The following is a 54,667-nucleotide window of genomic DNA, read 5'->3' as shown; positions in this document are numbered from 1 at the left end:
GAGCTGCCGCGCTTTTCCGCGAGCAACCGCGCACTTTCGGCCCGCAGTTCCGCTGCGGTGGTCACAAGTTTGATGGCCATTCTCAGTTTCCTTCCTGCGTCCCGGCAGCGTCGTTGCCTGGACGGTCCTCACCGTTGTCCGGCGTACCTGAGCCGTCCAAGGCGTTGTTGATGTCGCCAAGCTGGCCCTCCTTGAGCAGTCCGCGATTGACCGCCCGGCGGGCCGTGGCGCGGGCCATGGCCCGGTAGGCGGCAATGACATCGCCGCCGGCACCGCCGTCGTACTCCGTGAGGGCCTCCACATGAGCGGCGACGGTCCCCACATCTCCGCGGGCCACGGGCCCGGTCAGCGCTGCCTCGCCGGAAGCCAGGGCGTTTTCCAGGGTGGCGCGGAGCAAGGGGCCGAGCATGCGTTCCGGCGCGTCGACGCCGATGTCCCGGAGCAGCTGGGAGGACTGGGCCACGAGGGTCACCATGTGGTTCGAGCTGTGCGCGAGGGCTGCGTGGTAGAGCGTGCGATCGGCCTCGGCAATGGCCACCGGTTCGGCACCCATCTCCACCACGAGGGCTTGGGCGATGGGCAACATCGCGGCGTCGGCGGTGACCCCGAAGGTGCAGTCCATGAGCCGGGTCAGGTCCAGGCTCATGCCCGTGAACGTCATGGCCGGGTGGAGGGCGAGCGGAATGGCACCTGCCGCGCGGACCGGCTTCAGTATTCCGACGCCGAAACGGCCGGAAGTGTGCGCCACAAGCTGTCCGGGCTGCCAGGCTCCGAGCTTTGCCAGTCCGGCCACGAGCTCGCCGAGGGCATCGTCCGGAACAGCAAGGAGCACCAACTCGGACCGCTCCACGATCTCCTGGATTTCGAGGACCGGGACCCCCGGCAGCAGCGTCTCCGCCCGCTCCCGGCTCGCCTCCGACACTGCGGAAACCCCGACGACGGCGTGCTCGGCTCCGCGCAGGGCCGCACCCAATACGGCACCCACCTTGCCGGCGCCAATGATTCCTACGCCGAGTCGTCCTGGCCTAGCCATGGTCTGGTTCCTCCTGGGTTGATGCACGCTGCATGGTATGCGTGGTCGGCGGGGCCGGCATCGCAGCGGGCGGAAGTTGCGCCAGCCATTGCTCGGAATTGTCCTGTGCCAGGTTCTGCAGTTTGCGGGCTTTCCGGGCCCGGGCCGCCTGCTGGTCGAACAAACCTACTGCTTCCTCTGTGGCTGCCTGGATGAGCCGGGGCGCCACCGGCCCTGGCGTCGTATGCAACACGAGGTCGGCCACGCCGAACAGCCGGGCCAACGGACCTTGGTGGAGGGCGATCGACTGGGTTCGTTGATGCGGGACCATCACCAACTTCCGCCACAAACGGCCGGAGCGCAGCAGCAGGGCCGTGTCCGTTGAAAGGAAGCCGTTGCGTCGCCAACCCAGCGGGGAAAGAATCCAGGCACGCTTGGGGGTCGTGACAAAGCCGGCGCTGGAATCCAGGCCGGTCAACCCGGCTGTGAACACGCGCTCAGGGTCGGCGGTACCAGGATCGGGCAAGACGAGGGAGAGCATCATCATCACCTCGGGCTTCCGGCCGACTGGAAGCAGCAAGGTCCGGTGTTCGCCTTCGCTGCGGTGGTGTTCACCGTAGCCGGCTACGTTCACGTGGATCCGATACCAGCCGAGAACGCGCCACAGCGGCGGCTGCGTGACCTTGAGCGCCTGGATGCGGCCGGGAGGCACGGTCTGGGCCCGGGTATCCAGGAGTCCGTAGCGCAGACGGATCCCGTCCGGGGAAATTGCCGCCGTAAAGTTGTAGCCGGTGTTGAACGAGCGCCAGTAGGCGGTCCCCAAGCCGAGGATTGCTGGTATCAGGTAGAGGATGAAGGCCCGGGACTCGGTCAGCACTGAAACCAGCACGGACGCGATGGCGCTGAGCACAATGAAGAGACTCTGCTCGCTCAGGATCAGCGAACCGACAAGCCTTCCAGGCGGCACGTAGAGCACCACCTGTTCGGGTGCCTCGGGCACCTCGACCGTTTCGCTCCCGTCGGCAATACCGGCGGCCCGGCCCAGGATGGTGGCACGGAGCTGTTTGGCCTGCGCGAGCCTGAGGTACGAGAGCCGCACGGCCGAGTGGCCGGCGTCGGCCACCTCGAACTTCAGCTCCGCGAGCCCGAAAATACGGGCAAGCAGGGGCTGCACGATGTCGATGGCCTGGACCCGGTCAAGCCGCGCCTGGCGCTGCTGTTTGAACAGGAAGCCGGTGTTGACCCTGACATAGCCTTCGGCGAGCTGGTACCGGGTGAAATACCAGCTGAGGACGAAAGACCCCAAAGCCAGTAACAGCACGACGCCGCCGCCGGCCAGAAGCCAGAGCGTGCGTTCGTTGAAGTTGTCGCCAATGGTCCCGCGGCCTTGGAGGGCTCGTTCAAAGGTATCGCGGCCGAAGAAATAGATGATCGCCGCAAGTGCCACCCATCCCCGCACGAAGGGCGACGCCGGGTGGACGCGGTGCCAGTCGCCGTCGACGACGGTCTGTTCCTGGGTCACAGCCCGGCCAGCCTCGCTTCGCCGCGGGCCGAAAGCTGCTCGCGCAGCCGTGCACCTTCAGTGGCGGGAAGTCCGGGCAGATGGGCGTTGGTTCCAGCCGAGGCGGTGTGGAGTTTGAGGGTGCACAGCCCCAAGACCCGCTCAACGGGTCCAACCGCGACATCGACGTACTGCATCCGGCCGTAGGGAACCACCATGGTCCGCTGGAAGAAGATGCCGCGGCGGATCAGCAGATCGTCGTCGCGTTCCGCATAGCCGATGGCCCTGACCTGCCTCGGGATCAACACGAGCCGCCACAGGGCAAGCAGCAGAAAGGCCGCGGGAACGGCGACGGCTAGCCACAGCGGTGGCCACTTCCACCATCCCAATTCCACGAAGAGCAAGGGCAGGCTGAACAGGCCGATCGTGATCACGTTGCGGATGGCCCACTCGACGAGCCGCTCCGTCAAGTATTTCGGCGATACGCGCAGCCACTGGATGCCCGGAGGATCAATCGCCGCGGTATGCATATTCGCCTTCGCCCTTGGCTTCGCCACGACGTGAATCCCTGACGCCCGGGCCGCCTTCCAGGTCTTCCGGAGGGATTCGGCAGAACCGCTCCACCACGAGCCCCACGACGGTCATGATGAGCCCGCCGCCGCCCATGATGAGCGCGAGCCACAAGATGCCTTGGTCGCTGCGGAGGCTCCAGAGCCGGAGTTGCTCAATCACGATTCCCGCGTGCCAGCCCAGCAGCACGGTGCCCGCGTAGGCGCAGGCCTGGGCCAGGATCAGGGTTCGCGCGGCCAGGATGGGGTTGAGCATGGTCTTCTTCTTGCCGTTGCGCCATCGCAGGACCCGGATGCCCATGATCAAGGTGAGCACGGCGATGAAGCCCATGGTCACCAACGCGGAAGGAGGAAGCACAGGCGTAGCCATGCTGTAGCGCGTGGTGAGCACGGTGGTCACCCAACCAATTGCGGCAAGAACGATGGCGATGATCGCCAACAAAAGCGGACGCATGGCCTTCATGGACTATTCCACCGCTCCCGCGGCAGCGACGCGGCCGGATCCGTCGAACCCGTCAAAAGGCCGAAGCCCGGGAAAGTCCTCTGCCTTGGCGGCCAGCTCGGCGACGCTTTCACCGTTGAGCCGCGCTGCAGGGTCCAGGAGGGCCCATGGATAGAGCACGAACGCACGCTCCGCAGCACGCGGATGAGGCAGGGTCAGCGTTTCGTCGTCGCTCGTGAGTTCGCCGTAGACGATGATGTCCACGTCCAATGTGCGGGGGCCCCAGCGAACCTCGCGGACCCGGTGGTGCATTTGTTCGACGTCGTGGCAGTGCTTCAAGAGTTCCAGCGGCGCAAGGGTGGTCTCAATGGCGATCACCATGTTGAGGAAATCCGGTTGCCCCACGGGCCCGCCCACGGCTTTGGTCTGCACCACGGGAGATACACCGAGCAGGCGGATTTCCGGGCGATCAACGAGGTCGGCAACGGCGGTGGACAGGGTGTCGTTCCGCTCGCCCAGGTTACTGCCGAGGGCCAGGATGGCTTTCGTGAAACCGGAACTCATGCACGCTCCCTGTGGACACTGACAGTGACGTCACCGAAGGGCACTTCGATGGGAGCTTTGGGTTTGTGGACCGTGACATCGACGGCGGCGACGTTGAAGCCCGCCAGGATCCCCTCGGCGATCCGCACCGCGAGGGCCTCGATAAGGTTCAGCGGCTCGCCCGAAATGATTGACGTAATGTACTCGGCCACTTCACCGTAGTGAGCCGTGAACTGCAGGTCATCCGTTTCCGCGGCCTTGCTGAAATCGGTGTACAGCACAGCGTCGACGACGAACGGCTGTCCGTCCCGGCGCTCGAAGTCGAAGACGCCGTGATGCCCGACGGCGGTCACTCCGGTCAGTGTGATCTTGTCCAAACCGGTTCCTCCCCCTTTGTTCACGAAACTTAGTGTCTGATGCGCGCGGCAACCTTGACGGCGTCAAGGCTGGGGCCGACGTCGTGGACGCGCACGGCCCAGGCGCCGTTCGCGGCGCTGATAGCCGTGATGGCAGCGGTTGCATGGTCCCGCTCCTCGGGAGCTGCCGCCTTGCCGGCCACTGTCAGGAGCGTCCCGAGGAATCGCTTGCGGGAAGCGCCGATCAGGACCTTGTGGCCAAGCTCATCCAGCTTGCCGATGTACTTGAGGAGTTGCCAGTTCTGGTCCTCGTCCTTGGAGAAGCCCAGCCCGGGATCCACAATGATTTGCTCCGCCGTGACGCCTGCCGCGTAGAGCTTGTCTCGGACGCCCTTGAGCTCCTCGATGACTTCCTCCACGACATTGCCGTAGTCGGCAAGGCTGTTCATCGTCTCGGCGTCGCCCCGGCGATGCGTCAGGACATAGGGCACCTTGGTACTAGCGACGAGTTCGGCCATCTCAGGTTCGAGGCTCAGCCCTGAAACGTCGTTGATGATCGCGGCTCCGGCCTCCACGGCCGCAGCCGCCGTCGACGCGTGCGTCGTGTCGATGCTGACGAGCGCCCCGGCCTTAACGAGTGCCTGGACCACCGGCAAGACCCGCCGTTGTTCTTCTTCCGGGGAGACAGGCTCGGCGCCCGGGCGGGTCGATTCGCCGCCGACGTCGATGATGTCCGCTCCCGCGTACAACATGCGCAATGCGTGGGCGATGGCGGTGTCCGCCGTGGGGTGCTTGCCGCCGTCGCTGAAAGAATCCGGCGTGACGTTCAGAATTCCCATGACGAGCGTGCGGTCGGCCGGCAGGTCCGCGAAGCGGGCCGCTGGACGGGGTTTGCGGAGAATGGGCAGGGGGCTGGTGGCCGGGCCCGTTCCTGGTGCTGCTGCGAGGGAATCCATGGTCTTTGTTACCTTCCGAGTATGAGGCTCATGGCTTCGGCGCGGGTGGCCGGGTCATGAAGTTGCCCGCGCACTGCGCTGGTGACGGTCTTGGCGCCGGGCTTGCGGATGCCACGCATGGACATGCACATGTGTTCGCATTCGACGACGACGATCGCGCCCCTCGGCTTGAGGTGGGTCACGAGCGCTTCGACGATCTGGGTGGTCAGGCGTTCCTGCACCTGGGGGCGGCGGGCATAAATGTCGACGAGGCGGGCCAACTTGCTCAGCCCCGTCACTTTGCCGTCGTGGGAAGGGATGTATCCAACGTGCGCGACGCCATGGAACGGCACCAAATGGTGCTCGCACGTGGAATAGAACGGGATGTCCTTGACCAGCACGAGTTCCTCGTGGTCGAGGTCGAACGTGGTGGACAGGACGTCCTCGGGATCCTGGTGCAGGCCCGCGAAGACCTCGGCGTAAGCCTTGGCAACGCGCTTCGGCGTATCCACCAGGCCGCCACGGTCCGGGTCCTCGCCCACGGCAATGAGGATCTCGCGGACGGCCGCCTCGATGCGGGGGCGGTCGACCTTATATGAGTGATGGCCGTGGCCGTGGCCGTGGCCACCGGATTTCCCCCCGGAGGTGCCGCCAAGGTCATCACTGGCGGCACCGCTGAAGTCGTCGTCGTCGATGTGAGTCACAGCAGAAAGCTTAGCCTTGATGCGAAACGTCGGTGCCCGCGTCCGGTCCCTGGCCCGTAAATGACTCCTGGCTGCCGACTCCCTGCGGGTGCGGGGACTGAGCGTCCAAAGGCTCTTCGAGACGAGCGGCCTTGGCCTCTTCCTGGGCCTCACGTTCAGCCTTCTCTGCGCGGGATTCCACCGGCGGGATGGTCTGGACCGGACGAGACTCCTTGGAGAGCCACACCTCGCGGAAGTCACGCTTGCGGATGTCGCGGAAGATGTAGGCGATCTCTGCCTGGTTAAGCGTTTCGCGCTCAAGCAGTTCGAGGGCCAACTGGTCCAGGACGTCGCGGTTCTCGGTCAGGATCGCATAGGCCTCGTCATGGGCCTGATCGATCAGGCGCCGCACTTCCTCGTCAACGATGTACGCCACTGAGTCGGAGTAGTTGCGTTCCTGTGCCATGTCCCGGCCCAGGAACGGCTCGCCGCCTCCGGCGCCAAGCTTCACTGCGCCGATGCGCTCGCTCATGCCGAACTGGGTCACCATCTTGCGCGCGGTTCCGGTGGCCTTTTCGATATCGTTCGAGGCGCCCGTCGAGGGGTCGTGGAAGACGATTTCCTCCGCAACGCGGCCACCCATGGCATAGGCCATCTGGTCCAGGAGTTCGTTGCGCGTGATCGAGTACTTGTCGTCCTCCGGGACAACCATGGTGTAGCCGAGGGCGCGGCCTCGGGGCAGGATGGTGATCTTCGTGACGGGGGCTGAATTGCGCAGTGCTGCCGCCACCAGGGCGTGCCCGCCCTCGTGGTAGGCGGTGATCTTCCGCTCCATTTCCTTCATGACGCGGCTACGCTTCTGCGGGCCGGCCATGACGCGGTCGATTGCCTCGTCCAGGGCGCGGTCGTCAATCAGGTTGGCATTGGACCTGGCGGTCAGGAGGGCGGCTTCGTTGAGCACGTTGGCAAGGTCCGCACCGGTGTAGCCCGGTGTCTTCTTCGCGACGCCCTTGAGGTCGACGCCGTGGGCCATCGGCTTGCCCTTGGCGTGGACATTCAGGATTTGTTCGCGACCAATCAGGTCCGGTGCTTCAACAGTAATCTGGCGGTCGAAGCGGCCGGGACGGAGCAAGGCAGGGTCCAGGACGTCCGGACGGTTGGTTGCCGCGATCAGGATGACGTTGGTCTTGACGTCGAAGCCGTCCATTTCGACCAGAAGCTGGTTGAGGGTCTGCTCGCGCTCGTCGTTGCCACCGCCAATACCCGCGCCACGGTGACGTCCGACGGCGTCGATCTCGTCAACGAAAATGATGGCGGGCGCATTTGCCTTGGCTTGCTCGAAGAGGTCGCGGACGCGGGAAGCGCCGACGCCAACGAACATTTCGACGAAGTCCGAGCCGGAAATGGAGAAGAACGGGACTCCGGCCTCGCCTGCGACGGCGCGGGCCAGGAGTGTCTTGCCTGTGCCTGGAGGTCCGTACAAGAGCACGCCCTTGGGGATTTTCGCGCCGACGGCCTGGAACTTTGCCGGTTCTGCGAGGAATTCCTTGATTTCCTGGAGCTCCTCGACGGCTTCGTCCGCACCGGCGACATCCGAGAAGGTGACCTGCGGCATGTCCTTGTTGACCAGCTTGGCCTTCGACTTCCCGAACTGCATCACCTTGGAACCGCCGCCTTGCATGCGCGAGAGGAGGAACCAGAAGAGCACACCCAGCAGGAGGACGGGGATGAGGAGCGAGAACAGTCCGGAGAACCAGTTGTTCTCGACGGGCTGGTCCGTGAAGCCACCGGATGGTTGGGCGTTGGTGACGGCCTTGACGACATCCCCGGCTCGCGCGGTGACGTAGAAGAACTGGACGTTTTTACCCTTGTCCTGGCCATCGATGACGAGGTTGTCTTTCAGCGTCAGGTCAACGCGGTTCTCGGCATCGTAGATTTTGGCCTGGTCCACCTTGCCGCTCTGCGCGAGGATCGCGAGGCCCTTGTCGGTGTCGATGCGGGTGGATCCGCCGGGGGCAAGGGTTGCAAATGCCACCAGGAGCAAGCCGACTACGACAACAATCCAGATGCCCGGGCCCTTGAAGAAACTCTTAGCTTTCATCTGTTCGGGGGCTCCGCCCCGTCCCTCCTGGTAGTGCTGCACGGCGCAGCTTCTGCGCGCGTGTGGTGCTGCGTCAGTTTCTAGCTTTACACCGTTCGGAGTGATTCACGCACAGTGAGAGGCAAAAGTTCCCTCTAGGCGTACATGATCGCGGAATTCCGGAAACTCTCGGGGGAAATCCATGGTTCTTTCAGGAGCCCCGCATCACTGCACAACGAGAAGCGGCCTCCCGAACAGGAGGCCGCTTTCACTCCGCGAACCATGCCGCGGTGGTTCGCTGCGAGAGGAGTTACTCGTAAACGTGCGGGGCGAGGGTTCCCACAAAGTCCAAGTTGCGGTATTTCTCGGCGTAATCGAGGCCGTAGCCGACGACGAATTCGTTGGGAATGTCATAGCCGACATACTTCACGTCGATCTCGACCTTCGCAGCCGTTGGCTTGCGGAAAGCCGTGCAGATTTCCACGGAAGCAGTGCCTCGCGATTCGAGGTTGGTCTTGAGCCAGGAGAGGGTCAGGCCGGAATCGATAATGTCTTCGACAATCAGGACATCCTTGCCCATGAGGTCGGTATCAAGGTCCTTGAGGATGCGCACGACGCCGGAGGACTGGGTACCGGAGCCGTAAGAGGACACTGCCATCCAGTCCATGCTGACGTGGCTGTGCAGCGCACGCGCGAGGTCTGCCATGACCATGACGGCACCCTTGAGCACGCCGACGATCAGCAGCTCACGGCCCTCGTAGTCCTTGTCAATCTGTGCAGCAAGTTCGGCGATCCGTTGCTGGATCTGCTCCTTGGTGTAGAGAACGTGTTTGAGGTCTGCCTGGACGTCGTTTGAATCCACCAATGGCTCCTGTGTTGATGCGTGGGTGCGGCTACTGTTGGGGCGATCTTTGATGCCGGAATACTAGCTTCCCACAGCCGCCGCCTTCGCGGGGAACGGCAGTTCCCCCGGCTAAGGCCGCCCGCTCCAATTCGCTCAGGGATATGCGGTAGGCGCTGACGCTTCCGGGAAGCTGCACGGGACCCGCAGATCCCTGCCGGCGCAGCAAGGCTTCGGCCGCCTGAAGCCGCCCGTAGCCGGGCTGTTGGCCCCCGACGTCGGCCGCCGCTTTGGCAATCACCCGGAACCTCAGCGCGGGGGACAATTCCCTCAAGGCGTCTTCGGGAAGCCAGACCCCGTCGTCGGTCCGGTTGACGAGGCGCGCATAGCTCTCTGCGGCAAGCTGCTCCAGGAAGTCGGCATCCTGCTGGAGGATCGCGGCGGTGCGGGCGAGTGATTCGGCAACACCGGGCCCCAGCTTGTCCTCAAGCAAAGGCATCACCTCAACCCTGGTCCGCGAGCGGGCGAAGGCAGGGTCAGCGTTACTGGGATCGTGCCAGGTTTCGAGTTCCTCGACCTCGCAGATTTCGAGCGTTTCTGCGCGGCGAAGCCCGAGGAAGGGACGAAGGAGTTTGCCGCGCGCTGGCCGCATCCCGGCGAGGGAACGGGTTCCCGAGCCCCGGGCCAGGCCCAGCAGGACCTGCTCGGCCTGGTCGTCCAGGGTGTGCCCCAGCAGGATTGCTCCACAATCGAGTTCGGTGGCCGCCGCTTCGAGCGCCGCGTGCCGGGCGTCCCGGGCTGCCGCCTCCGGCCCGAACCCGGTAGCTGCCACCTCCACAGTCCGCAGCTGGACGGGCGAGAGTCCCAGGCCCTCCAGGATCGACACGGTTCGTGCCGCAACCTCAGCCGAGCCTTCCTGCAACTGGTGGTCGACCACCACGGCGGCTACGCTCACGGGGCGGCCGTGCACATGGCCTCGACGGGCAAAATAGGCCGCCACTGAGGCAAGCGCCAAGGAGTCCGGCCCGCCGCTGCATGCCACCAGGATTCGTTCGGGATAGCCTGCGGAGGCCAGCGCGTCCTGCAACATGTTCCGTGCTTTGCCGACGACCGGCGCCAAACGCCCGGGACGCCGTCGTCCGCTGCTTGGTGAGTTGCTACTGCTTGGTGAGTTTCTACTGCTTGCGCCGGGGCCCGATGTGGTACCTGCGGTCACAGCCCCATCCGCTCAAGCCACAGCTTGGAGTCGTGGATTTCGGCTTCGGTGGGCAGTTTTTCGGCCGATTCCCAGACCCGGTTCAGGCCCTCCATGCCGACCACCGCAACCACTTCGCGGACGAACTTGGCACCGTCGCTGTACTGGCGCATCTTGGCGTCCAGGCCGAGGATGTTGCGGATGAATTTCTCGATCATTCCGCGGTCCTTGCCCCGCGCGTTGAAGCGCTGCCGGATGGTCTTCACCGAAGGGATCAGGGTGGAATCGACGGCGTCCATCACCACGTTGGCGTGGCCTTCCAGCAAGCTCATGACGGCTGTGAGGTGCGAAAGCGAAGCCTTTTCCTCGGGGTTTTGGAGCAGGTCCAGGATGGCTCCGCGGCCGGGCACGGCACCGGTGGAGCGGTCGCGCAGGGACCGGGCGGCGGCCGTGGCGCGGTCCATGATGGAGTCCACATTGCCGATGAGATTGGCGCTGAGGCGTTCGATCTCCTCGAGCATGTGGGTCCGGAGCCAGGGTGCGGCGGCGAACTGCACCCGGTGGGTCTGCTCGTGAAGGCAGACCCAGAGCCGGAAATCGTCAGGATCAACGTTGAGCTCACGCTCCACGGAGATGATGTTCGGAGCCACCAGCAGGAGTCGGCCGGCAGGCGGCGCTTTCGAGTCCGGGGCGAGCGCGGCGAAAGGATCGTATTGGCCCAGGACTTTGCTCGACAAGAATGCAAGCACGGCCCCGAGCTGGCTACCGGTGATGGCGCCGCTCGCGGCCGCCGCGGCCGGCGTCATCGCCGGGCCGCGCCGGGAATCCAACATTTGCTTAAGGGCCGGCTGGAGCATCACGGCAAAACTTTGGGTATTGGCCTTCGCCCACGACGCCCGGTCAACTACCAGCACGTGGGAATCGCGGAGATCCCGTGCGGCTTCCAAACCGGTGATGTCGTGCACGTGGGGTACCGAGATGTCCGCACTGGAACGCAGGCTGTCCACGGCTTTGCCGATCTGGGCCGGACTCAGTACTGGACCGGGGGGAGCGAGCCGGGCGGCCGTGGAGGCGGCCAGCTCCCAGTTGATGAGGGACTGGGCTTGCTGCTGAGACTCCATACGAACCATCAGAACACAACAGTCTGAATCTGCACCCTTAAGTTCGCTCAGCGGCGAACGTCAGGCAGCGGCGAACGTCAGCCGGCCCGGCAACCACATGACGCGAGTGCCGTGGCGGACCTGTCCAGCGCCACTTTGTTCCCCGCTGCGCCCGGCGTCAACCCGTTGCCGATAAAGGAAAAGACCAGAAGACGGCCGTTCGCATCCACCACATAGCCGCTCAAAGCGATCACCGAATTCAAGGTGCCGGTCTTGGCCCGCACCAGACCCGCCCCTTGGGAGGTGGTGGCGTCAGCGTAGCGGTCGCCGAGCGTGCCGGTCAGCCCCGCCACCGGGAACCCGGCAAGGGCGGCACGGAGACGGGTGTCCGGTCCCGAGGTGATCGCCCGCACCACATCCGCGAATTGCCGCGCCGACACCTGATTTCCCAAAGCAAGGCCCGATACGTCCGCCAAGTGCATGGAATCGGTGGCGATCCCCAGTTCCGCCACCTGGGCGCTCACGGCCGCCGTCGCGCCGTCGTTCGATCCCGGCTTTCCCGCGGACAGAGCGGCCATCCGGCCGAATACCTCGGCAAGGTAGTTGTCCGACGTTTCCAGCATCAAGTCCACTTGCTCACGGACGGTGGCAGACACCACGCTGGCGAGGACATCCTGCTTTCCGGCCGGAGCGTTGGCGCGTTCCACACCGGGGACCACCGTGAATCCGGAAGCGGCGGCCGCGGCTTGGAGCTTCCCCGCGAAAGCCTCGGCGGCAGTGAGCGCTGCGTCTTGCGGACGCGGACCGGTGGTCGCCCCCGGGCTGGTCCGGGCCGAGTTCAGGGCGAGAGGAAAGATTGGCGCGGTTTCGCCCGCAGCGACGTCGTCGAGGCTCCAAGCCGGATTCAAAGCCGGACCGGTGAAGAGCCCATCGTCCAATTGCACCGTGACCGGGCCTTTCACACCGCGGTCCTGGAGCGCTTTTGCCGCATCCGCCGCGAGGGTCTCCAGGCCGGCATGGCCAAGCACCTCGCTTGGCTGGGACGGGCCGTCGCCGAGCAGGACGTCACCTCCCGCGCTCAGGATGATGGTCGACGCCGAAGGTCCAGCCAGGACCCGAGTGCTGAAGCGGGTCTCCGGCCCGATCGCCCGCAGCGCCGCGACTGCCGTGAGCAGCTTCATATTCGACGCCGGCACCCGGTTCTTGGTGCCGTCGCGATCGTAGAGCGGAAGCCCGGTCAACGCATCCTCAACGACGCCGGTGAAGTCTCCCCCGCCGTCGGGGGTCAGGAGCCCGTTGAGCTGGCTTGTGACATCGGCCGGCAGCGGAACCGGGGCGGAAGCGTCCAAGGGCGCAACGATCTGGGTGCGGCTCAGCTGCTTGGGGATCTGTTGCCAAACCGGCATCTTTGGTGAGGGCGCAGCGGCGGCCCCGAAAGAGCCCGGACCCAAGAATCCGGGTGCGACTCCGAGGCCCATCGGCACGGCCAAGGCCGCGATGACCAGGGTCAACAAAACCAGCGGCAGAAAGCGGACAACGCCATTGGACGCAGGGTTCGCTGGTCTGGGCTTCCTGGGTCTGAGAACGGGAGTCTCCTGCTGTTCCGGAGCCTGCTTTTCAGCCCCCGCCTCGTCAACGCCCTTCATGCAGCTTTAGTCCTCAAAGTCTTGAATGTCCCCACCGTTTCAAGAAACTTGGGCCTCTCGCTATATCCTCAATAGTAGTCGGCGGCGTCGGCTGCTCTGTTGCCGCGCCCATGCCAATACCGTCAAGGAGCATTCCATGAAGCACGACGTCACGATCGAGATCCCCAAGGGGTCGCGCGTCAAGTACGAAGTTGACCACGAGACCGGCCGCGTCCGCCTGGACCGCGTCCTGTTCACCTCCATGCAGTACCCCACGCACTACGGGTTCTTCGAGAACACCCTTGGCGAGGACGGCGACCCGCTGGACGCCCTGGTCCTCCTGCAGGACTTCGACCTCTACCCCGGCGTCATCGTTGAATCCCGGCCCATCGGCGTTTTTAACATGACCGACGACGGCGGCGGAGACGCCAAGGTTCTCTGCGTTCCGGCCGACCCGCGTTTCGACCACATCCAGGAAATCACCGATGTCAGCGAATTCCTGATCAAGGAAATCGAGCACTTCTTCACCCGTTACAAGGACCTTGAGCCCGGCAAGTGGGTCAAGGCTGAAGGCTGGGCCGACCGCGCCGCAGCCGAAGCTGAGCTGGAAGCTTCCATCAAGCGTTACGTTCCGGTCTCCCACTAGTCCCCACCGCCTCCCTAACCTCGCTCCGCTCGGCCAGGGAACCCTGGCGGCGTGGGCCCATGCTTCGGGCGGCGGGGGGGGGGGGGGGGGCCCCCCCCCCCCCCCGCGGGGGGGGGGGGGGGGGGGGCCCCCCCCACCCCCCCCCGCCGCCGTCGTCGTTAACGGGTAGGTCCCCGACGCGCAACGGTCCGGCTCACAATCGCCGGACACCCACCGTCGTAACGAGAAGTTTGCTCTGGATTAACCGCTTGAAAGTCAGCTACCTGCCGGTAATGTTTGATCCACCATGTTCACGCTGACCATCAACCAACGCGACAGCCGCGGCAACGGAGACCTCGTACCGCAGCTGCTCAAAGACCTGCGCCACATCCCGGCGTGCTTGGACTTTGACCGCTCGGTAGAGGACGAAGTCCAGGGCATCGTGGAATTCCCGCGTCAAGCCGTGGATTCGGCGCTCATCGCCTTGCGGAGCGGACAATGGTACGTGGGAATCGGCGTCGGACCGGTCAACGAACCCCTGCCCCGGCAAATCAAAGACGCCTCCGGTCACGGCCTGGTCTACGCACGCCGCGCAGTGGACCGCTTGCGGAATGGCAAAGAGCGCGTCCCTGTGGCCGTCGAGGGGCCGATCGCTGCCCTCGCTGCCGAATCGGAGGCTGTACTGCGGCTCCTTGGGCACATTGTGCAGCATCGGAGCATAGCCGAGTGGCGCGTCCTGGACCTGCTGACGCCGGGCGTGCGTGGACAACAGAAGGCCGTGGCCCAGGAACTGGGGATCAGCACCCAGGCCGTGAGCAAGGCCCTGGCCCGCGCCCAGTGGGTGGAGGAGCACGCAGCCCGGCCGGCCGCAGCGCGCTTGCTGCAGTTGATCCTCGAGGTTTACTGATTGCGTCGACGCGCCTTTAGCCATATTGTCCTCGACACACCCATTCCTCCCCGCCTACCTTGAGTCCATGATCTCCAAGCCAAAGCTTGGGCGGCTTCTTCCCGCTCTCAGGCAGGCCGTCACAGGCCACCGCCTTTTGTTTGCCGCAAAGACGGCCGCCGCGGCCGGGCTGGCTTGGTACCTTGCACCGCTGATGCCCGGGACAGCCGCCTCCTATCCTTACTACGCGCCCTTGGGTGTCTTGGTCAGCATGCACCCCACCGTCGCGGCTTCCGCCAAGCACGGGCTGCAAAGCCTGCTGGGACTCGGATTGGGCATTGCCATGGCCTTCGCCGTGACCACAGTCACCGCCCCGAACGCACTAGCGGTGGCCGTCGTCGTCGGCCTGGGCGTGGTTATCGGTGGCCTACCAAGGCTTGGAAGCGCCTCCGAATGGGTTCCCATGGCGGCGCTGTTCGTCTTGGTCCTGGGTTATTCGAATGCGCAGGGATTCTCTTTCGCGTACGTCCTGCAAATGGCCATGGGGGTGGCGGTCGGTTTCGCGGTGAACTGGCTGGTCTTTCCTCCCCTGCATCTTGAAGGCATCGATCCCGCCATCGACGGACACCAGCGGGCACTGTCAAAACAACTCAGGGACATGGCCAGCGCCATGACGGAATCCTGGCCACCGGACCACGAAGAATGGGCGAGCCGCAGCGGCGAGCTCGCACGTACTGCGACCGACGTGCGGACAGCTGTCCAGGCGGCGAAATTGAGCGCCAAGGCGAACCCACGGTCCCGCCGTCGGGCTGGGCGCCTGCCCGCCGACCTGGCCGGTTTGCGCGCGCTGGAACGGCTGACCTTTCACGTCCAGGACATCACGGACGTCCTGGCAAGCGTCATCTGGGAAGAGGACGCGGGAACAGTCATTCCGGCGGGAGTCCCGCCAAATATGGCTGAGGCCCTGGAGGAGGTTGCAACCGCGATTCGGCAATGGAGGCATGGAAACTCCGAAGACTTCAGGAATGCCCTGGACGAAGCCCGGAACAGTGTGGCAGCACTAACAGATACCGTCACGGAAGCAGCCGCCGACCAGGAGTCCGTGAACGCCACCGCATCGGTCGCTATGAGCCTTCGGCGCATCATCACGGTGGTCTCCGACGCCGCCTGAGCACCGGCGACTGCCCGCCGGCCAGCCTGGGGCGCGGGGCGGTTACAGCAAGCGACGCAGGATGAGGGCCGCACCGTCGTCGTACACCGAAGCGGTAACCTCATCCGCGACGGCGATGACTTCTTCAGGCGCTTGGCCCATGGCTACACCGCGCCCGGCCCAGCTGAGCATTTCGATGTCATTGCGGCCGTCCCCTACTGCCACCGTGTGGCGGGGGTGCGTGCCGAGCCGCTGGCGCAACTGCTCCAAGGCGCTGGCCTTGGTGACCCCGGCGGCGGCGATATCCAGCCAGGCCGTCCAGCCTACCGAGTAGGTGACCCCGGACAGCCCGATCTTGCGAATGGCTGTGGAAAATTCTTCGGCCGTGTTCTCGCTGCTGAACACCACGACGCGCACCGCAGTGGCATCGAGCATCGTCTGGAAATCGACGCCGATTGCCTCAACGCCGAAGCTGGCGTCCTGGAACCGCTCGGTGGAGAGGAAGTTCCCGTCCTCGTCCTCGAGCGCGTACTTGGCGGACGGAAGCTGCTCGCGAAGTGCCATCAATGCCGGAGCGGGATCGAAAGTGGCTTTGTGAATGATCTCGTAGCCTGTGTCCAGCTGGGGGTCGAGCCGCAACGTGACGCCGCCGTTGCAGCACACGGCATAACCGCTTTCCAGTCCGATCTGCTCAATGATGGGCAAGGTGGCGTTCAACGAGCGGCCGGTGGCGATCAGGACGTCGTGTCCGTGGGTGACGACTGCCCGTGCGGCGTCGCGGACGCTTGGCGACATGTGGCCATCATGATCGACGAGGGTTCCGTCGACGTCCAACGCGATCATGAGCTTGTGATTCAAATTCCGCTGGTCATCGGTGCCAGCGACTGAGGTACCAGTCAAAATAGTCATGCCTCCAGTGAAGCAGACCCCACACGACACCAGCTAGGACGCAGACCACAGCAACGGATTAACACGCGGTGAATACTCCCACGTTTGTCCACAGTGTGAGTGTTAACCTGAAGCCCTGGCGCGAGGCCGCAGTCCGGCGCGCACGAGCTTCTGCCGAAGACGGCCTGGCTGCGCCAAATCCGCCCAATTCCACCTGACGACGGTGAACCCCAGTGCACGGATGCTGTCCTCACGCAGCTTCTCCCGATGCACGACCTCTTCCGCGCTCCAATCCCCCCGCACGTCCTCGTCCGAGTACTTTTGCATGCCATCGAATTCGCCCGCGATCAATTCCTCTGGCCACCAGAAATCGGCCCGGGCAACGAACTGGCCGGAGTCAACAATCATGTGCTGTTGGAGCGGTTGCTCAAAGCCCAGCAACTCGATGACAGCCCTGCTGAACGACTCCCCTGCCGATTCGGCCTTCGTGTTAGCCAAGCTCGCGATCCGGACTGCCCGGTGCTTGGTGGCATCAGCCACGATCCCTTCCAGCGCCAAGGCGATCCCAGGGTGTTCGATCAAGCAGGCATCCTGCCCCAGTAAACCCTGTTCCCAGAGCATTCGTGCGATTCCGTCGGCTACAACGAGCGCGCGGCTGAAGGACGAGGAACACATGACATCCATGGCCGTCTGCACCGGACTTGTGCAGGAAAACCGGCCGGAAACTACGGGCTGCGCGTCGCGTCGAAGGACGTAGCGCATGGGATGGTTGCCCGCATTCCGGGCCTTTTCGGCAAGCGCGCTGTTTCCGTGGACCGTAAACGTTGCTGGCCGCCGTCCCGTGATTCGCTCCGAGGAAGTGGCTAGATCGACGAACTCCGGGGGGCGAAGTGTAGGGACGCCGAGCACGACAGCTGCGGACTCACCGCAAAAGACGGGCCGGTCGAATGCCAGCCCGACCGCTGCTGCGGACCACTCGAACCTCTGGGCAGGCGTCGCTTCCACCCACGTGGAGGTTTTCACGTAGAACCCGCGCCTCAGCCGGACGAGGCGTCCTGCCCTGAACGGCCGGTGAATCACGGCCGTGGAGCCGGTGAGAGCCAGCCGCTCGGCGGAGACAATGAGCTGCGGAGGGATGTCCATGGAATTACTATCCATGGATCGTTCCGCAGCGTCAGCCGCGCTTTGGCTCTATGTGGACAAGCCCGGCTGTGGAGGACAGGTGTGCACCGGTAGGCCGGCTACAGAACGGGGAGGACCTCGAGGCCGCCGATGTACTTCTGGAGTGCCTTAGGGACGTTGACCGAGCCATCCGGGTTCTGGTGGTGCTCGAGGATGGCAACGATCCAGCGGGTGGTGGCCAGCGTGCCGTTGAGGGTGGCGACGGCGCGGGTGCCCTTCGCTACGCCGTCTTCGTTGACCGCACGCTCGCGGATGTTGAGGCGGCGTGCCTGGAAGGTGGTGCAGTTGGACGTCGACGTGAGCTCTCGGTACGCGTTCTGGGTGGGAACCCAGGCTTCGCAGTCGAACTTCCGGGCCGCGGACATGCCGAGATCGCCCGCCGCGGTGTCGATCACGCGGTACGGGAGCTCGACCTTGGCTAGCATTTCCTCTTCCCAGGCCAGGAGTCGCTCGTGCTCGGCAGCGGCCTCTTCAACCGTGGTGTAGATGAACATCTCCACCTTGTTGAACTGGTGGACGCGGATGATCCCGCGGGTGTCCTTGCCGTGCGAACCGGCCTCGCGGCGGTAACAGGAGCTCTGCCCGGCGTAGCGGATGGGGCCTGCGGAAAGGTCGAGGATCTCGTCCGAGTGGTAGCCGGCGAGGGCCACTTCCGAGGTTCCCACAAGGTAAAGGTCGTCCTCGGCGAGACGGTAGATCTCGGCGTCGTGCTTTACATCGAAACCGGTGCCCTGCATGATCTCCGGACGCACCAACGTGGGGGTGATCATCGGTACGAAGCCGGCCTCGATGGCTTGGTCCATGGCCATCTGCAACAGTGCCATCTCCAGCCGGGCACCGACGCCGCGGAGGAAGTAGAAGCGCGCACCGGAGACCTTGGCGCCGCGTTCCATGTCGATCGCGCCGATGAGTTCGCCGATTTCCAGGTGGTCCTTCGGTTCGAAGTCAGTAAATTCGCGCGGGGTGCCAACCGTCTTGACCACCACAAAGTCGTCCTCGCCACCCTCCGGCACGCCGTCCTCAATCAGGTTGGGGATGACGCGGAGCAGCTCTTCCTGCTTGGCCTGGGCGGCGTCGGCTTCGGCAGAGGCAGCCTTGACCGAGTTGGCCAGTTCCTTGACCTCGGCCAGCAGCGCTTGCTTTTCCTCGCCCTTGGCCTGTGCCACCTTCTTGCCGAAGGCGTTCTGCTCGGCACGGAGGTTTTCGTAGCGGATCAGGGCCGCGCGGCGGTCTGCGTCGGCGGAAATGATCGCGTCCACCACGGACTCGTCGGCGCCGCGGGCGCGCTGGCTGGCACGGAACTTGTCCGGGTTTTCGCTGAGGTCTTTTACGTCGATCACCAGACAAGAGTATCGAATGAGCGAGCAGCTCCGCGGCCAGCCCCCGACGGCGGCAGGCACCCCCTGCGGCCGTGCACGGCCGCACCTGCAGCGGGATAGGGTTGAAGCACCATGAGCAACTGGATCCTGTACGTGATTCTGGCTGGGGGCGTGGTCTTCGCCGTCTCCAGTTGGTGGGGCGTGCGCCGGCTCAGGGCCAGGCATACCCGCAGCGCTGTGCACGAAGACGCTCACAAGCCCGAAGCCGGCTTGCAAAGGGTGGCCGTGATCCTCAACCCGGTGAAGGCGAAGGCGGAGGACGCGCGGAGGATCATCCGGGATGCCTGCCATCTTGCGGGCTGGGACGAACCCCGTTTCTTCGACACCACCGCGGAGGACCCCGGCCATTCGCAGACCAAGGCGGCACTCGCGTATAAGCCCGACGTCGTACTCGTCGGCGGCGGCGACGGTACCGTGCGCGTGGTCGCAGAGACCCTCGCGCACACCGACGTCGCGATGGGCTTGATTCCCCTGGGAACCGGAAACCTGCTGGCACGCAACGTGAATCTGGATGTCAACGATCTGCGTGGCAACGTCCACACGGCGCTCTTCGGCCACCAGCGCTACATCGACACCGCCCGGATGGCGATCCACAACGAGCGGACAGGCGCCGCTTCCGAGCATGCTTTCCTGGTGATCGCCGGCATGGGCCTGGACGCCGAGGTTGTGGGCGATACCAACGACGGCCTCAAGAAGGCAGTCGGCTGGCTGGCCTACACCGAGGCGGGCGTCCGCCACCTGCCCGGACGGCGCAAAAAGGTCACCATCGCCATGGACGACGAGCCCGAGCAGTCCCGGAAAATCCGAAGCGTCTTGTTCGCCAATTGCGGCCTGATTCCAGGGGGCATCGACTTCATCCCCGGTGCGATGATCGACGACGGTGTCCTGGACGTTGTGGTCATGAGCCCGCGCAGCGCCATCGGCTGGATCGCGGTATACACAAAGATCCTGTTCAAGCACAACCGGAACCTGCCGGTCATGAATTACTACCGCTCGGGCAAAGTGGTCATCAGCAGCAGCGAACCTATGGCCACGCAACTTGACGGTGATCCCTCGGGCGAGGCCACAAAGGTCACCGTCAAGGTGGAGCCGCGTTCGCTCCTCGTGCGCGTGCAATAAGCGGTGCCCGTGCAATAGCGCGACGCGCTACTTGGCGTTCTTCGCCGCTTCCGTTGCTTTGTGTTCGGCCAACTTGTGTTCTGCCAATTTGTGTTCTGCCAATGCCTTGGCAGCTGCGCGCGCTTCCGATTGCTCGCGAATCATGGCCTGTTCTTCCTCAAAGCGCAGCCGATCGGCCCGGTCGGCGTCGTCGCCGTCCCAGTCCTGGTTGTCCGCCTTGGGCTTGGGGTTGACGATCATTCCCTGGCCGCTGGTGTCATTGCTATTTCCTGACATGGCCCGCTCCCTCCGTTAGGGGCATGCGTCCATCAATTGTGGATCAAGCAAGCATACGCACAGTTTTATCCACGCGATAGGGGTTGAAGAGTCAATTATCCAACGCTTTGCGGAGCGGATTCGGGCCGGTCAAGCGCCCGGTTCACCGCCCAGAATGCCACGAACCCAGGCATGTGCGGACGCGAACGCGGCGTCGGAGGTATGCGGGGCCACCAAGGCTTTCTGCTCGTCCGCCCGGGCGTAGGAACCGAGGAAGCGGGTGGCCGGGCTGATCCGGTGCAGGCCTGCCAGGGCATCGGCTACCCGGGCGTCGGAGGCGTGGCCGTCGGCGTCGATACTGAAGAAGTAGTGACCCAGATACTGGCCGGTGGGCCGGGACTCGATGCGGCTAAGGTTGACTCCGCGCGTGGCAAACTGGTCCAGGATTTCCATCAGGGCGCCGGGGCGGTCTTCGGGAAGGGGCACGACGACGGTGGTCTTGTCGGCGCCGGTGCGTTCTGTCAGTGCACCGGGACGGCTGACCAGGACGAAGCGGGTAACTGCGCCGGGGTTGTCGCCGATGTTCTCGGCAAGGACGTTCAGGCCCGGCCGTTCGGCCGCGACAAGGGGGGCGCAGATGGCGGCGTCGTAGTGCGCCTCGCCTTCGAGAAGTCCGACGGCGGCTGCCGCCGTGGAGGATCCCGGCACGTATTCCGCATTCGGGATATTTTCATCGACCCATAGCCGGCACTGGGCCCAGGCATGGCCATGGGTGGAGATCCGGCGGATGTCCGAGATCTTCACGCCCGGGCGGGCAACCAGCACGAACGTGATGGGAACAAGGGCTTCACGGATGATCCGCAGTTCGGTTCCGGTGGCAATGGCATCCAGGGTGGCGGTCACGCCGCCTTCCACCGAGTTCTCGATCGGCACCATGGCCGCATCCGCTTCGCCCTGGCGAACCCTCTCCAAAGCCGTGTTCACATTGGTGCAGGGCACCCTGTTGGCATCGGCCGCGCCGGGGACCTGCAGGAGGGCAGCCTCAGTGAAGGTGCCTTCCGGACCGAGGAAGGTGTAGGTGAGCGCGGATGCCGACATTGAATATTCCTTAAGGGTTATGCGTAGGGGCTAGAGGACAACCGGCTTGAGGCCGTTCTCCGAAACCATCGGCCGACCGGACTCGAACCACATGTCCATGCCTCCGGCGATGTTGGTTGCGGTGTAGCCCTGCCCCACCAGCCATTGAACGGCCCGGTAGGACCGTCCGCCCGTACGGCAGATGACATAAAGGTCATCGTCGGGGTCAAGTTCGTCGATGCGGCCCGGGATCTGGTCAAGCGGAATGTGCAGCGCACCCTCGGCGTGGCCCGCTACCCATTCGTAGTCCTCCCGGACGTCCAGGATTTTCGCGTCCGCCGGAACATCGCCGACAGGCACGGTCTCGAAATCGCTCACGTGGGTCCCTTCCAGTTGATTCAGATCTCCCAATCAAGCCTAGCCCCCGCCGCTCCCCTTACCTCGCTTCGCTACGGCAAGGGAACCCTCGCGGCGTGGGCCCACCCCGCTACGGGACCATCATTGCTGCAACCCTCGCGGCAGGTCACGGTACTTCCTCACTCCGCCGCTGCGGCACTAGTGTTGGCGCTAAATGTTCGCCGTTGTGGCGATCGAGACCGACCGCGGGCGGAAAGGAGGCACAATGGCTGCTGGCGAGCCCACCATCCTGGCAACCTCCGGTGGCTATAAGTCCGGTCATCGCACCAGGCTGGAGTTCGACCTCCTGGTTCACCACGCCGTCGAACTCTCCGGGGTGAGCGGACGAGCGCCGCGAGTGGCGCATATCGGCACTGCCTCCGGAGACCAGCGTTGGTTCGCCGCGGAATTGGACCAAGCCGCGAGAGTTTCGGGCTTCGATTTCAGTCACCTGAACCTTTTCACGATGCCCAACTACGGCGATCCCGAGGCGTACCTTTTGGAACAGGACGTGGTGTGGGTCAACGGTGGTTCCGTGGTCAATCTTCTGGCCGTATGGCGTGCGCACGGACTGGACGGCATTTTGAGGCGCGTCTGGGAACACGGTGTAGTCCTCGCCGGAGTGTCCGCGGGCTCGATTTGTTGGTACCAGGGCGGAACCACGGATTCCTACGGCCCTGAATTGCGCGCCGTGACCAACGGACTGGGGTTCCTCCCTTACGCCAACGGTGTCCACTATGACTCCGAGCCGGGCCGCCGCCCGCTTGTCCACCAACTGGTGGCAGAGGGCGCACTGGGGGAAACGCACTGCACCGACGACGGCGTCGGGCTCGTTTACAGAGGCACGGAACTTGTGGACGTGGTTGCCGAAGTCAGGGGCAAGGCTGCTTATCGCGTCACCGCTGCACCCGGCGATTCGGCCGACGCCGTTTCCGTCGCCGTGGAGGAGCGCTTGGAGTCCCGCTTCCTTGGCTGACATCCACGAACTCGGCGCGGTCGGGTTGCGCCAAGCATTGGCCGCCGGTCAGCTCTCTGCAACTGAGGCGACGGGGCACTTCCTTGCGAGGATCGGCCAGCTGAACCATACACTGGGGGCCTTCGTCACGGTGACGGCAGAACAGGCCCTGCTCGACGCCCGGGCCGCGGACGCAGCGTACGTTCGCCTGCGCAACGGAGGCCCGGAGCTTCCCCTCCTGCACGGCGTGCCGTTGGCTTTCAAAGACCTCACCGATGTTGCGGGAGTCGTGACCACCCACGGCAGTGGAGCCCTGGACCGTAAGCCCGCTCCGGAGGACGGAGCCCTTGCCGCGACGCTTAAAGGCGTCGGTGCCATCTCACTGGGCAAGACTCAGGTTCCGGAGTTCGGACTCACGGCCTACAGCGAAAACCGCATCGCACCGCCGTCGCGCAATCCCCACGCACTGAGCCGCAGCTCCGGCGGGTCTTCGGGAGGCAGCGCTGCCGCGGTTGCCGCGGGCTTGGTTCCGTTCGCGCCCGGGAGCGACGGCGGCGGGTCCATACGTATTCCCGCTGCGGCATGTGGACTGCTGGGCCTGAAGCCGGGCCGGGGCTTGGTGCCGGCCGGGGAAAGCGTCGGAGACGCGGCACGACTCGTGGTGGCCGGGCCCCTGGCGCGCTCCGCCGCCGACGCCGCTCTCATGATGGATGCCCTCGTCCCGCACGGAATCCGGCCGAACCGGGGCTACCTCGCGGGCCTCGAGGAAGCGCCCACGGCCTTGCGCATCGGCGTGAGCCTCGACAGCCCGTGGTCCACTACCTTCCCCTTCACCTCGGAGCGGGAGGCCCTGGATGCCCTCGCCAAGGGCATCGAATTACTGACGGAAGCGGGCCATACAGTGCTCGAGGCCGAGATCCGCTACGACAACCGCTATCCGGAAGCGTTCACGACCGCCTGGACCGCCGGCGTCGGGAGCGCCCGGATCCTGCCCCAGCGTGAAGCCCTGCTGACGCCGCTGACCCGGACCTTCCGGCGTCGGGCGCAACAGCGGAGCGCAGGCAAGGTCAACGAGGCGCTCAGCTTCCTGCGGCAGTTCACCCACGACACCGTCACCCAGTACGCGCAGTGGGACCTCGTTCTGACGCCGTCACTGGCACAGACGCCACGGCCCGTGGGCTGGTTCACCGGAACGATGCCCGGAGGCGAACAATGGCCGGCCCCCGACTGGCCGGGCGACGCAGACGACGACTATCGCAAGCAATGCGAGTTTGCGCCATGGTCCTCCATGGTGAACGTGTGCGGACTGCCGGCGATCACCGTACCCGTTCATTGGACCGGGCCAACGCCTGGAACGGGGTTTCCGATGGGCATCCAGCTCATCGGAAAACAGGGATCCGAGCTCCTTCTCCTGCGGCTCGCAAGGCAGCTTGAGGGGCAGCAAAAACCGACGCTCCACCACGGCGAATAGTTGCCCTAGGCATCTAAATGATGTGACAATGCGCTAAGTCAATGTCACCATGGATCAGATGAGCACAACTCTTGACACGCGGACGCCCGCCAAAAACGCGGGCGATACGTCATTTTTCGGCCACCCAAAGATGCTGGCCAGCCTCTTCTCCGTAGAAATGTGGGAACGATTCTCCTTCTACGGCATGCAGGGCATCCTGCTTTACTACATGTACTTCACCGCGGACCACGGCGGACTCTCGATCGACAAATCGCTCGCCGCCGGACTGGTTGGCGCGTACGGCGGAGGCGTATACCTCTCCACGATCCTGGGCGCATGGTTGGCGGACCGGCTTTTCGGATCCGAACGGGTACTTTTCGGTTCCGCCATCATGATCATGGCCGGCCACATCGCCCTTGCCCTCCTGCCCGGGATCCCGGGCCTGGTGGCAGGCTTGGTGCTGGTGGGCATCGGCTCCGGTGGCCTCAAGGCGAACGCGACCGCACTGGTCGGCACCCTTTATGGGGAGAAGGACGAACGGCGTGACGCCGGCTTCTCCATCTTCTACATGGGCATCAACCTCGGCGCCCTCATTGGACCGCTCGTTACCGGCTGGCTGCAGGAAAGCAACGGCTTCCACTGGGGCTTCGGCGCAGCCGCAATCGGCATGGCCATCGGCCTCGCCATCTACGCACTGGGCCGAAACAAGCTCCCGGAAGAAGCCCACCGCGTCCCCAACCCCCTTCCCTCCGCACAGCGGAGCCGTTACGGGCTCATCTTCCTGGGCATCGCCGTCGTGATCGCCGTGCTGCTGATGACCGGTGTGGTGAACCCCGGCAACCTGGCCCGCAGCATGGCCTACGCCGCCATCGTCGCCTCGGTGATCTATTTCACCCTGATCTTCCGAAGCAAGAAGGTCACGCCGTTTGAGCGCAAGCGTGTTGTGGCGTTCATTCCGCTGTACATCGCGTCGGCAGCGTTCTGGGCACTCTTCCAGCAGCAGTTCACGTTCATTGCCGTGTACTCGGAGGAAAAACTGGACCGCAACCTGTTCGGCTGGGAAATGCCGGCAGCCTGGGTACAGTCCATCAACCCTGTATTCATCATCGTTTTTGCAGGCGTCATGGCTGCCCTGTGGACAAAACTTGGTCCGAAGCAGCCGGGATCCCCCATCAAATTCGCTGCGGGACTCTTCGTCATGGGCCTGGCGTTCCTGGCGTTCATCCCGCTGACCGGGGCCGGAAAGACCCCGCTGCTGGTGCTGGTGGGAATCCTGTTCCTCTTCACCCTCGCGGAGTTGTTCCTGTCCCCCATCGGCCTGTCCGTGAGCACCAAGCTGGCCCCCAAGGCTTTCCACACCCAGATGGTGGCCTTGTTCTTCCTCTCGGTGTCCCTCGGCACCGCGTTGGCCGGCATCCTGGCCGGACTGTACAACCCTGACAACGAACTGCCGTACTTCCTGGGTGTCGGCGGCACGGCCGTGGTCATCGCTGTGGCCTTGGCAGCCGGCTCGCCCGCCATCAAGAAATTGATGGGCGGCGTGCGCTAGTCACGTAACCGACTTAAACCGCGACGGCGGCCGGTGCGTTTGGTGGGTTTCCCGCCAGACGCACCGGCCGCCGTCGTTGTTGCTAGTAGTTGTAGTTGTAACGCGAAGCAGTCGCAGCAAAAATCGCGATAAAGACCCAGAATATGATCACGCCAACAATTCCGAGGTACCCCATGACCAGGCCCGCAATGGCCATGCCTTTACCGGCCGGTTCCTTCCTGAGGGCCATGTGGCCGAGGATCACGGCGGCAATTTGGGGCAGGACGAAGAAGCCAAGGCCCACGAAGACCGCGATCCCGCAGCACATACTCGCGATACTCAGGCCCTTGGGCTCGACGGGCATGCCATAGTAACCGGGCTGGCCGTAAGGGCTGGCTGGCTGCCCGTATGCAGGCGGCCCCTGGGGAGGCTGCCCATACGGCGAAGCAGGCTGTCCATAGGGGCTGGCCGGCTGCTGTCCGTAGGCGGGCTGGCCGTATTGAGCCGGACCGCCCTGGGACTGGCCGTACGGTTCCTGCGACTGTGGCGCTTGCGGCTGCGGCTGGCCGTAGGGGCCGGAAGCCGCCGGCGAGGCAAACGGCTGCTCGCCGTACGGGTTTTCGCCGGGTTGGGATGCGGGCGGAATGTACGACGGCGGTTCGTAGCCCTTGGGCGGTTCGTCGCCCTCGGGAGCGTTCTCGGGCTTGGCTGGCTGGTCAGTCATGGAATATCCCCCTTGCGAGTCTTTGTGCTCAGCCTACCGCCGAGCAAAGGCACACATAAGCTCCGGAGCCCCGGCTTCCCAACCCCATGCCGCACTCCGGTAAACGGGCAGTGAATCTTCGTCGGTCTGGCGGAAATACGAAGTCACAGGCACCGCAATAGTGGGTTTTCTCTTCAAGCTCACCTGACGGTCTGGCATGCTGGGTCAATGGCTAGCCGTGCGGGCACTGTTGCCCTTCCCCAGGACCTTGTAGACATCACCGCTCTTCTTGACGCGTACTACGACGTGACGCCGGATCTGAGTGATCCCGCCCAGCGCGTTGCCTTCGGCACCTCCGGGCATCGGGGGTCGAGCCTCAAGGCCTCCTTTAATGAAGGGCATATCCTCGCCATCACCCAGGCGATTGTGGAATACCGCGCCGGGCAGGGCATTACCGGCCCTCTTTTCCTGGCCAAGGACACCCACGGGCTCAGTGAACCAGCGCAGAACTCCGCCCTCGAAGTGCTCGCCGCCAACGGCGTCAATGTGCTGATCGACGCGCGCCACGGCTACACGCCCACCCCGGCCCTGAGCCATGCGATCCTCAAGTACAACAACGAAGCCGGCCCTGGGCAGCCCCAGGCGGATGGCATCGTGGTCACCCCGAGCCACAACCCTCCGGCCGACGGCGGTTTCAAGTACAACCCCCCGCATGGCGGCCCTGCCGACACAGACGCCACCGGCTGGATCGCCAACCGCGCCAACGAGCTTCTGGAAAACGGGCTGCGCGGCGTCAAGCGGATTCCGTTGAACGACGCCCTCAAGGCGGATGGCACGGGCAAGTTCGATTTCCTGAGCAGCTACGTGGACGACCTCCCGTCCGTCCTGGACCTCGATGCGATCCGCACCGCTGGCGTGCGCATCGGCGCGGACCCTATGGGCGGCGCCTCAGTGGACTACTGGGGTGAGATCGGCGAGCGTCATCAGCTCGATCTGACCGTGGTCAACCCCACCGTGGACCCGCAGTGGGCATTCATGACCCTCGACTGGGATGAGAAGATCCGAATGGACTGCTCCTCGCCGTCGGCCATGGCCTCGCTCATCAAGCGCATGTCCGACAGTGCTTCGGCCGGCACGGGTGCGTTCGATGTCGCTACCGGGAACGACGCCGACGCCGACCGCCACGGCATCGTGACGCCGGACGGCGGCTTGATGAACCCCAACCACTACCTCGCCGTCGCGATCGACTACCTGTACCGCAACCGCACAGGGTGGAATCCGGAGTCGGTGGTCGGCAAGACCCTCGTGTCTTCCTCCATCATTGACCGCGTAGCTGCCGGATTGGGCCGCAAGCTCGTGGAAGTCCCCGTGGGCTTCAAGTGGTTCGTCCCCGGCCTGCTCTCCGGCGAGGGCGCCTTCGGTGGCGAAGAATCCGCGGGCGCCTCCTTCAACAAGCGCGATGGAAGCGTCTGGACCACTGACAAAGACGGCATCCTGTTGGCCCTCCTGGCGTCGGAGATCACGGCGGTCACGGGCAAGTCGCCGTCCCAGCTTTACAAGGGCCTCACGGACCAGTTCGGTGCGCCCGTCTACGCCCGGATCGACGCCGCCGCCACGCGTGAGCAGAAGGCCAAGCTCGGCAAGCTCTCCGCCGCGGATGTCACAGCCACCACGCTGGCGGGCGAGGACATCACTGCCAAGCTGACCGAAGCTCCCGGCAACGGCGCCTCGATCGGCGGCCTCAAGGTTGTCACGGAAAACGCCTGGTTCGCGGCCCGCCCGTCGGGAACCGAGGACGTCTACAAGATCTACGCCGAGTCCTTCAAGGGTGCCGACCACCTCAAGCAGGTCCAGGATGAGGCCAAAGCGCTCGTGGACGGCGTGATTTCCTAGCCCAAGCTAGTTTGGCTCCGTCGGGAGGCGCCACAGCTTGAGGATCCGGCGAATGGTGTGGTTGCCTTCCGGGGCCATGTCCACCAGCGCGATCTGGTCGAGCACGACGGCGTCACCCGGCTTGGGGCGCTTGCCGTCGTGATGCGAAATATGCGGGCGGTAATGCTCCATGACGTAGTGCGGGGTTGCCACGCGGCCTCCGACGCGTGCCACGGCGTCGAACAATTCCTCGTGGAGGCCCTGCAAAATCGGATGGTGTTCCACGAGGCTGACCGCGATGGAGCCTTGGTGACCGAATCCGGCGTCGGGCCCTACGGTGAGATCCGCCCCCAGGGCGCCCATCGCGGGAGCCGTAACAAGCTCACTGAGGCGCGCGGCGACGTCGTTGTCATCGGAGGGCTCGACGTCGAACCTCAACAGGGTGATGTGCAGCGGCCAGTCGCTGCGCGGGAAGACCAGCCCGTCAGCCACGGCTTCGACGAACGCCACGAGAATCAGGTTCCGCATAAGGAAATTTTGCCACCGTGATGCCGCTCCCAATCACAGTGGTGAGCGGGCGTTGGTGAAAAAGGCCCTAAAAGTGAGCGAGCGTTGGTCAAGGAAAACCCTCGCTCTGATATACCGCCTCAAACGCCGACGCTCGCTCAGATATACCGCCTCAAGCGCGAACGCTCGCTCACAAGAGTGAGCGAGCGTCGGCGAAAAAGGCCCTAAAGGTGAGCGAGGGTTAGACGGTGCGGACGACGTCCTCGTACGCGAACTTCGGCTTGGCTTCGCCGAAGGCGTCCGGACCCGGATGGCCGATGTTGACCACGAGGAAGCTCTTCTGGTCCCCGGCCGGGAAGAACTCGGCGTCGATCGCAGCGAAGTCGGCGCCCGTCATGGGGCCGGCGGCGAAGCCGAGGGAGCGGACGGCGAGGATGAAGTAGCCGGCCTGCAGGTGGGCGTTGTTGTTGCCCGTGGTTGCGGTGAACTCGGGGTTGGCGTCGTACATGGCCTTCGGGGCGGAGTAGACGGGGAGGAACTTGTCCCACTGCTCGTGCCAGGCGGTGTCGTAGGAAAGCACGGCGACCAGCGGAGCGGAGGCCGTCTTGGCCTTGTTGCCCGGAGAGAGGGTCTCGACGAGCTTGGCGCGGGCCTCGTCCGAACGGACGTAGGTGACGCGCAGCGGCTGGGAGTTGAAAGCCGTCGGGCCGAACTTGGTCAGTTCGTAGATGGCCTGTGCCTGTTCCTCGGAGACCTCGCCGGCAAAGGAGTTGGCGGTGCGGGCTTCGGCAAAGATGGCGTCTACTGCTGTGGCGTCAATCACTGCTTCTTCGTGGGCGATCGTCATTCGCGTACCTTTCGCTGTGCCCGCAGCCATGGACGGCCGGGCGCTTATGCTTTCCATGGTTGCAACTTCAACTTCGCCGCGCCTCTTCCCGTGAAGGCACGTGACGTTCCACACAGCGGAATCGGCAGGCCGTCCGGGCGGTAAGGTTGCACCCGGACAATCACAACTTTCAGGGAAGGCTCCCGTAGATGAGCATGCTCGGAACCAAATGGAAGCTGCACGGCAACGGCAAGACGATCCGGCCGGGACACGTGGTGGCACCCGAGGAGCGGCTGGCGTGGCCGTTGACCATCGGCGTCGGCATGCAGCACGTCGTCGCAATGTTCGGAGCCACCTTCCTGGTGCCCATCATCACGGGCATGCCACCGGCCACCACACTGCTCTTTTCCGGCATCGGCACGCTATTGTTCCTGGTCATCACGAAGGGCCGCGTACCCAGCTACCTTGGTTCGAGCTTTGCCTTCATCGCCCCCATCCTGGCGTCCCAGCAGCAGTTCGGCGTTCCCGGCGCGCTGGGCGGCGTGGTGCTTGCCGGCGTCGTACTGGCGCTTGTCGGCGCGGTGGTGCAGAAGTTCGGCGCTGAGTGGATCAACCGGACCATGCCTCCTATTGTCACGGGCGCAATCGTCGCCCTGATCGGCCTGAACTTGGCGCCAGCCGCAAAGGCGAACTTCGACAAGGCCCCGGTCACCGCCCTCGTGACGCTGGTGACGATCATCCTGGTGAGCGTCCTCTTCCGCGGCATTCTGGGCCGTCTGAGCATCCTCGTGGGCGTGGTGGTGGGCTACCTCACCGCCATGACGCGCGGCGAGGTGGACTACTCCAAGATGGACGCGGCGTCGTGGATCGGCCTGCCGCACTTCCAGACTCCCGAGTTCCACCTCGGCGTCGTGGGCTTGTTCGTGCCGGTTGTCCTGGTGCTCGTGGCCGAGAACGTGGGGCACGTGAAGTCCGTGGCGGCGATGACCGGGCGCAACCTCGACGACGTCTCCGGCCGCGCGTTGATGGCCGACGGCGTCGCGACTGTCCTCGCCGGATTCGGCGGCGGCTCCGGCACCACGACGTATGCCGAGAACATCGGCGTCATGGCAGCCACGAAGGTCTACTCGACGGCGGCCTACTGGGTTGCCGGTGCCTTTGCCATCCTGCTGAGCTTCTCGCCCAAGTTCGGCGAACTGATTGCCACCGTTCCCGCTGGCGTGCTGGGCGGTGCCGCGACGATGCTCTACGGCATGATCGGCGTCCTGGGCGTGAAGATCTGGGTGCAGAACAAGGTCAACTTCTCGAACCCCATCAACCTGACCACGGCCGCGGTTGCTTTGATTATCGGGATCGCGGATTACACGTGGACCATCGGCGAACTCAAGTTCACGGGCATCGCACTGGGCTCGGCCGCTGCCTTGGTGGTCTACCACGGCATGAAGGGTCTCGCCCGTTGGCGCGGGACGGTTGCCGAGCCGGAGATGGAACACTAGCCTCTCGAGTTTGTGTACGGATCGTGTCCCCTAAGCGCACGTTTAGAGGACACGATCTGTACAGACTCCATTGCCGGCTATGAGAGGCGCGTGCGGACAATCTCGCTGAGCGCCTTGCCGTCGAAGCGGCCGCCGACCTTTTCGGTGACCGGCTTCATGACATAACCCATGTGCATAAGGGACAACTCCACGCCGTCGGCCTTGAGCGAGGCGATGACCTCGTCAACGATGGACTCAACTTCCCCTACGGCCAGTGGTTCCGGCAGGTAGGCCTCGATTACCTCGGCGTCCGCGATCTCCGTGGCTGCGCGCTCGGACTCTCCGGCCTCCTCGTAAAGGCGGGCGACCTCGTGATACTGCGAAGCCTCCTTCTGCAACATGGTGGTGATCTGGGCGTCGTCCAGGTGGATCGGCGTCTGGCCGGCTTTCTCACGGGTGTCAATCTCGCTGAGAACGTTGCGCGTGGCGTTCAGGGCGATGCGGTTGCCATCCTTCATGTGGCTGACGACGTCTGCGTGCAGCCGCTCTTTCAAGGTGGACATGGTGTGCTCCTCGATTCGATGGTGCCGCGCTGGCCGGCTGCCAGCCCGGCGGGCGGTGACGGCGTCCCGGGCGGGGTCGTCGCATCGTAGGTGCATGGCAGAGGTCAGAGCCATGCTTTGTACGTTAATTATCTGCCCGACGACGCCGCGCAGCCCCGCAATCAAACTCTGAGCATGCCCCCTCTTGGCGCTCACGAGTGGACATATTCGCAATATGTCCACTCCTCGCATCCAACGGGGGGCATGTCCCTTGGTGGACGGGGCTACACCCCTTCCAGAACTTGGCTCGTAGCCCATGCCAGGTACTTGGCGGCATTCGCTATGGCGTCCGCTGCATCGGGCACGCCATCCCGACGCTGCGCGACGTCGAGCAGCTGCGCCGCGGCCACCACGCCGTGGCCGGCTAGTTCCTCTGGGGTCACCAGGATCCTGCCGGCCACCACAATCACCGGAATGCCTTGACCGTGCGCCGAATCCGCGAGAGCGATGGGTGCTTTGCCTGTCAGCGACTGCGAGTCCATGGATCCTTCGCCGGTGATCACCAGGTCCGCGCCGTCGAGCTGCTCGGGCAGCCCCGTCAGTCCCGCCACAAGTGCAAACCCGCCTTCCAGCGTCGCCTGGGTGAAGGCCAAGAACGACGCCGGGAATCCGCCGGCCGCTCCGGCGCCGGGAACGTTGACATCCTGTCCGCCCGCTTCACGCAGCAGGGACGCCCAGTTGCGCAGGCCGGCGTCGAGCAGTTCCACCGCGTCCTGGTCCGCGCCCTTCTGCGGGCCGAAAACATGCGCGGCACCGTCGCTGCCAAAGAGGGGATTCTGGACGTCGACGGCGATCCGGAACCTCACCGCGGTCAGCCTCGGATCGAGACCGGAGACGTCGAGGGACACAACGTCGGCGAGCGAGCCACCGCCGAGCGGAACCACGTTTCCGGCCGCATCCAGGGGCTTGAGTCCGAGAGCACGCAGCGCGCCGCTGCCGCCGTCGGACATCGCGGAACCGCCTACGCCAAGCACAATCTCGGTGGCTCCGGCCTCGAGGGCCGCGGCGATGAGCTGGCCGCAACCGTAGCTGTGGGCGCGCAGGGCGTTTTCCGGCGTCGGCTCCATGTGTGCCAGTCCGGACGCCTGCGCAGTTTCGATCACCGCAGTGGCTCCGCCGAAGGCATTTTGCCGGATGGCCCACGCGGCGCCCACCGGCTTGAGAATGGGGCCGACGACGGCATTGATCCGCTCTTCGTAGCCTGCCGCCACGGCTGCCTCCAGCGTTCCTTCGCCACCGTCGGCGATGGGAAACTGCGTCACCACGGCATCCGGATAGACGCGCAGTGCCCCTTCGGCCATCGCCGAAGCCGCTTCTGCTGCGGTGAGGGAACCTTTGAACTTGTCCGGGGCAATCAGGATGCGCATGCTCCCATCCTGCCAGCGGGGCTAAGCTTTTCGCAGATTCGTGTGCGGAGATGTCGAAAACGGCCCACACCGTTCGTATAGAGGGTGAGACGCGGGCAAGGTGCCGGCGCCACATCCGAAGGAGGAACAGTCATGTCACGCTATCTTCTCAGCATCTACCAGCCCGACGGCCCCGCACCGGAGCCCGAAGTCCTCAACAAAATCATGGCCGATCTTGACGTCCTGAACCAGGAAATGCGCGACGCCGGCGCCTGGGTTTTCACAGGCGGCCTGCACCCGGCCAGCACCTCCACGGTGGTTCGTGTGAACGACGGCGAAGTACTCACCACGGACGGCCCCTTCGCCGAGGCCAAGGAACACGTGGGCGGTCTGTGGGTGATCGAAGCCCCGGACCTGGACGTGGCACTTGGCTGGGGACGCAAAGCCGCCCAAGCCACCACGCTGCCTATCGAGGTCCGGCCGTTCGCGGGCTACCGGGAATAGTTTCCCCATGGTCCATATTTCTGAGATCGGACAAATATTCCGCGAAGAGTATGGACGCTCCGTGGCTGTCCTGGTCCGCGTTTTGGGCAGCATCGATGCCGCCGAGGACGCGGTCCAGGATGCCTTCACCGAGGCCGTTGCCCGCTGGCCTGGCGCCGGGCTGCCGCCAAGCCCCGCCGGCTGGATCATCACGACCGCCCGCAACCGCGCCATCGACCGGCTCCGCCGCGAGGCCTCCGGCAGGGAGAAACTCGCCCAGGCTGCCCTCCTGCACGACGATGAACCCCGCGATGAAAGCAGCGATGAACCCGAAGGAATCGAGGTGGACACTGTGGAAGACGACCAGCTCCGGCTGATCTTTACGTGCTGCCACCCCGCACTCAACCGGGCCGCGCAAGTCGCCCTGACGCTCAAGCTCCTGGGCGGGCTCAGCACCGCCGAAATCGCCCACGCTTTCCTCGTCCCCGAGCCAACCATGGCACAACGCCTGGTGCGGGCAAAAGGAAAGATCCGCGACGCCCATATCCCCTACCGGGTACCGAGCGGGGCCGAGCTGCCGGAGAGGTTGAAGTCGGTGCTCGCCATGGTCTACCTAGTCTTCAACGAGGGCTACGCGGCAAGTTCAGGGGCTGGGCTGGTACGCGAAGACCTCTGCCGCGAGGCCTTGCGCCTTGGCCGACTCATCATGGAACTCATGCCTGATGAGCCCGAAGCCATAGGACTCCTGGCCCTCATGCTTCTGCTTAATGCCCGCCGCGCAGCCCGGACAAGTTCCGACGGCGGCTTGGTGCTCCTCGCGGACCAGGACCGCAGCCTCTGGGACCCCGATTTAATAGCCGAAGGGCAGTTGTTGGTGCGGCAATGCCTGAAGAGGAACCAGCCCGGACCGTGCCAACTGCAAGCCGCCATCAACGCGGTGCACAGCGATGCCGCACAACCCGCGGACACGGACTGGGGCCAAATCCTCACGCTCTACGAGCAACTGCTGGCCATGGAGCCGACGCCTGTGGTCGCCTTGAACAGGGCCGTTGCCCTGGCGGAGGTGGAAGGACCCGCCGCGGGGCTTGCCGCCGTCGACGTGCTTGAACTGGGAAACTACTACCTGTTCCACGCCGTCCGGGCGGATCTGCTCCGACGCCTGGGCCGCAACAAAGAAGCGGTCGCCGCCTACCAGGCAGCGCGGGAGCGCACCAATAACGACGCCGAGCGCGACTTCCTGGCGGCGCGCGCCCGTGCGCTCACCACCACTGGCCCCGGCGCCGCAGCACCGACTTCAGACGATCCGCACGGTCGGTGACCAGGCCGTCGACGCCCATGTCCAGCAGCCTGGCCATCTCGGCGGAATCGTTGACCGTCCAGACGTGAACCTGCAGCCCAAGCCGATGCGCGCGCCGCAGGAAACCGGGCGTCACTACCGTCAGGGGTCCGTAGCGGACCGGCACCTGGAGGGCATCGACGTCGTGCAGGATCTTCCGCAGCCAGCGCTCCGGAAGAAGCGGTCCCAAAAGAGTAAAGGCGGCGTTGCAGGCGATTCCAGCTGAAGACGCCGTGCGGCGGCGGAGCAGCCGCAGGACCGTCCGACGACGTCGATCGGAGAAGCTCGCGATCAGCACCCGGTCGTGGGCATTGAGTTGGTCGATGACTGCGGCGAGGGGTTTTACGGTGTGCCAATCCTTGACGTCGACGTTCAGCCGCGCCTCGGGGAATTCCGTCAGGACATCTGCCAAGCGGGGAATTGCTTCGCGGCCGCCAATCCAGGCCTTGGCAATCTCGGCAGCGCTAAGACTGGAGATGGGACCGTGGGAGTCTGTGACGCGGTCCAAGGTGTCGTCGTGGAAAAGGAGCACCACGCCGTCGGCGGTGGTGCGGGCATCGGTTTCAAGGTGCGTGAAGCCAAGCTCAAGCGCGGCCGTGAATGCCGCGCCCGAGTTCTCAAGGCCGTCCGGTGAAAATCCGCGGTGCGCGAAGGCAAGCGGAGCTGATAGTCCGTCCGGGCGGCTGAAGAAGGGCAAATGCGGGCTCACACGGGTAGCGTAACCCGGCTGTGCCTCCCGCGAGCCGTCAGGATTCCTGCGGAACGATCTCCACGCCGTCGCCGCAGTGCACCAGCGTACGGCCGCGTCCGCCGTCGAGGTTTACCCAGACCACGCTGTGGTCGCTCGACACGGCGTCCACCTGGCCCGGGTTCTCAAACCCCGGCGCAAGCTTGACGCTCACGCGGTCTCCGCGGCGCAACTGCTTCCAATGTTCGGCCGGCACTGCGCGGCGAACGGGGGCCTCGGGCCACCCCGTCGTCTTTCTCTTGGCCATCATGTCCCCTGTGATCGGCATCGAATACGACAAGAGACTACGGGGAGTAGTTGAACGGCAGTTGGACTGAAGCTGTGTAATGGGTGAGCGCTCCCAACTGACTAGCAATTGTTGTCGTTTAGAGGCCTGAAACGACATTAACTGCTAGTCAGTTGGGAGCCCCCGGCCGGAAAGTGGGCCTTAGATGATGGCGGCGCGGAGTTGCTTCGCGGCCAGCGCGGGGTCGTCTGCGCCGTAGATGGAACCACCGACGACGGCGACATCCGCTCCGGCGCGCTGGACGGCTCCGATGGTGGACAGGTTCACGCCACCAGCCACGGAGAACGGCACGCGGGCTTCCTCCCCGGCGCTCAGCAGGACATCCAGGTTGTAGCCCGGCTTTGCCTGCTCGTCCAAGCCGGCGTGGAACTCGATGAACTTGGCACCGAGGGCGCGGGCTTCCTTGGCACGGCTTACTTTGTCCGCCACGCCAATCAGATCCACCACGATGCCCTTGTTGTGGGCCTTGGCTGCCTTGACTGCACCGGCGATGGTGGAGTCATCTGCGCCGCCAAGCACGGAGACGAGGTCCGCGCCGGCTTTGAAGGCGATGTCGGCTTCGAGTTCACCGGCATCCATGGTCTTGAGGTCGGCGAACACGATCTTGTCCGGGTGGGCTTCCTTGATGGCGGTCACGGCGGACAGGCCTTCGCTTTTCACGAGCGGGGTGCCGAGTTCGATGATGTCCACGTATTCGGCGACCTTGCCGGCGATCTCGAGGGCGGCTTCGGTGGTGAGGACGTCGATGGCGACTTGCAGCTTCATGGGGGATCTCTTTCCGTGGTTTGTTGTGGTGTCGGTGGGGGAAATCAGGGTCTATTCGAGGTTGGCGTGGCGGAGCCAGAGTTCCTCGGCCGGGGTTGCGTCGTTGTCCCACAGGGTCTGGAACACTGCTTCGGCAGCGAGGAAGAGCACCTGCTCGAACAGGCTGCCGGAGTATTGGCGGGACAGTGTGGATCCGTGGTCTGTCTTTTGTGCCGCAGGAATGATGACGACGACGTCGGCCAGTTCCGCGAGCGGGGACGTTGCGTTCGTGGTGTACACGGCGATCCTGGCGCCGGCTTTCGAGGCCGTCTCGGCAGCTCGCACGACGCCGGAGGTCGTCCCGGAGCCCGACGCGAGCAGGAGGAGGTCACCCGAGCGGATGGCCGGCGTCGTGGTGTCCCCCGCGATGTGCACATCGAATCCGAGGTGCATCAGACGCATCGCAGCCATGCGTAGGACAAGGCCGCTGCGGCCGGCTCCTGCAACAAAGATCCGGCCGGTAGCCGAGTTCCCAGCGGTCTGGACTTCCGTGGCGAGGCGGGACAGCTGCCCCAGGTCCACTTCAGCGGCCGTTTCCGCGATCTCGCTGCCCACGAGGGCCAGGCTCATGTCGATGTCCTGCGCGCCTCGAGCCGGGACGCGATCTTGCTCCGAAGCGGCGTGGAACGTCTCTGCGGTGGTGGTCATGCGGTACCTCCTGCTCAGGTGAATGCTCCGTTTGAATCAATCGTTCAGGATTGAACGGATAGGCGTAACGCTGAGCTTGGGCAGTCTTAGCTATCCGTATGGGTAGTAGGCGCGAGACGAGAGGCGCTACAGTGGCGGGATGACTTCAAGCACGTGGACGCTCCTGGAGGCGGTCGCTGAGCTGGCCAACGCACCGCTCACGAGCATCGCCGAGCGGCTCCGTGAAGCAACACTTCCGTACGTGGGTAGCAGCGCGCTGGTCATCTTCACTGAGGATTGCACCGGCCGACCCCAGAAGAAGGCCGGGGCAGAGGGGATCATCAGCCGCGTCTCCATTCCTGACCTGGATCAATTGCGGGCCCGGGTCACGGAAGGTGAGGCGTGGCAGGGAGAGGCGACGATCGCGGGAGGCCAGCGGCCAGTTCTAGCACTCACGTCGGAGACCAAAGCATTGCTGACCCTGACTGAGCCGGTCCTGCCCGAGAAACCCTTGGAGCGTGAGTCGGCGCTGCGGATGCTTGGCTACCTATGGCAACTGACGGCGCGGCGCATCCAGGAGAAGGTTGCGGACGCGCCGCCCTCGTACCTCTTGGAATCGCGGGCGGCGTCCGCCGAGCGGCTCCGCGTCACTGCCGAACTCGTGGACAGGCATTCGACCACGCTGGAGACGATGTTGGCGGCGCTACGCTCAAGCTCCCTCGACGACGCCGCGGCCCGCAAGGCCGTCACGGACCTGGCCGCGACCTCGCTCGTCAATCTGCGGACCTTGAGCGACCGCACATCGGATCTTGTGGAAGAGCCCGTGGCCACCGCGTTTGAAAGGCTACGGGAGGACCTGCGGCCACTCATGCACTTCAGCGGGCTCGACGTCCAGTTCATCGAGCCGCCGGCCAACGGCCGCGCCTTGCCCGGCGAAGTCGCGCACGCTGCCCGCGCGGTCGTGCGGGGTCTGGTACTGGCCATCGTGGAGCAGCCCGCCGTGAGGCGTGTCCGGGTGCAGTGGGACTGCGACGGCGTGAACCTCCTGATCAATGTGCGCGACGACGGCCTGGGCGAACTGACGGCTGATTCGCCCAACATCTCCCGACTCAACAACAGGGTGGCAGCGCTGGACGGCCGCATGAACATCGAGGTCATGGCCGGCTGGGGAGCGGACGTGCAGGTGGTCCTGCCCCTGGACCCGCCATCAGCCCCAGTGGGCGATATCGGTGGATGGGGCCTGGCAGAGCGCGAAATGGAAGTTCTTCAACTGTTGGCTGCCGGCCAGCGCAACCGACCTATCTCGGCCAAGCTCCACATCAGCGAGAACACGGTTAAATTCCATGTCAGGAATATCTTCAGGAAACTCGGAGTGGGCTCACGAACAGAGGCCATTGCCCTGGCGCACAGCCACGGGCTACGGGCGCCGAACTAACGGCCGGTGCTCGGCGGGCCGGTACAGGGCGGCCAGATACGGGGCTGACTATACCCGGAGGGAAGCGAGCTTTGCTTCGAGGATCTGGGCCACGCCGTCGTCGTCGAAATGGGGGGCTTGCTGGCCTGCAGCGCTGATCGCCTCAGGATGGCCGCTCGCCATTGCGTAACCGTCGCCCGCCCAGCGCAGCATCTCCACATCATTGGGCATGTCACCGAAAGCCACCACTTCAGCGGCCTCGATGCCCCGGGATGCCGCATATTCGGCGAGTGTGACGGCTTTGTTGATACCGGGCGCCGACATTTCCAGGAGCGCGGTCCGCGGCGCCGAGTGGGTGGTTTCCACGAGATGCGCGACCGCGGGCTGGACCTTTGCCAGGAAATCATCCGGAGTGCCACTCCGTGTGACGGCAAGGAACTTCACGACGGCGTCGTCCGCGGAGAGTGTTTCGTCCAACCATTCGGGGGTGAACTCGGCCAGGAGCTCACTGGTCTCGTTTTCGATGAACCCGGGCTCGAGATGGAATCCCGTGAGTGTTTCGGCCGCGAACAGTGCGTTGGGCCGGAGCTGCTTGATGATCCGGCGGGCCTCGAGCACAGACTCGATGCTCAAGGCATTGGCCGATATCAGCTTGTCCGCCTCAAGGTCCCACACCACGGCCCCGTTCGAACAGATAACGATGCCGCTGTGGCCGATCTGCTCGCGGAGGGGGTAGAGCCAGCGCGGCGGCCGCCCTGTCACGAACACCACCTCGATGCCCGCGTCGCGGCAGGCATGGAATGCGCGGATGGTGCGGCTGCTGATCTTGCCGTCATGGCCGAGGATGGTGCCGTCAATGTCACTTGCTACGAGCCGCATTATGTCAGTCTACGTGGGACGGTCGACGGCGAGTTTGCCCCAAAGCTAACGCCGCTCGAAGTGGCCCGTGATGACGGCCCGGCCCAGCGTGTGGGCTGCCAGCTTGCGGGCGAGCGCTTCCGTGGAGGCGCGTGCGTCGAGACCCAGTGGTTCGACGTCGACGGCGTGCACCGCCACGATGTAGCGGTGCGGGCCATGCCCAGGTGGAGGCGCGGCGCCCAGATAACCGGGGAACCCGGCGTCGTTCTTAAGTTGAACCGCGCCGGCCGGCAAGTGTGAACTGCCCTGAACGCCGGCGCCTGCCGGCAAGGAGTTCGTCCTGGCGGGGATGTTGACCACGGCCCAGTGCCAGTAGCCGCCCGCCCTGGGGGCGTCGGGGTCGAAGACGGTGACGACGTAACCCTTGGCGCCCTCAGGGGCTCCGCTCCAGCTCAGTTCCGGGGATTCGTCCTTGCCGCCCGCCACGCCGAAGCGCTTGCTGGTCTGCGCGCTGCTGATTACGTCACCATCTTTGAGCGACTTGCTGGTGACATCGAAGGATGGGACCTGTGGAAGGTCGGCGTAGCTCATGACTGCCTTTCCACGCCTGCCCCCGACTCCGGTACGCCCAAGGCGTTGAGTTCGGCCCGTGTGGGCGGGTTCGCGCCGGGCCTGGAAACCGTGATTGCCGCGGCGCGCGCCGCATGGTTGAGGATCCCTTCAAGCACTTCGGCGGGCATGGCGTGCAGCTCTTCCCGGTTTTGGGCCCCTGCCAGTCCGCGGTCAACGATCCCCGAGAGCAGCGCGGCCATGAAGGAATCGCCCGCACCCACGGTATCCGCGACCTCTATCTTTGGGGCGTCCACCTGGGCCTCGCCCGCGGCCGTGACACCCCAAGGGCCGTCTGCGCCTCGCGTGACGACCACGACGGCAGGTCCACCACTGCCGCCGAGGCGGAGCCAGCGCCGGGCAGATTCCAAGACGTCGACGCCGGGGTAGAGCCACTCGAGGTCCTCGTCGGATGCCTTGACCACGTCTGCAAGCGCCACGAAACGCTCCACTTGGGCCCGCGCATAGTCGCGATCCTTGATGATGCTGGGCCGGCAGTTGGGATCGAAGCTGACGGTCGCGTTCGGATGGGCATGCTCGACGGCGGCAAGGACTTCCGCTGCACCCGGCTCCAACATGGTGGCAATGGAGCCCGTGTGCAGGAGCGATGTCCCTTGAAGCATGAAGGGGAGGCGCGCGGCGATGCCGGGAAGCTCCCAGGCGAGGTCGAAGGTGTAGCTGGCAGCGCCGTCGTCGTCGATCAGGGCGGTGGCCACGCTGGTGGGACTATCGTCGGGCGGCAGCGGAACCATGACGGAGCTGGAGCGAAGATGGGCCGCGATCGATTCCCCGTAAGCGTCTTTGCCGAAGCGGCCAATGAACTGGACTGCGTGGTCCAGCCTGGCCAGGCCCACGGCGACGTTGAGCGGACTTCCGCCCACGTGGGCGTCGACTCCCGAGGAACGCTGGACGACATCAACCAGCGCTTCACCTATGACTGTCAGCATGGGACAACTCTGCCACGCGGATGTGGTGCGCGTCTCGCGATGACAGCCGGTGACTTTGTCGCAAACCGTCACACCAGCAGCCGCTGCACCAACTCCCGGCACTTCTTGTACGCAACGGCCCTGGGGTCGATCAGGTCGAAATGGTCGCCGGGCACTTTGAGGAACTGGGCCGCGCCCCCGGAAGCCGTGGCTGCGGCAACATAAGCCTCGGACTGGCTGCACGGGACATCCTCGTCCGATGCGGCGTGGACCGCGAAGACCGGAACGGCGATAGGCAGCGACCTCATGGGGTCGGCATAGATATGCCGTTTGGGGTATCTCACCGAGTCGCCACCCATGAGGTTGTCGACGGCGCCGTTACTCAGGTTGAGCCGCTCGGCGTCGGCAAGGTTCAGCAGACCGGATTGACTCACGACGCCGGTCAGCCGCACTGCCGCGCCGTTGTCATGCCGATGGAGCTGCCGGTCGGCGTCCGGGGCGCCGATCTTGGAGAGCTTTTCCCGCCCGGCTGCCCAGACCGCGAGATGGCCGCCTGCGGAGTGTCCCAGCGCCACCACTTTATTCAGATTGAGTTCATGCTTGCCGGCGATCTCGCCCAGATGGTCGATCCCGTCGAGGACATCTTCGAAGGTATGCGGCCAGCCGCCACCGTTTCCTGCCCTCCGGTATTCAAGGTTCCAGGCGGCTATTCCATGCGCAGCGAGGTCCCTGGCAATCGGCTCACCGAGTTCCGCGCCGTACTGGGAGCGCCAATAGCCTCCGTGGATCACCACTACCACTCCGTCGGGTCGAGTGCGGTGTGGCTGCAGCGAATCTGGTACGAACAGCTCGCCCCATTGGCTGGAGTGCTGACCGTAGTAGTACTTGTGCCGCTTCATCGTGTCCTCCTTTGTGCCGAGCCTATCGCGGAGGAGCGCCTCGGAGGGGGAGCAATGGTCTGAGGGTCAACGCGGAGCCTTCCTGAAGCCACTGCCCGAGCGTACCCTCAGGGGTGAAGCGCTACCCTCGCTTCATTCCCGTATTTTTCGGGAACGCTTCTTTACCCGGAGGTGATTTCAATGATCCGTCGTATCTCCGCGTCGGTTCTTGTGGCGTTGATTTTGAGCGTGCTGGCTGTGGCTTCGCCGGCTTCGGCGGCAAACCCGCCTGGAACTGGAAAGCCCAATCAGTCCTGTCAATCGCTCGAACCGAACACGCCCGGCAACGCCGCCAATAGCCTAGGCTCGCCCTTCAACGAGCCGGGCATCAACAGCATCAACGGCGGCGTGGGAGGACAGCATTACTCCCCCACTTCCCAATACGACGTCGCCTGCTTCCAGGTGTCGCACCGGTAACGCCAGCGGGTCCGGCTCCGCTTCACTGTCGTCCCTCCACCGTAAGCTGGAGGCATGGCTAGCAATTGGGACAGCTTGGATCCTCGGCTGCGCGAATCAGTACAGGCGAACGTGGAGCTTTACGAACGCGTCCGTCCTGCCCTGAAACTCGTCACCCGCGAGGTCCTGTTAACCCTGCGGGACATGCTCAAGAACAGTGAGTCCGTGCCCCTCTTCGTCACGGGACGCACCAAGACGGTCGAATCTTTCCGGGAGAAGATTTCCCGCACCGAGGTGCCCCTGGAGGGGGGGCCACGGGTGCTGAAGTTCCCGGACCCGTTCCGGACCCTGAACGACATGGTGGGGCTGCGCGTCATCACCAAGCTTCCGGCCGAGAACGCCGCGGTTGCCAACTTGATCAAGCGCCAACGCCAGCTTTTCGATTGCCGCGGCGACCTTGAGAAGGACATCGGCTCCATCGAGTCCGGCACCTACGGATATTCGAGCCGACACCTTATCCTCCGTACCATCCAGAACGAGTCCGTGAAGGCGTACCAGCAGGTCTTCAATCCGGACATTCCGCCGAACGGCAGCTACTTCTTCGAATGTCAGATCCGTACGGTCTTTGCGCACGCCTGGAGCGAAATAGAACACGACATCCGCTTCAAGGCCGAGGATCCGCGCGCTTGGACGCCGCATTTCGACCGCCAGTTCACCGCGACAGCGGCAATGCTGGAAACCGTCGAGAGCGCCTTCGCCGACCTCCACGAACGCTACGAGGAAGTCCGCGGCTATTGGGATCTCGATGGTGAAGGTTCCACGCCCCTCACGCCCAACCGTGTGCGGGACGTTTGGCGGACGCTGCTTCCGCATGTTGACCGTAAAGTTGATGACGACTGGGGTTGGGCTGCGGAGCTTCTTGCGGCCCACGGACTGAACAAGACCGTGGAACTCGCCGGGCTCCTCAGCGCCAACCGGATCACCGAGGTCCGCAAAGCCCTGGACCACCGTTACTCCCCCGGACCGGACCGCCTCCTGGATGACCTCCTGCTGTGGCAGTACGGCACTGAACACATCGACCTCACCGCTGAGGCGCCCGACGTCGTCCCCCACCCCCGGAGGGATAGCCTCCAGCGGCGTCTCAAGCAGATTGAGCGGTACCGCCTGACCAACAGCTAAGGACCCATGACACCCGAGCAGCTCCAGTCCCTCCGTTTCACCCTGCGCTCGCCCCGCAGGCTCAAGACGGAAGCATTGGCCGCCGTGGTGGTGGCGCTTGCGCTCATTCCAGAGGCCATAGCGTTCTCCGTGATCGCCGGCGTGGATCCTCGAATCGGGCTCTTCGCGTCGTTCACCATGGGAGTCACCACCGCGATCGTGGGTGGCCGTCCGGCCATGATTTCCGCGGCCACCGGCGCCGTAGCACTCGTCATTGCCCCGGTCATGAAGGATCACGGGCTCAACTACTTGATTGCCACGGTCATCCTGGCCGGGGTCTTCCAAATCGTCCTGGCGGTCCTGGGTGTCACTCGGCTCATGCGCTTCATTCCTCGTTCGGTGATGATCGGATTCGTGAATGCCTTGGCCATTCTGGTGTTCATGGCCCAGTTGCCCGAGCTGATCGGCGTTCCCTGGATGGTCTACCCGATTGTGGCCGTGGGGTTGCTGATCGTCTTCGGTTTGCCCAGAATCACGACGGCGGTGCCCGCGCCATTGGTGGCGGTCGTCGCCCTCACCATCGTCTCGGCGCTGGCCGGCATCCGCGTCCCCACTGTGCATGACAAGGGCGAACTCCCCAACAGTCTTCCCGGCTTCTTCCTGCCCAACGTGCCTTTGACCTGGGAAACCTTCCAGACGATTGCCCCGTTCGCCTTGTCCATGGCGCTCGTGGGCCTCCTGGAGTCCCTCCTGACGGCCAAGCTCGTGGATGACGTCACGGATACCCGCTCCAACAAGACCCGGGTCTCATGGGGCCAGGGGATTGCCAACATCGTCACCGGTTTCCTGGGTGGCTTGGGCGGCTGCGCCGTGATTGGCCAGACCATGATCAACGTGAAGGGTTCGGGTGCCCGCAGCCGGCTGTCGACGTTCTTGGCCGGCGCGTTCCTGCTGGTGCTGGTGGTAGTCCTCGGGGACGTAGTGGGCATGATTCCCATGGCCGCTTTGGTGGCCGTGATGATCTTCGTTTCCCTCATCACCTTTGACTGGCATTCGATCCGGCCGGCAACGCTCAAACGACTCCCGAAGTCCGAGACCGGCGTCATGCTCGTGACCGTGGCTGTGGTGGTGGCGACGCACAACCTGGCCATCGGAGTTGGGGCCGGCGTGCTCACGGCCATGGTGCTGTTTGCCCGCCGAGTGGCCCACTTCGCCACGGTCGAGCGGAGCGAACTCGAGCTCAACGGCCGGACCGTGGCGAGCTACGCGGTGGATGGCGAGTTGTTCTTCGCTTCCTCCAACGACCTCTACACACAGTTCGACTACGCGAAGGATTCCTCGGAGGGAATCGACCACGTGGTCATCGACCTGCACGCTTCGCACATTTGGGATGCCTCCACGGTTGCCGTACTCGATTCCGTTACCGAGAAATACCGCAAGCACGGCCGGGAGGTGGAGCTGATTGGCCTCAACGCGGCGAGCATCCGGATGCGCGAACGGCTGGCAGGCAAACTCAACGCAAACTAACGTCCCCGGGAAACGACGGTCATCTGACATATTCGCCCGATCCGGGTCACGGATTGGGCGCATGTCCGATCGCGATGCCACGATAGACAGATGCTTGAGGCAACAACCAACCCCGTCGAAGCCCCCGTCCTGAATCCGGCACTGGCCGCTGAAGCCAAAATCGCCAGGATCGCGGTCACGGTCTTTCCCCTCCTCGTAGTACTTGCCGGAGTGGCCGGTTTCCTGCTTCCTGATGCCTTCAAGCCGCTGGCGCCAAGCGTGCCATTCCTGCTGGGCATCATCATGTTCTGCATGGGCCTCACCCTGACGCCTCCGGATTTCGCCTCGGTGGCCAAGCGCCCTTGGGCCGTAGTTTTGGGCATCGTGGCCCACTACGTCATCATGCCGGGTGCCGGTTGGCTGATCGCCGTCGCGCTCAACCTGGAACCCCAGCTGGCCGTGGGCCTGATCCTGGTGGGCTGTGCTCCGTCAGGCACGGCCTCCAACGTGATGGCTTTCCTGGCCAAGGGCGACGTTGCCCTGTCCGTGGCCGTCGCCTCGGTTTCCACACTCATTGCCCCGATCGTGACCCCTCTGTTGGTGTTCTTCCTCGCGGGATCATTCCTGAACATCGATGCCGGCTCCATGGTCCTGGACATCCTCAAGACAGTCCTCCTCCCGGTCATCGGGGGCCTGGCGGCTCGCCTCTTCCTCAAGAAGCTCGTCGGCAAGGTACTGCCGGCACTCCCCTGGGCATCCGCCGTCGTGATCTCAGTGATCGTCGCCGTGGTGGTGGCGGGCAGCGCCAGCAAGATCGTTGCCGCGGGCGGCATCGTGTTCCTCGCCGTGGTGCTCCACAATGGCTTCGGCCTTGGCCTCGGGTATCTGGCGGGCAAGCTGGGCCGCCTCGATGACAAGGCACGCCGGGCCCTTGCCTTCGAGGTAGGCATGCAGAATTCCGGTCTTGCCGCCACTCTCGCGACCGCGCACTTCACGCCGCTGGCAGCGTTGCCGTCGGCCGTGTTCTCGCTGTGGCACAACGTTTCCGGCGCCATCGTCGCTGCCTGGCTGGCCCGGAAGCCGCTCACGGAGAACTGACGGCTACGGAGTCTTGAACTCCCAAGGCGCGGCCTTGATGGTTCCCGCGCCAATGGTTCGGCCGGCGAGTCGATCCAGAAGCAGGGTGATGGCGCCTTCGAGGGCTTCCGGTTCCGGAGTCCCACCCGCGGATCCAGGTGCCAGGACATCGAATCCGGCAGGCTGCATGGTGTCGGAAATGATGACTTGAGCTACTCCGCGCCGGGCCAGCTCGCCCACCGTGAGGTCAAGAAGGGTCCCGGGCGGAAGAGCCCCGATGATGGCGCCGTCGGCACCGCCGGAGAGCATGAACCGCCGCCACCCTTCGCCGATGAGGATCACGGGCAGGTAGCCGTGCTGGGGCAAAATGCGTGCAGCGGCAGTTGCCAAGGCCCGGTCCCACGGCCATTCCAGGTCGCCGATGGCAATCGCCACGAGGTCGGTCTTGCCGCGGCGCATTCCGCGGGCCGCCTGGTTCGGTACGTAACCCAGTTCCTTGGCCGCGGCCTGGACCCGCTCTTGTGTTGCTTCGCTGATGCGGGTGGTGCCACCGAGGCGCCCCGACAAGACATAGGACACGGTGGTGAGGGAAACGCCTGCGCTCTTGGCGACGTCCCGGATGGTCGGCTTCGCTCCAAGTCCCATCGCCTACCGCTTTCCTTTCTTGCGGGAGCCCTTGCCCCGGCCCTTGTCGGGGTTCGGCGCATAGCGCTGAGCCACCGCCGGCTTTTTGGCGCCGGTGCCGCGCCGGTCCGGCTTGGGTGCCTTCTTGGGCTTCTCCTGCTGCGCCGAAGGCTGCCGCGAGCTCTGCGCGGTCCGGCCACGGACAATGCCAATGAATTCCTCGATGACCTCGCTCGTGGAGTCGCTCGGCCAGGCAAGGGCGATCTGCGTACCTTCGGCCCCGGTCAGGCGCCGCGCCACCGTGTCCTTGACGCTGAAATGCCGGGCCACGGACATCGGCAGGATCACGAGACCGGCACCCGAGGCCACCACTTGCATGGCCATCTCCGGCCCGCCCACACCGGCGACATCCAGGAAGTTCTCTTCCACGAGGTCCTCCAGCGCCATCTCTTCGAACACTGAGATTTCGTGACCCTTCGGGGCCACCACCACTGGCTGCTCTTCGTAGAGCGGAATGACGTGGAGTCCATCGCGATCCACGGGCAAGCGCACAAAGCTGAGATCCGCGGAACCATCGCGCAGAACCTCCAGCTGCGCACCGTCGTCGGACATGAACGAGTGCAGCGGAACATCGGGCATGCGCTCTTCCCAGCGCCGGATCCATTTCCCGGGCGTCACGCCGGCAACGTAAGCGAAAGTCAGCCCCTCGGGAGCGCTTGTTTCAGCTTCGGAGGCGTCGGGGGCACCGACGGCGGGCAGGGATTCTTGATCGGATGGCACCAGTTCACAGTACCGCGCGGGCGGTAGCCAACGCAGCGCCGGTCCAGGCTACGCCGCGTACACCTGGACCGCCGTGGCCTTGACCACGAAGTAGATGCGCGAGCCGGGTCCGAGTCCCAGCTCGGCGGAGGCTGAGGGCGTAATGTCCGCTGCCAAATCGCCGGCCCGGACCCTGATGTGGTCCCCGTGCGGTTCTAGATCCGTGATTGCAACCGGGAACGAGTTGCGCGGGCTACCGTGGGCGGCGTCCAGAAAGATGGAAACGGCCGACGGCGGGAAGGCCGCGACGCCGGGCTGGCCCGGTTCCGCTTCGTCATCGAGGTGTCCCGCGACGTGCAGTCCGGGAAGCTCGTCGGTGGCGAAGGTCCTGAGTCCGTCCTCCGTGACGGTGCCCGCCATGAGGTTCACCCCGGCCAGGCCGGCTGCGAACTGGCTACGCGGACGCCGGAACACCTCACGGGTGGCGCCTTCTTCCACAATCCTGCCCTTTTCCATGACGATTACGCGGTCCGCGAGCATGAGGGCATCCAGGACGTCGTGGGTGATGATCAGGGCGCGACGTCCGGACAGAACGCGTTTGAGGAGCCGACGCAAGTGCGGAGCGGCGTGGATGTCCAGCGCGGACATCGGCTCGTCGAGGAGCAGCAACTCGGGACTGGCCGCCAGCGCGCGGGCCACTGCAACACGCTGGGCTTGTCCACCGGACAACTGCCCGGGCTTCCGCCCGGCAAACTCCATGACGTCGACTTCGGCAAGCCAGTGCCGCGCAGTCTCGCGTGATTCCGCCCGGGAGGCGCCCGCGCTGCGCGGGCCGAAAGCCACGTTGTCGAGGACGCTCAGGTGCGGGAAAAGCAACGGTTCCTGGGCCAACAGCGCCGTACCGCGAAGGTGCGGAGGGGTCCATACCCGGCTGCCGCCGTCGAGATTGAAGAGAACCTGGTCCCCCAGTCGGGCGGAGCCGGCGTCCGGCCGCAAGAGCCCCGCCGCAACGGAAAGAAGCGTTGACTTTCCGGCACCGTTGGGTCCGAGGATCGCCACGGTCTCCGCCTGTCCGAGGCTCAAGGACACGTCGAGGTTGCGGGCGCGGACGGTGGCGTCGATGTGGAAACTCATGCGGCTGCTTCCGCGGGAATGTCCGCGCGGTGCGGACGCCGGTAAGACAGCCCGACGACGATCACGGCCACGGCGACGAGCACGAGTGAAAGGGCGACGGCAGCGTCCGCGTCGGTCTCGCGCTGGAGGTAGATTTCCAGCGGCAGGGTCCGAGTAACACCTTGCAAGCTCCCTGCGAAAGTCAGCGTGGCCCCGAACTCGCCCAGGCTGCGGGCAAAGGAAAGCACCGCACCGGACGCGAGTCCCGGGAGGACCATAGGTACGGTCACGCGCCGCAGGATGGTGGTGGGGCGGGCGCCGAGCGTCGCGGCAACAGCTTCGTAGCGGTTGCCGGCCGTCCTCAAGGCACCTTCGAGGCTGACCACCAAGAACGGCAGGGCGACGAACGTCTGGGCCAGGACCACCGCCGTCGTCGAAAAGGCGATCTGGATGCCCGCGAGCTCAAGGCTCTTCCCCAGAAGCCCCTGCCGCCCGAACGTGTAGAGCAGCGCGATGCCGCCCACCACCGGCGGCAACACCAGGGGCAGGAGGACGAAGGCGCGGAGTAGCCGCTGCCCTCGGAAGGGCCGGCGGGCAAGGACAAGCGCCAAGGGGATGCCCAGGACAACGCAGAGCGCGGTACTCGCGGCAGAGGTACGGAGGCTGAGCCCCAACGCTGTAATCGAGGACTCGGAGGTCACCAGCGGGATGAATTGCGCCCAATTGACCTTTGCGACCATGGCAGCCAGCGGTAGCAGGACGAACAAACCGCCCAGTACCGCAAGGCCATAGACCCACCGTGGAATCCCGCTGAAGTTCATCAACGCCTGCGGTACGCCGAGGCTTGCGTCACCAGGACTTTCCGGGCGGCCCCGGCGACTCTTATGTGCGGCATGGATTCATCCTAGAACAGCGGCTGTGCCACTTCGCTGCGGTGGCGGATACCCTTGAACCATGACCTCTGCAAACTCCCAGTCCATGAAGCCGGCCACCGTTGCCAAGAAACTTGGCATCTACCTGCCTGCAACACCCCAGGAGTTCCAGGATTCGGAAATCACCCGCGCCGATTTCGCCGAGCTCCAGGCCAACGCGCCGGAGTGGCTCGGCGAGCTCCGCCGGACGGGTCCGCACCCGCGTCCCGTGGTGGCACAGAAGCTGAATATCTCCATCAGCGGCCTCGCCCGCGGCGGAATCACCGAGCCCCTGACGACGGCAGAAATCACCGAACTGCTGGAAGCTCCTCCGCAGTGGCTCGTCGTCGAGCGCGCCACGCACGCAGCCGTACGCTCCGAGGCAAAGCGCATCAAGGAAGAAGCTGCCAAAAAGGAAGCTACGAAGGAAGCCAAAACCAACGCCACTGCCAAGCGGGACGCGCCCAAGGCTTCCAAGCGGGACCACGCTTAAGCTCCAACCGGACTTGCTGAGCAAGGCAGGACACCCCGGACAGGGTGTCCTGCCTTGCTGCTTTTAAGCGCGATTCGGGCTCTCGCCTCCACGTCTTCCTCGGCGCATACTGATTTCAAAGGGGTGCGCATTCGCGTGGAGGTGGTCCGATTGCCCGCCACAACTGGAGTCCAGCTGACGGTCTGGGAGATCGGGCTGTGGGCAATTTTGCTCATGTGCGCGGTGGCCTTCACCGTCAACACCGTCCGCAAAGGGGTCATCCATGGAGCCCCCGACGGCGGCCACCCCGCCTTGCGGGGTCCCCTCGTCCACCACGATCGGGACTTGGTCAATGAGCCGGACGCCACCTTCTGGAACATCTTCGCCGGACTCGTGGTGATTGTCCCCGCAGTCGTCATTCCCGCCTTGGCCTCGCCCGCCGTCGGGCTCTTGATGCTCTTCCTTGGCATAGGTTCGGCTGTTGCGGCATTTGCCGTCGGCCGGAAACTGGAGCAGAAGCGTCAAAGCCGCAGCGGTTTCACGGAAGCGGCGACCCGACACGACGCCCTCCTGGCCCGCTGGCAAAGATATGAACTGGATCCCGCCAAGGGCATCGACTTCCCCGGAATGAGCGACGTCAACGTTCCGCAGACCGCGGCCCTGGTGCGCGCGCTGCAGGAAGCCCAACGCTGCCGCCTGACAGTGGGGACGGACTATGCCCGCGCCGTCGAGCAGTTGGATATTGCGATGGCCGAAGCCGAAGCAGCGGCGGGCATTTCTGCGCCATAGCTAGCTGACGACGCTCGCCTCGCGGGAGGCGCGCTCCACGCCCGAGCGCAGATTTTCGGACTAGTCGTGTCCAAAGTAATGGCCATTCCTTCGCGCAGTGAGTAAATGCCGGCGCTTCCCCACAATTCAGAGTCATACAACTAGATGACGTTGACTGCCATCTTTGCATTCGATATTGCTTGTGACGAATTTCCCAAGCACCTCACCGTCAAACCGCCGACACTTGCTCGCCTGTAATTGCATAAAATGCGCGGCTTCTACAGGGCCATCTCTGTGCGAAACCGGCTTGGGGCACCTGGTTTGATGACTGATCAGGCGTGAGCCGCAACAGGCATCTGGGCCGATTCGCATGGCTCAATTACTTAACTTTCTACTCGGATGGAAAGCAAGTAGCCAAACAAGTAGCATCCCCGAAATCATCCAACAATCATCCAACACATGAAAATTCGGCGTGTCGATTGCGTGGTGAATTGCCCAGAAAACGAGTGCCCCGCACTCGTGATTCCCGGCTAATCCAACCATAGGATCAACTGCGCGAGGGGGCGTAGTCAGTGAAAAGGAAAACGGAGCCGCCCGGCTCACAGAAACACTATCGATTATTCGGAAGTGAGAATTTCCCATGAGAAACAAGTCACTCACACATCTAGGGGCTGGTGCCGCTTGTCTGGCCCTCATTCTCGGCGGGGCCGTCGCCGCACAGGCAACCCTTAGCGGCACGACCTTCGAAGGCAACGACGGAAACCTGATTCATTCAACCGGAGGCACCGACTGGGATAACGTGGCCGGCCGGAACACAGGCATTGATGTTCCCTCGGGCAGCAACGACAACGCCTTCGGCCAAGGAACCAAAGAAGACAGTACTGCAGTGACCGTGGTGGACGGTTCCATCCCACCCAACAAGAACGATCTCACGAGGTTCTATGAGGCATCCGAAATGGGGTCCAACGGCCACACCTACCTGTATCTGGGATGGGAACGCCTGGTCAACATCGGCAACGCCAACCTCGACTTCGAAATCAACCACGCCGGCACCGCAGGTTTCACCGCATCAACCACAGGGCCTGTGACCCTCAACCGAACGGCCGGGGACCTCCTGGTCAACTACGACTTCGGCGGTAGCGGCACCCCGACCCTCAGCATCAACACATGGCTCACGGCCGCTGCGGGCAACACTGCAAGCCAGTGCTTCTCCGCCAATACATTGCCTTGCTGGGGCAATCACACGACCCTCGGATCTTCTTCGGCCGAAGGCGCCGTCAACACAGTGCAGGTCACCGATCCATTCCTTCCCGCCCCAGGCACCCTCGGCATAGGCCTCTTCGGCGAGGCATCGATCGATCTGACCGCTGCCGGCGTGTTCCCTCCAGGGACCTGCCAGGCGTTCGGGAGCGCGTTCGTCAAGAGCCGCTCGTCGTCGTCCTTCACTGCTGAACTCAAGGACTTCATCGCACCCATCCCCGTCCAGATCAACAACTGCGGCAGCATCACCATAAAAAAGGTGACCCAAAACGAACCCGTCCCGGGCACGCAGTCGTTCTCCTACACCACGTCGTCCAACCTGACCGGCTTCAGCCTGACGAATGGCGGGACCAAAACCTTCAGCGCCCTCACTGCAGGCAACTACAGCGTGACGGAAGGTAACCAGACGGCACCTTGGAACTTCGTCTCCCTGACCTGTGACACCACCTCCGGAGTGACGATCACCGGCCAACAGGTGTCAATCGCCCTCGCTAATTCACAAAACGTGACGTGTACCTATACCAACCACTACACCAACAGTCCAAGCATCGCCACCACATTGTCTGGTACGACGGTGCCCGTTGGCAGTTCCGTGCATGACTCCGCCGCCCTTACCGGGGCGACGTCCACTGCGGGCGGCACCGTGACGTACACCGTCTACAGCGACACCGCGTGCTCCGCAGGTGCCAGGGACGCCGGGACCGTGACCGTGGCGAACGGCATAGTTCCCGATTCGAACGCCCTCACCTTCAATACAGCAGGGGATTTCTACTGGCAAGCGGTGTATAGCGGTGACGCCAACAACAACGGCGCCACAAGCGTCTGCACCTCCGAGCATGTCGTGATCAGCAAGGCGCAACCGTCCGTATCCACCGCCCAGGACCTGATCCCGAACGACAACTTCACGTTGTCAGGCGGATTCAGCCCGACCGGGACCATCACCTTCAACCTGTACGCCCCGAGCGACCCTACCTGCTCGTCGGCTCCAGCCCTCACCCAGACGGTGACCGTCGCGAGCGGCAATGGCACGTACGGCACCACCAACACCACGTTCCACTCCGCCACGGCCGGGACATGGCGCTGGATGTCAAGCTACTCGGGAGACAGCAACAACCAATCCGCATCGTCTGCGTGCGGTGTTGAAAGCTTCACCATCAACAACGGCTGACCTTCTGCATTTCCACGACTAGTTACTAGAGAAGGAGAGGATCCCCGGCCTGAACCGCCGGGGATCCTCTATGCGTTTGCGTCACCAATATCCAGCGCCCAAGACCTACGGAATTGCCCCGATGTGCACCAGGAGTTCGTGCTCGGCACCGTCGAGGTAGCGGCGCAATTCGGCAGCAGCCTCTTTCCGCTGTCCGCTACGGATCTGGGCAACCAACGCGGCGTTGCGTTCCACGTAATGTCCGTGGAACGCGGGGGTGGTGGCCATCGCGTGGAAGACCAATCGCATCTCGGCCAGCACTTTCTCCATCAGTGCGTCCAGGGAGGCGCTTCCGGACAACGACACCAAGGCCTTGTGCAGCTCCTGGTTGGCATCCGCCATGCCGGCCACCGATCCCTCGGCGAGGGCAGCCCGGGCTTTGTCGACGATGACGTCCATCGCGTCCAGGGCTCCAACCGGGACATCGCCCCACAACACCGCAGCCGGCTCGATCAGGCGGCGCACCCGGTAGATTTCGCGGACGTCGTCGGCTCCGGGGGCGGCCACGAACACGCCGCGGTTGGGAATCCGCTGGACCACGGATTCACCCGCAAGCACTGTAAAGGCCTCCCGCAGGGTGTTCCGGGAAACGCCGAGCGCTTCGGACAAGGCCTGCTCGGAGAGCTTCGCGCCGGGGGGCAACAAGCCATCGGAGATGCGCTGGCGAAGCTGGGCGGCAACCCACGCTCCAGTGTGGGCGTGGGTTGCGTGGCCGGCGTCGGCGATTCCTTGAAGCGCAGCGTTCATGGGCATGCCCCAAATCTACCGAACGGCGATGCCCGGAGGGGTTTTGCTGGATCACTCCGTCCAAGCCTCGGACGCGGCCCGGAAATCCGCGGAAAGAGGCGGTGCCCCCCTTGAGTGATCCAGCAGAATGTGCCGGCGCTCCGATGCGCACGGACCTCAGCCGATGCTCGCGAGCACCTCTCCGCGCCCGACGGCGGTGCCCGGCCCGTGCGGACCACGCGCCACGGTGCCGGAACGGTGGGCAGCGACGGTGGTTTCCATCTTCATCGCCTCCAACACTGCCACGGGCCGTCCGACTTCGACGACCGCACCGTCCTCAACCAGCCACTTCACCAGCGAGCCGGACATCGGCGATGCCAGACCGGATTCGTCGGCCACCACCGGAGCCGAAACAGCAGCGACCGAACCGCCACCTCCGCTCATCAGCGCTTCGAACAAGCGAAGGGGGAGCCCAAGCTGCACCGCCTTGCCGTCCAGTTCCACCGTGAACGTGCTGCGTTCGGAGCCGGGGGCCACGCGGGCGATCTCCGGAGACGC

Annotated in this window: 58 protein-coding genes (2 of these 58 running past the window's edge); 19 read left to right on the top strand and 39 right to left on the bottom strand. The window is 64.5% G+C overall.

The window, feature by feature from the left end:
- The 14 genes from panC to dacB all read right to left on the bottom strand — a co-directional run.
- Positions 1-80: the 5' end (the start) of a pantoate--beta-alanine ligase gene (panC, locus tag AC4CS3_RS06765; RefSeq protein ID WP_490782749.1), read on the bottom strand. Its footprint begins 823 nt before the window's first position; 80 of the gene's 903 nt are visible here — the first part of the coding sequence; its start codon is at positions 78-80; its stop codon lies off the left edge, out of view.
- A gap of 2 nt (positions 81-82) precedes the next feature.
- Positions 83-1,033: a Rossmann-like and DUF2520 domain-containing protein gene (locus AC4CS3_RS06760; protein WP_490782748.1), complete on the bottom strand. Its 951-nt coding sequence runs from the start codon at positions 1,031-1,033 to the stop codon at positions 83-85.
- Entirely contained in the window at positions 1,026-2,534 is a 1,509-nt protein-coding gene (locus AC4CS3_RS06755) for a PH domain-containing protein (RefSeq protein WP_490782747.1), read from the bottom strand. The genes AC4CS3_RS06760 and AC4CS3_RS06755 overlap by 8 nt, the downstream gene beginning before the upstream one ends.
- The gene (locus AC4CS3_RS06750) at positions 2,531-3,043 is read right to left on the bottom strand and encodes a PH domain-containing protein (protein ID WP_490782764.1); all 513 of its coding nucleotides are present in this window, start codon (positions 3,041-3,043) and stop codon (positions 2,531-2,533) included. The genes AC4CS3_RS06755 and AC4CS3_RS06750 overlap by 4 nt, the downstream gene beginning before the upstream one ends.
- Entirely contained in the window at positions 3,024-3,545 is a 522-nt protein-coding gene (locus tag AC4CS3_RS06745) for a DUF3180 domain-containing protein (protein WP_490782746.1), read from the bottom strand. Before AC4CS3_RS06745 ends, AC4CS3_RS06750 begins: the two co-directional genes overlap by 20 nt.
- A 3-nt stretch (positions 3,546-3,548) precedes the next feature.
- Positions 3,549-4,088 carry a 2-amino-4-hydroxy-6-hydroxymethyldihydropteridine diphosphokinase gene (gene folK / locus AC4CS3_RS06740; RefSeq protein WP_490782745.1) on the bottom strand — a complete coding sequence of 180 codons (540 nt, stop codon included), beginning with the start codon at positions 4,086-4,088 and terminating at the stop codon, positions 3,549-3,551.
- A complete protein-coding gene (gene folB / locus AC4CS3_RS06735; protein ID WP_442544172.1) occupies positions 4,085-4,444 on the bottom strand; it encodes a dihydroneopterin aldolase in 360 nt (119 codons plus the stop codon). Before folB ends, folK begins: the two co-directional genes overlap by 4 nt.
- A 29-nt stretch (positions 4,445-4,473) precedes the next feature.
- The gene (gene folP, locus AC4CS3_RS06730; protein WP_490782744.1) at positions 4,474-5,379 is read right to left on the bottom strand and encodes a dihydropteroate synthase; all 906 of its coding nucleotides are present in this window, start codon (positions 5,377-5,379) and stop codon (positions 4,474-4,476) included.
- Between the two features lie 8 nt (positions 5,380-5,387).
- Complete coding sequence (gene folE / locus AC4CS3_RS06725; protein ID WP_490782743.1) at positions 5,388-6,062, bottom strand: GTP cyclohydrolase I FolE; 675 nt, start codon at positions 6,060-6,062, stop codon at positions 5,388-5,390.
- 10 nt (positions 6,063-6,072) lie between these two features.
- A complete protein-coding gene (gene ftsH / locus AC4CS3_RS06720) occupies positions 6,073-8,142 on the bottom strand; it encodes an ATP-dependent zinc metalloprotease FtsH (protein ID WP_234754894.1) in 2,070 nt (689 codons plus the stop codon).
- A 289-nt stretch (positions 8,143-8,431) separates the two neighbouring features.
- Positions 8,432-8,983: a hypoxanthine phosphoribosyltransferase gene (gene hpt, locus AC4CS3_RS06715; RefSeq protein WP_059388924.1), complete on the bottom strand. Its 552-nt coding sequence runs from the start codon at positions 8,981-8,983 to the stop codon at positions 8,432-8,434.
- Between the two features lie 31 nt (positions 8,984-9,014).
- A complete protein-coding gene (gene tilS, locus AC4CS3_RS06710) occupies positions 9,015-10,052 on the bottom strand; it encodes a tRNA lysidine(34) synthetase TilS (protein ID WP_490782742.1) in 1,038 nt (345 codons plus the stop codon).
- Between the two features lie 122 nt (positions 10,053-10,174).
- Positions 10,175-11,278: a zinc-dependent metalloprotease gene (locus AC4CS3_RS06705; protein WP_490782741.1), complete on the bottom strand. Its 1,104-nt coding sequence runs from the start codon at positions 11,276-11,278 to the stop codon at positions 10,175-10,177.
- Between the two features lie 77 nt (positions 11,279-11,355).
- Positions 11,356-12,903 carry a D-alanyl-D-alanine carboxypeptidase/D-alanyl-D-alanine endopeptidase gene (gene dacB, locus AC4CS3_RS06700; RefSeq protein WP_490782740.1) on the bottom strand — a complete coding sequence of 516 codons (1,548 nt, stop codon included), beginning with the start codon at positions 12,901-12,903 and terminating at the stop codon, positions 11,356-11,358.
- A gap of 136 nt (positions 12,904-13,039) precedes the next feature.
- On the opposite strand from dacB, the gene AC4CS3_RS06695 reads away from it, so the two are divergent.
- The 3 genes from AC4CS3_RS06695 (at position 13,040) to AC4CS3_RS06685 (ending at position 15,564) form a co-directional block, all read left to right on the top strand.
- On the top strand, positions 13,040-13,528 hold the full coding sequence (locus AC4CS3_RS06695; RefSeq protein ID WP_344789058.1) for an inorganic diphosphatase: 489 nt from the start codon (positions 13,040-13,042) through the stop codon (positions 13,526-13,528).
- Positions 13,529-13,814: 286 nt separating this feature from the next.
- Complete coding sequence (locus tag AC4CS3_RS06690; protein WP_490782739.1) at positions 13,815-14,414, top strand: hypothetical protein; 600 nt, start codon at positions 13,815-13,817, stop codon at positions 14,412-14,414.
- Between the two features lie 67 nt (positions 14,415-14,481).
- Entirely contained in the window at positions 14,482-15,564 is a 1,083-nt protein-coding gene (locus AC4CS3_RS06685) for an FUSC family protein (RefSeq protein ID WP_490782738.1), read from the top strand.
- A gap of 42 nt (positions 15,565-15,606) precedes the next feature.
- Here AC4CS3_RS06685 and AC4CS3_RS06680 read toward each other — a convergent pair whose 3' ends face one another.
- From AC4CS3_RS06680 to serS, 3 genes are all read right to left on the bottom strand, one after another.
- Entirely contained in the window at positions 15,607-16,452 is an 846-nt protein-coding gene (locus AC4CS3_RS06680) for an HAD family hydrolase (protein ID WP_490782737.1), read from the bottom strand.
- Between the two features lie 102 nt (positions 16,453-16,554).
- Entirely contained in the window at positions 16,555-17,574 is a 1,020-nt protein-coding gene (locus AC4CS3_RS06675) for a hypothetical protein (protein ID WP_490782736.1), read from the bottom strand.
- A gap of 98 nt (positions 17,575-17,672) precedes the next feature.
- The gene (serS, locus tag AC4CS3_RS06670; RefSeq protein WP_345448329.1) at positions 17,673-18,953 is read right to left on the bottom strand and encodes a serine--tRNA ligase; all 1,281 of its coding nucleotides are present in this window, start codon (positions 18,951-18,953) and stop codon (positions 17,673-17,675) included.
- Positions 18,954-19,064: 111 nt separating this feature from the next.
- Between serS and AC4CS3_RS06665 the strand changes: the two genes are divergently transcribed.
- Complete coding sequence (locus tag AC4CS3_RS06665) at positions 19,065-20,111, top strand: diacylglycerol/lipid kinase family protein (protein WP_490782735.1); 1,047 nt, start codon at positions 19,065-19,067, stop codon at positions 20,109-20,111.
- A 27-nt stretch (positions 20,112-20,138) separates the two neighbouring features.
- Here AC4CS3_RS06665 and AC4CS3_RS06660 read toward each other — a convergent pair whose 3' ends face one another.
- From AC4CS3_RS06660 to AC4CS3_RS06650, 3 genes are all read right to left on the bottom strand, one after another.
- Entirely contained in the window at positions 20,139-20,387 is a 249-nt protein-coding gene (locus tag AC4CS3_RS06660; RefSeq protein ID WP_490782734.1) for a hypothetical protein, read from the bottom strand.
- Positions 20,388-20,516: 129 nt separating this feature from the next.
- Positions 20,517-21,464 (bottom strand): prephenate dehydratase, encoded by a 948-nt coding sequence (gene pheA, locus AC4CS3_RS06655; protein WP_490782733.1) that lies wholly within the window; start codon positions 21,462-21,464, stop codon positions 20,517-20,519.
- A 30-nt stretch (positions 21,465-21,494) separates the two neighbouring features.
- A complete protein-coding gene (locus AC4CS3_RS06650; protein WP_490782732.1) occupies positions 21,495-21,821 on the bottom strand; it encodes a rhodanese-like domain-containing protein in 327 nt (108 codons plus the stop codon).
- A gap of 244 nt (positions 21,822-22,065) precedes the next feature.
- Between AC4CS3_RS06650 and AC4CS3_RS06645 the strand changes: the two genes are divergently transcribed.
- The 3 genes from AC4CS3_RS06645 to AC4CS3_RS06635 are packed head-to-tail and all read left to right on the top strand — an operon-like array spanning position 22,066 to position 25,793.
- Positions 22,066-22,815 carry a Type 1 glutamine amidotransferase-like domain-containing protein gene (locus AC4CS3_RS06645; RefSeq protein ID WP_345448324.1) on the top strand — a complete coding sequence of 250 codons (750 nt, stop codon included), beginning with the start codon at positions 22,066-22,068 and terminating at the stop codon, positions 22,813-22,815.
- Positions 22,808-24,265 (top strand): amidase, encoded by a 1,458-nt coding sequence (locus AC4CS3_RS06640; RefSeq protein ID WP_490782731.1) that lies wholly within the window; start codon positions 22,808-22,810, stop codon positions 24,263-24,265. The genes AC4CS3_RS06645 and AC4CS3_RS06640 overlap by 8 nt, the downstream gene beginning before the upstream one ends.
- Positions 24,266-24,314: 49 nt before the next feature.
- Positions 24,315-25,793 (top strand): peptide MFS transporter, encoded by a 1,479-nt coding sequence (locus AC4CS3_RS06635; protein WP_490782730.1) that lies wholly within the window; start codon positions 24,315-24,317, stop codon positions 25,791-25,793.
- Between the two features lie 82 nt (positions 25,794-25,875).
- Here the strand turns inward: AC4CS3_RS06635 and AC4CS3_RS06630 are convergent, their stop codons facing one another.
- Positions 25,876-26,496, bottom strand: a complete 621-nt coding sequence (locus tag AC4CS3_RS06630) for a DUF4190 domain-containing protein (protein ID WP_490782729.1) — start codon at positions 26,494-26,496, stop codon at positions 25,876-25,878.
- A gap of 207 nt (positions 26,497-26,703) precedes the next feature.
- Here AC4CS3_RS06630 and pgm point away from each other — a divergent pair, with 207 nt between their 5' ends.
- A complete protein-coding gene (gene pgm / locus AC4CS3_RS06625) occupies positions 26,704-28,368 on the top strand; it encodes a phosphoglucomutase (alpha-D-glucose-1,6-bisphosphate-dependent) (protein WP_236814039.1) in 1,665 nt (554 codons plus the stop codon).
- Positions 28,369-28,374: 6 nt separating this feature from the next.
- Here pgm and AC4CS3_RS06620 read toward each other — a convergent pair whose 3' ends face one another.
- Both AC4CS3_RS06620 and AC4CS3_RS06615 read right to left on the bottom strand, forming a co-directional pair.
- Positions 28,375-28,875: a 2'-5' RNA ligase family protein gene (locus tag AC4CS3_RS06620; protein ID WP_490782728.1), complete on the bottom strand. Its 501-nt coding sequence runs from the start codon at positions 28,873-28,875 to the stop codon at positions 28,375-28,377.
- Positions 28,876-29,095: 220 nt separating this feature from the next.
- Positions 29,096-29,701: a malonic semialdehyde reductase gene (locus AC4CS3_RS06615; protein WP_490782727.1), complete on the bottom strand. Its 606-nt coding sequence runs from the start codon at positions 29,699-29,701 to the stop codon at positions 29,096-29,098.
- 188 nt (positions 29,702-29,889) lie between these two features.
- On the opposite strand from AC4CS3_RS06615, the gene AC4CS3_RS06610 reads away from it, so the two are divergent.
- On the top strand, positions 29,890-31,176 hold the full coding sequence (locus tag AC4CS3_RS06610) for a uracil-xanthine permease family protein (RefSeq protein WP_490782726.1): 1,287 nt from the start codon (positions 29,890-29,892) through the stop codon (positions 31,174-31,176).
- A 77-nt stretch (positions 31,177-31,253) separates the two neighbouring features.
- On the opposite strand, the gene AC4CS3_RS06605 is transcribed toward AC4CS3_RS06610, so the two are convergent.
- Together AC4CS3_RS06605 and AC4CS3_RS06600 are read right to left on the bottom strand one after the other, a co-directional pair.
- The gene (locus AC4CS3_RS06605; protein ID WP_490782725.1) at positions 31,254-31,718 is read right to left on the bottom strand and encodes a GatB/YqeY domain-containing protein; all 465 of its coding nucleotides are present in this window, start codon (positions 31,716-31,718) and stop codon (positions 31,254-31,256) included.
- Positions 31,719-31,981: 263 nt separating this feature from the next.
- Complete coding sequence (locus AC4CS3_RS06600) at positions 31,982-33,124, bottom strand: glycerate kinase (RefSeq protein WP_490782724.1); 1,143 nt, start codon at positions 33,122-33,124, stop codon at positions 31,982-31,984.
- A 132-nt stretch (positions 33,125-33,256) separates the two neighbouring features.
- On the opposite strand from AC4CS3_RS06600, the gene AC4CS3_RS06595 reads away from it, so the two are divergent.
- Together AC4CS3_RS06595 and AC4CS3_RS06590 are read left to right on the top strand one after the other, a co-directional pair.
- Positions 33,257-33,607 (top strand): YciI family protein, encoded by a 351-nt coding sequence (locus tag AC4CS3_RS06595; protein WP_234753028.1) that lies wholly within the window; start codon positions 33,257-33,259, stop codon positions 33,605-33,607.
- Between the two features lie 7 nt (positions 33,608-33,614).
- Positions 33,615-34,904, top strand: coding sequence for an RNA polymerase sigma factor (locus tag AC4CS3_RS06590; RefSeq protein WP_490782723.1), 1,290 nt, complete (start codon positions 33,615-33,617; stop codon positions 34,902-34,904).
- Here the strand turns inward: AC4CS3_RS06590 and AC4CS3_RS06585 are convergent.
- The 4 genes from AC4CS3_RS06585 to hxlB form a co-directional block, all read right to left on the bottom strand.
- Positions 34,846-35,631 (bottom strand): glycerophosphodiester phosphodiesterase family protein, encoded by a 786-nt coding sequence (locus tag AC4CS3_RS06585; RefSeq protein ID WP_490782722.1) that lies wholly within the window; start codon positions 35,629-35,631, stop codon positions 34,846-34,848. The genes AC4CS3_RS06590 and AC4CS3_RS06585 overlap by 59 nt on opposite strands.
- Before the next feature lie 37 nt (positions 35,632-35,668).
- Positions 35,669-35,917: a hypothetical protein gene (locus AC4CS3_RS06580; protein WP_078107057.1), complete on the bottom strand. Its 249-nt coding sequence runs from the start codon at positions 35,915-35,917 to the stop codon at positions 35,669-35,671.
- Between the two features lie 180 nt (positions 35,918-36,097).
- Positions 36,098-36,721, bottom strand: coding sequence for a 3-hexulose-6-phosphate synthase (hxlA, locus tag AC4CS3_RS06575; protein WP_078107016.1), 624 nt, complete (start codon positions 36,719-36,721; stop codon positions 36,098-36,100).
- Positions 36,722-36,772: 51 nt separating this feature from the next.
- Positions 36,773-37,408, bottom strand: coding sequence for a 6-phospho-3-hexuloisomerase (gene hxlB, locus AC4CS3_RS06570; RefSeq protein ID WP_490782721.1), 636 nt, complete (start codon positions 37,406-37,408; stop codon positions 36,773-36,775).
- Positions 37,409-37,547: 139 nt separating this feature from the next.
- On the opposite strand from hxlB, the gene AC4CS3_RS06565 reads away from it, so the two are divergent.
- Positions 37,548-38,822, top strand: a complete 1,275-nt coding sequence (locus AC4CS3_RS06565) for a LuxR C-terminal-related transcriptional regulator (protein ID WP_490782720.1) — start codon at positions 37,548-37,550, stop codon at positions 38,820-38,822.
- Between the two features lie 48 nt (positions 38,823-38,870).
- On the opposite strand, the gene AC4CS3_RS06560 is transcribed toward AC4CS3_RS06565, so the two are convergent.
- The 4 genes from AC4CS3_RS06560 to AC4CS3_RS06545 form a co-directional block, all read right to left on the bottom strand.
- Positions 38,871-39,680 (bottom strand): HAD family hydrolase, encoded by an 810-nt coding sequence (locus AC4CS3_RS06560; RefSeq protein WP_490782719.1) that lies wholly within the window; start codon positions 39,678-39,680, stop codon positions 38,871-38,873.
- Between the two features lie 45 nt (positions 39,681-39,725).
- Complete coding sequence (locus AC4CS3_RS06555) at positions 39,726-40,250, bottom strand: YbhB/YbcL family Raf kinase inhibitor-like protein (protein ID WP_490782718.1); 525 nt, start codon at positions 40,248-40,250, stop codon at positions 39,726-39,728.
- Positions 40,247-41,215, bottom strand: a complete 969-nt coding sequence (locus tag AC4CS3_RS06550) for a carbohydrate kinase family protein (protein WP_490782717.1) — start codon at positions 41,213-41,215, stop codon at positions 40,247-40,249. The genes AC4CS3_RS06555 and AC4CS3_RS06550 overlap by 4 nt, the downstream gene beginning before the upstream one ends.
- 68 nt (positions 41,216-41,283) lie before the next feature.
- The gene (locus AC4CS3_RS06545; protein ID WP_284982821.1) at positions 41,284-42,093 is read right to left on the bottom strand and encodes an alpha/beta hydrolase; all 810 of its coding nucleotides are present in this window, start codon (positions 42,091-42,093) and stop codon (positions 41,284-41,286) included.
- Between the two features lie 180 nt (positions 42,094-42,273).
- Here AC4CS3_RS06545 and AC4CS3_RS06540 point away from each other — a divergent pair, with 180 nt between their 5' ends.
- The 4 genes from AC4CS3_RS06540 to AC4CS3_RS06525 all read left to right on the top strand — a co-directional run bounded on the left by AC4CS3_RS06540 (position 42,274) and on the right by AC4CS3_RS06525 (position 46,290).
- Entirely contained in the window at positions 42,274-42,549 is a 276-nt protein-coding gene (locus AC4CS3_RS06540) for a hypothetical protein (RefSeq protein WP_490782716.1), read from the top strand.
- 54 nt (positions 42,550-42,603) lie between these two features.
- Positions 42,604-43,707 carry a GTP pyrophosphokinase gene (locus tag AC4CS3_RS06535; protein ID WP_490782715.1) on the top strand — a complete coding sequence of 368 codons (1,104 nt, stop codon included), beginning with the start codon at positions 42,604-42,606 and terminating at the stop codon, positions 43,705-43,707.
- Between the two features lie 6 nt (positions 43,708-43,713).
- The gene (locus AC4CS3_RS06530; RefSeq protein ID WP_490782714.1) at positions 43,714-45,213 is read left to right on the top strand and encodes a SulP family inorganic anion transporter; all 1,500 of its coding nucleotides are present in this window, start codon (positions 43,714-43,716) and stop codon (positions 45,211-45,213) included.
- Positions 45,214-45,303: 90 nt separating this feature from the next.
- Positions 45,304-46,290, top strand: coding sequence for a bile acid:sodium symporter family protein (locus AC4CS3_RS06525; protein WP_490782713.1), 987 nt, complete (start codon positions 45,304-45,306; stop codon positions 46,288-46,290).
- 3 nt (positions 46,291-46,293) lie between these two features.
- On the opposite strand, the gene AC4CS3_RS06520 is transcribed toward AC4CS3_RS06525, so the two are convergent.
- The 4 genes from AC4CS3_RS06520 to AC4CS3_RS06505 all read right to left on the bottom strand — a co-directional run bounded on the left by AC4CS3_RS06520 (position 46,294) and on the right by AC4CS3_RS06505 (position 49,586).
- Positions 46,294-46,914 carry a LacI family DNA-binding transcriptional regulator gene (locus tag AC4CS3_RS06520; RefSeq protein WP_437771998.1) on the bottom strand — a complete coding sequence of 207 codons (621 nt, stop codon included), beginning with the start codon at positions 46,912-46,914 and terminating at the stop codon, positions 46,294-46,296.
- 3 nt (positions 46,915-46,917) lie between these two features.
- Positions 46,918-47,652, bottom strand: coding sequence for a LysR family transcriptional regulator substrate-binding protein (locus AC4CS3_RS06515; RefSeq protein WP_490782763.1), 735 nt, complete (start codon positions 47,650-47,652; stop codon positions 46,918-46,920).
- A 69-nt stretch (positions 47,653-47,721) separates the two neighbouring features.
- On the bottom strand, positions 47,722-48,786 hold the full coding sequence (locus AC4CS3_RS06510; RefSeq protein ID WP_490782712.1) for a sulfate/molybdate ABC transporter ATP-binding protein: 1,065 nt from the start codon (positions 48,784-48,786) through the stop codon (positions 47,722-47,724).
- Entirely contained in the window at positions 48,783-49,586 is an 804-nt protein-coding gene (locus AC4CS3_RS06505) for an ABC transporter permease (protein ID WP_490782711.1), read from the bottom strand. The genes AC4CS3_RS06510 and AC4CS3_RS06505 overlap by 4 nt, the downstream gene beginning before the upstream one ends.
- A 133-nt stretch (positions 49,587-49,719) precedes the next feature.
- On the opposite strand from AC4CS3_RS06505, the gene AC4CS3_RS06500 reads away from it, so the two are divergent.
- From AC4CS3_RS06500 to AC4CS3_RS06490, 3 genes are all read left to right on the top strand, one after another.
- Positions 49,720-50,169, top strand: a complete 450-nt coding sequence (locus AC4CS3_RS06500) for a DUF5997 family protein (protein ID WP_490782710.1) — start codon at positions 49,720-49,722, stop codon at positions 50,167-50,169.
- A gap of 150 nt (positions 50,170-50,319) precedes the next feature.
- Positions 50,320-50,937 carry a hypothetical protein gene (locus AC4CS3_RS06495; RefSeq protein WP_490782709.1) on the top strand — a complete coding sequence of 206 codons (618 nt, stop codon included), beginning with the start codon at positions 50,320-50,322 and terminating at the stop codon, positions 50,935-50,937.
- A gap of 619 nt (positions 50,938-51,556) precedes the next feature.
- Positions 51,557-53,344 (top strand): hypothetical protein, encoded by a 1,788-nt coding sequence (locus AC4CS3_RS06490; RefSeq protein ID WP_490782708.1) that lies wholly within the window; start codon positions 51,557-51,559, stop codon positions 53,342-53,344.
- Positions 53,345-53,449: 105 nt separating this feature from the next.
- Here AC4CS3_RS06490 and AC4CS3_RS06485 read toward each other — a convergent pair whose 3' ends face one another.
- Together AC4CS3_RS06485 and AC4CS3_RS06480 are read right to left on the bottom strand one after the other, a co-directional pair.
- Positions 53,450-54,136 (bottom strand): GntR family transcriptional regulator, encoded by a 687-nt coding sequence (locus AC4CS3_RS06485; protein ID WP_490782707.1) that lies wholly within the window; start codon positions 54,134-54,136, stop codon positions 53,450-53,452.
- A 150-nt stretch (positions 54,137-54,286) separates the two neighbouring features.
- Positions 54,287-54,667: the end of an acetyl/propionyl/methylcrotonyl-CoA carboxylase subunit alpha gene (locus tag AC4CS3_RS06480; RefSeq protein ID WP_490782706.1), read on the bottom strand. Its footprint extends 1,353 nt past the window's final position; only the last 381 of its 1,734 coding nucleotides appear in the window; its start codon lies off the right edge, out of view — the gene reads right to left on this strand; its stop codon occupies positions 54,287-54,289.

The sequence above is a fragment of the Arthrobacter sp. SE2 genome, assembly GCF_058244265.1.
The sequence above is the reverse complement of the archived record's forward strand: the minus strand, read 5'-3'. Positions and strand labels throughout refer to the sequence as shown.

What these genes read in the sequence shown, in the direction of transcription:
- AC4CS3_RS06760 (WP_490782748.1), bottom strand. Translation starts at nt 1,033, where the DNA reads ATGGCTAGGCCAGGACGACTCGGCGTAGGAATCATTGGCGCCGGCAAG.
- AC4CS3_RS06750 (WP_490782764.1), bottom strand. Translation starts at nt 3,043, where the DNA reads ATGCATACCGCGGCGATTGATCCTCCGGGCATCCAGTGGCTGCGCGTA.
- AC4CS3_RS06745 (WP_490782746.1), bottom strand. Translation starts at nt 3,545, where the DNA reads ATGAAGGCCATGCGTCCGCTTTTGTTGGCGATCATCGCCATCGTTCTT.
- folK (WP_490782745.1), bottom strand. Translation starts at nt 4,088, where the DNA reads ATGAGTTCCGGTTTCACGAAAGCCATCCTGGCCCTCGGCAGTAACCTG.
- folP (WP_490782744.1), bottom strand. Translation starts at nt 5,379, where the DNA reads ATGGATTCCCTCGCAGCAGCACCAGGAACGGGCCCGGCCACCAGCCCC.
- ftsH (WP_234754894.1), bottom strand. Translation starts at nt 8,142, where the DNA reads ATGAAAGCTAAGAGTTTCTTCAAGGGCCCGGGCATCTGGATTGTTGTC.
- tilS (WP_490782742.1), bottom strand. Translation starts at nt 10,052, where the DNA reads ATGTTGCAGGACGCGCTGGCCTCCGCAGGCTATCCCGAACGAATCCTG.
- AC4CS3_RS06705 (WP_490782741.1), bottom strand. Translation starts at nt 11,278, where the DNA reads ATGGAGTCTCAGCAGCAAGCCCAGTCCCTCATCAACTGGGAGCTGGCC.
- dacB (WP_490782740.1), bottom strand. Translation starts at nt 12,903, where the DNA reads ATGAAGGGCGTTGACGAGGCGGGGGCTGAAAAGCAGGCTCCGGAACAG.
- AC4CS3_RS06695 (WP_344789058.1), top strand. Translation starts at nt 13,040, where the DNA reads ATGAAGCACGACGTCACGATCGAGATCCCCAAGGGGTCGCGCGTCAAG.
- AC4CS3_RS06690 (WP_490782739.1), top strand. Translation starts at nt 13,815, where the DNA reads ATGTTCACGCTGACCATCAACCAACGCGACAGCCGCGGCAACGGAGAC.
- AC4CS3_RS06685 (WP_490782738.1), top strand. Translation starts at nt 14,482, where the DNA reads ATGATCTCCAAGCCAAAGCTTGGGCGGCTTCTTCCCGCTCTCAGGCAG.
- AC4CS3_RS06680 (WP_490782737.1), bottom strand. Translation starts at nt 16,452, where the DNA reads ATGACTATTTTGACTGGTACCTCAGTCGCTGGCACCGATGACCAGCGG.
- AC4CS3_RS06675 (WP_490782736.1), bottom strand. Translation starts at nt 17,574, where the DNA reads ATGGACATCCCTCCGCAGCTCATTGTCTCCGCCGAGCGGCTGGCTCTC.
- AC4CS3_RS06665 (WP_490782735.1), top strand. Translation starts at nt 19,065, where the DNA reads ATGAGCAACTGGATCCTGTACGTGATTCTGGCTGGGGGCGTGGTCTTC.
- AC4CS3_RS06660 (WP_490782734.1), bottom strand. Translation starts at nt 20,387, where the DNA reads ATGTCAGGAAATAGCAATGACACCAGCGGCCAGGGAATGATCGTCAAC.
- pheA (WP_490782733.1), bottom strand. Translation starts at nt 21,464, where the DNA reads ATGTCGGCATCCGCGCTCACCTACACCTTCCTCGGTCCGGAAGGCACC.
- AC4CS3_RS06645 (WP_345448324.1), top strand. Translation starts at nt 22,066, where the DNA reads ATGGCTGCTGGCGAGCCCACCATCCTGGCAACCTCCGGTGGCTATAAG.
- AC4CS3_RS06635 (WP_490782730.1), top strand. Translation starts at nt 24,315, where the DNA reads ATGGATCAGATGAGCACAACTCTTGACACGCGGACGCCCGCCAAAAAC.
- AC4CS3_RS06630 (WP_490782729.1), bottom strand. Translation starts at nt 26,496, where the DNA reads ATGACTGACCAGCCAGCCAAGCCCGAGAACGCTCCCGAGGGCGACGAA.
- pgm (WP_236814039.1), top strand. Translation starts at nt 26,704, where the DNA reads ATGGCTAGCCGTGCGGGCACTGTTGCCCTTCCCCAGGACCTTGTAGAC.
- AC4CS3_RS06620 (WP_490782728.1), bottom strand. Translation starts at nt 28,875, where the DNA reads ATGCGGAACCTGATTCTCGTGGCGTTCGTCGAAGCCGTGGCTGACGGG.
- AC4CS3_RS06615 (WP_490782727.1), bottom strand. Translation starts at nt 29,701, where the DNA reads ATGACGATCGCCCACGAAGAAGCAGTGATTGACGCCACAGCAGTAGAC.
- AC4CS3_RS06610 (WP_490782726.1), top strand. Translation starts at nt 29,890, where the DNA reads ATGAGCATGCTCGGAACCAAATGGAAGCTGCACGGCAACGGCAAGACG.
- AC4CS3_RS06605 (WP_490782725.1), bottom strand. Translation starts at nt 31,718, where the DNA reads ATGTCCACCTTGAAAGAGCGGCTGCACGCAGACGTCGTCAGCCACATG.
- AC4CS3_RS06600 (WP_490782724.1), bottom strand. Translation starts at nt 33,124, where the DNA reads ATGCGCATCCTGATTGCCCCGGACAAGTTCAAAGGTTCCCTCACCGCA.
- AC4CS3_RS06595 (WP_234753028.1), top strand. Translation starts at nt 33,257, where the DNA reads ATGTCACGCTATCTTCTCAGCATCTACCAGCCCGACGGCCCCGCACCG.
- AC4CS3_RS06590 (WP_490782723.1), top strand. Translation starts at nt 33,615, where the DNA reads ATGGTCCATATTTCTGAGATCGGACAAATATTCCGCGAAGAGTATGGA.
- AC4CS3_RS06580 (WP_078107057.1), bottom strand. Translation starts at nt 35,917, where the DNA reads ATGGCCAAGAGAAAGACGACGGGGTGGCCCGAGGCCCCCGTTCGCCGC.
- hxlA (WP_078107016.1), bottom strand. Translation starts at nt 36,721, where the DNA reads ATGAAGCTGCAAGTCGCCATCGACGTCCTCACCACCGAAGCCGCCCTC.
- hxlB (WP_490782721.1), bottom strand. Translation starts at nt 37,408, where the DNA reads ATGACCACCACCGCAGAGACGTTCCACGCCGCTTCGGAGCAAGATCGC.
- AC4CS3_RS06565 (WP_490782720.1), top strand. Translation starts at nt 37,548, where the DNA reads ATGACTTCAAGCACGTGGACGCTCCTGGAGGCGGTCGCTGAGCTGGCC.
- AC4CS3_RS06560 (WP_490782719.1), bottom strand. Translation starts at nt 39,680, where the DNA reads ATGCGGCTCGTAGCAAGTGACATTGACGGCACCATCCTCGGCCATGAC.
- AC4CS3_RS06555 (WP_490782718.1), bottom strand. Translation starts at nt 40,250, where the DNA reads ATGAGCTACGCCGACCTTCCACAGGTCCCATCCTTCGATGTCACCAGC.
- AC4CS3_RS06550 (WP_490782717.1), bottom strand. Translation starts at nt 41,215, where the DNA reads ATGCTGACAGTCATAGGTGAAGCGCTGGTTGATGTCGTCCAGCGTTCC.
- AC4CS3_RS06545 (WP_284982821.1), bottom strand. Translation starts at nt 42,093, where the DNA reads ATGAAGCGGCACAAGTACTACTACGGTCAGCACTCCAGCCAATGGGGC.
- AC4CS3_RS06540 (WP_490782716.1), top strand. Translation starts at nt 42,274, where the DNA reads ATGATCCGTCGTATCTCCGCGTCGGTTCTTGTGGCGTTGATTTTGAGC.
- AC4CS3_RS06535 (WP_490782715.1), top strand. Translation starts at nt 42,604, where the DNA reads ATGGCTAGCAATTGGGACAGCTTGGATCCTCGGCTGCGCGAATCAGTA.
- AC4CS3_RS06530 (WP_490782714.1), top strand. Translation starts at nt 43,714, where the DNA reads ATGACACCCGAGCAGCTCCAGTCCCTCCGTTTCACCCTGCGCTCGCCC.
- AC4CS3_RS06525 (WP_490782713.1), top strand. Translation starts at nt 45,304, where the DNA reads ATGCTTGAGGCAACAACCAACCCCGTCGAAGCCCCCGTCCTGAATCCG.
- AC4CS3_RS06520 (WP_437771998.1), bottom strand. Translation starts at nt 46,914, where the DNA reads ATGGGACTTGGAGCGAAGCCGACCATCCGGGACGTCGCCAAGAGCGCA.
- AC4CS3_RS06510 (WP_490782712.1), bottom strand. Translation starts at nt 48,786, where the DNA reads ATGAGTTTCCACATCGACGCCACCGTCCGCGCCCGCAACCTCGACGTG.
- AC4CS3_RS06505 (WP_490782711.1), bottom strand. Translation starts at nt 49,586, where the DNA reads ATGAACTTCAGCGGGATTCCACGGTGGGTCTATGGCCTTGCGGTACTG.
- AC4CS3_RS06500 (WP_490782710.1), top strand. Translation starts at nt 49,720, where the DNA reads ATGACCTCTGCAAACTCCCAGTCCATGAAGCCGGCCACCGTTGCCAAG.
- AC4CS3_RS06490 (WP_490782708.1), top strand. Translation starts at nt 51,557, where the DNA reads ATGAGAAACAAGTCACTCACACATCTAGGGGCTGGTGCCGCTTGTCTG.
- AC4CS3_RS06485 (WP_490782707.1), bottom strand. Translation starts at nt 54,136, where the DNA reads ATGCCCATGAACGCTGCGCTTCAAGGAATCGCCGACGCCGGCCACGCA.